Here is a 46,927-nt window from a genome sequence, read left to right as displayed (position 1 = left end):
GCGTTTCACGAGGATGGTGAATCGAACCCGCCGTGACCGTGTCAAGCAAAATCTTCACGTCGCAGGCAGGAACCAATCAGATTGGGGGTGAGCAGTTACTTTTTATCAGTCTCAAAATCAATAAACCCTTCAACTGCCGATATTTTTACTCTTTCATAATTCCCGTTATAGAAATAAAATTGAAAATCGATTGTTTTATTGATTTCTAAATTTGTAAAAACGACATATATGCGACCTAAATAAAAACGCCCAGACTTCTGGATAGTTTTCGAAAATATTTCTGACGTCAGTCGAGCAAAGTTTCCTATATAGTTTGGAAAGAAAGATATTTCGTGAACTAATGCACGGTATTTTCTTGGAGGAACTATAAATATAACGAATAATATTAAAAGTCCAAAAATGACAAGGTCGCGATGTAGCAAGACAAAACTACTAAGCGCCCTGTCCCATGAAGTGATATTTAAAATCAAACTATCTGGGCTTACCCCTAACAGTATAGGCAGAAAAAAAAGAATTACTGCTACACCATATCGAAATTTTGCTCCCATGATCGAATTTGTTGTCTCTCAACTAATTTTAGTATCAAGTCGATACTCCAGGCATATAATTTTAGGGGTCTGGGGCCTAAGGCCCCAGCGGGTCGAGGGCAGAGCCCTCGCCTTACTTTACCTTATTGGCAGGCTAGGCATTCTTCGTAGTTCGTGGTGGCGGCTACCAGCGGCAGTGGCACGTGCGCCGTGTTGTTGGCGGCTTCCAGGTGGGTGCGGTGTTCTACTTTTTCGCTGATGCTGTCGGCGCGTTGGATTGAGAGGGAGCGGCAATAGTACAGGGATTTCACGCCGCGTTTCCAGGCTTGGTAGTGGATTTGGTGGAGGTCGCGCTTGTTCACATCGGCGGGGAGGAAGACGTTGATGGATTGGCTTTGGCAGATGTAGGGCGTGCGGTCGGCGGCGTGTTCGATGATCCAGCGCTGGTCGAGTTCGAAGGCGGTTTTGAAGACGGATTTTTCGTCGTCGGTCAGGAAGTCGAGGTGTTGAACGGAGCCTTTGGTGACGGTGATGTTGGACCAGGTGGCGTCGTCGTCGCGGCCTTTGGATGCCAGGAGTTGTTGGAGGTGGCGGTTGCGGACGGAGAAGCTGCCGGAGAGGGTTTTTTGCAGGAAGACGTTGGCGGCGATGGGTTCGATGCCGGGGCTGGAGTTGCCGGCGATGATCGAGATCGAGGCGGTGGGGGCGATCGCCATTTTGTTCGAGAAGCGTTCCATGACGCCGTAATCGGCGGCGTCGGGGCAGGGGCCGCGTTCTTTTGCCAGCTTCTTCGAAGCGTGGTCCGCGCCGGCGCGGATGTGTTTGAAGATTTTGATGTTCCAGGCCTTCGCCATGGCGGATTCGAAGGGGATGTTCAGGGCTTGCAGGAAGGAGTGGAAGCCCATGACGCCGAGGCCGACCGAGCGTTCGCGGGCGGCGGCGTATTTGGCGCGGGCCATGGAGTCGGGTGCGTTATCGATAAAATCCTGCAGGACGTTGTCGAGGAAGCGCATGACGTCCTCGATGAACTGGGGGTTATCGTGCCATTCGAGCCAGGTTTCGAGGTTGATCGAGGACAGGCAGCAGACCGCGGTGCGTTGCTGGCCGTGCTGGTCGAGCCCGGTGGGGAGGGTAATTTCGGCGCAGAGGTTGGAGGTTTTAACCTCGAGGCCGGCGAGTTTGTGGTGTTCGGGGCGGGCGTTGTTCACGTGATCGGCGAAGATGATGTAGGGCTCGCCGGTTTCGATGCGGGCGGTGAGGATGCGGACCCAGAGGGCGCGGGCCGAGACGTGGCGGACATGGGCGCCATCCTTGGGGGAGGTGAGGGACCATGGCTCGTCGGCTTCGACGGCGCGCATGAACGCATCCGAGATCAGGATGCCGTGGTGGAGGTTGAGGGCCTTGCGGTTGGGATCGCCGCCGGTGGGGCGGCGGATTTCGATGAATTCCTCGATTTCGGGGTGGCTGATCGGCAGATAGACCGCCGCTGAACCACGGCGCAGCGAGCCCTGGCTGATGGCGAGGGTGAGGCTGTCCATCACGCGGATGAAGGGGACGACGCCGGAGGTTTTGCCGTTCTGGCCGACTTTTTCACCGATCGAGCGGAGGTTGCCCCAATAGGAGCCGATGCCGCCGCCCTTGGAGGCGAGCCAGACGTTTTCGTTCCAGAGATCGACGATGCCTTCGAGGGAGTCCGAGGCTTCGTTGAGGAAGCAGGAGATGGGCAGGCCGCGCGCGGTGCCGCCGTTGGAGAGGACGGGGGTGGCGGGCATGAACCAGAGCTTGCTGATGTAGTCGTAGAGGCGCTGGGCGTGGGCCTGATCGTCGCCGTAGAACGAGGCGACGCGGGCGAACAGATCCTGGTAGGATTCGCCGGGCATCAGATAGCGATCATCGAGCGTGGCGCGGCCGAAATCGGTCAGGAGCGCGTCGCGGGAGCGGTCGACCTTGATCTGATGGCGGCCCTGAAGCTGGATGTCGGTTTCCAGCAGGGTGGGCTCGAGCAGGGCTTGGTCGGCACGGGTCATGACGTTCATTGCGGCGGAGACTCCAATCGGTTCGGCGAAGGGTATAACAACATATTGGGAGGGCATCGCGCAATCGCTACTAGATCAAGTTTTGATGGAAAATTGGCTTGTACCGAGTCGATGGGGTTTGTTCGTTGTTTGTTCTTGTAGGGGGAGTGGGGGAGGAAGGCAAGGAGGGCGTGGGTGGGGAAGGCGAGGTAAGGGAAGACTTCTTTTTTGGTAAAAAAGAAGCAAAAAACTTTTTTAATCGGGGGTGGTCGTGGGGCTATGGGATTGATCCATTGACGGGAGGAGGGCGAAATGCTGGCGGTTCATTTGCTGTGCGGGCGGGACAATCAGGGAAATTTAAAGAACTTAACGTTCGACGATGCCGCTGGTGAGTTCCGCTCGGGGAAGTGGGACATATCCGAAAAAAATGCTGAATTGCTCGTTGGGGGGGTGGATTTACCTGCACCCGACGAAATCGTCTCCTTCCGAGCTTGGCGGCGTTATTCTGGGATTCGAGCCGATTACGGACGAATCACTGAAGCGTTCGAACCGGATTGTGTTTATCGTGCGAGAGCAGCCCGAAGCGCGGGGATGCCAATGGCGCGGCAAGGCTCATGGGCCAGCACATAGCAGCGGTCTGGTTGGCGCCGATTTCCCGCATGAGACAGGATCAGAGAAACTCATAAAGGAACGTGGCTAATGGTGAACCCGATTCTCGACGCTGAACAGCTTACCAAAGCAAACGAGTTGTTAAACGAAGTCCGCAAAAAAATTTCTGACCTCGCGGGTGGCGATCCAGAGCTTTTATTCGCGTATCGCCGGAAGATCGCCAAAATGCTTGTTTATGATGAACGGAGTGGTCCAAATGAAAGACGAAAGCTGAAAGCATTAAAGCGAAAGCAGCAAAACGGGTGTTGCGATATATGCAAAAAGAAACTGCCGGACTCTTATAACGTATTAGATAGGTTCACAGCTATCGGTGGGTATACGGATGAGAATACCAGGTTAATTTGTGAGCCATGTGATCGCAGCCTTCAAGGCGAACGCCGTTATCAATGAATTTAAATTTTGGTCCGAACCTCCCTAAACCATTTCGGAAAGGCTGACCCTCACCAACGCCCGTGACCCAAAGTCAAAAAATTTTTTGGTTCTTTTTTATAAAAAAGAACGCCTTGCTTAACTTGTTTTATTGGTGACTGGAAAGTGATGGGCTTCGCAAGAGCTCTGCCCATCCTACAACTTGCTTACTTCATATCCGAACAGAACTTCTGAATCCGCGTGCATGCCTCGCGCAGGGCTTCGGTGGAGGTGGCGTAGCTGACGCGGAAGTAGCCGGGGTAGATGAAGGCGCTGCCGTGGACGGTTGCCACACCGTGTTCGTCGAGCAAAGCGGTGACGAAGGTTTCGTCGTCGGTGATTTTGGTGCCGGCGGCGGTGGTTTTGCCGATGCAGCCGTGGATCGAGGGGAAGACGTAGAACGCGCCTTCGGGGGTGCTGCAGGTCAGGCCTGGGGCGTCGTTCAGCATGGCGACGACGAGGTCGCGGCGGTCGCGGTAGGTATTGCGCATGATTTCGATGTCGTCTTCCGGGCCGTTGAGGGCGGCGACGGCGGCGGCCTGGCTGACCGAGGAGGTGTTGGAGGTGGATTGGCTTTGGAGCTTGTCCATCGCTTTGATCAAGGCGAGCGGGGCGCCGGCGAAGCCGATGCGCCAGCCGGTCATGGCGTAGGCTTTGGAGCAGCCGTTCATGGTGACGGTGCGGTCGCGCAGGCGCGGTTCGACCTCGACGATGGTGGCGCCTTTGAAGCCGTCGTAGGTGAGTTTTTCGTAGATGTCGTCGGTGAAGATCCAGACGTTCGGGTGGCGGAGCAGAACGTCGCAGATCGGGCGGAGATCTTCGGCGGAGTAGGCGGCGCCGGTGGGGTTGGAGGGGGAGTTGAGGATCAGCCATTTGGTGTTCGGGGTGATCGCGGCTTCGAGGTCTTCGGCGCGGAGTTTGAAGCCGTGGTTCTGGCTGCAGGGGACGAAGACGGGTTTGCCTTCGGCGAGTTGGACGATATCGGGGTAGGATACCCAGCAGGGGGTGGGGATGATGGCTTCGTCACCGGCCTGGATGGTGGCGAGCATGGCGTTGAAAATCACCTGCTTGCCGCCGGTCGAGACGATGATTTCCTCGGGTTTGTAGTCGATGCCGGAGTCGCGCTTGAATTTGGCGGCGACGGCGCGGCGGAGTTCCATGGTGCCGGCGACATCGGTGTATTTGGTGTCGCCGCGCTCGATCGCGGCGATGGCGGCTTGTTTGATATGGGCGGGTGTATCGAAATCGGGTTCGCCGGCGGAGAGGCTGATGATGTCGCGGCCCGCGGCCTTGAGCTGCCGCGCCTTGGTCGAGATGGCGATGGTCTGGCTCGGGCTGATGCGGTTGAGGCGTGCGGCGATCAAATCCATGTTTGTGCTCCCAAATTCGGGTCGGATTTAGCGGGAAACCGCGGGGTTGAATATGGCGCGGATGCAACATCTGCCGTGCGGGTCTTGCCGAGCCGGACGCAAACCCATATCAGAGCGGGACGGATTGGGGTGTAGCCAAGCGGTAAGGCAGTGGATTTTGATTCCACCATGCGGAGGTTCGAATCCTCCCTCCCCAGCCGTTTCATTCATGATTGTTCAGGCATGGTTGGTCATGCGAAGTCGGGTTTGCGCTTTTCGATGAAGGCGGTCATGCCTTCGCGCTGGTGGGGCGTGCCGAACAGGGCGAGGAAGGTGGCGCGCTCGTAGGCGATGCCTTCGGCGAGGGTGGTTTCGAACGCGCGGTTGACGCTGCGCTTGGCGATCGTCACCGCGACCGGCGAGAGTGCGGCGATGGTGCCTGCGATCTTGAGCGCTTCGGCCAGCAAATCGGCGGCGGGGATGATGCGGCTGACCAGGCCGGCGCGCTCGGCTTCGGTTGCGTCCATCATGCGGCCGGTCAGGATCATGTCCATCGCCTTCGATTTGCCGATCGCGCGGGTGAGGCGCTGGGTGCCGCCGGCGCCGGGGATGACGCCGAGGTTGATTTCGGGTTGGCCGAACTGGGCGGTGTCGGCCGCGATGATCATGTCGCACATCATGGCGAGTTCGCAGCCGCCGCCGAGCGCGTAGCCGGCGACCGCGGCGATGACGGGTTTGCGGATGGTGGTGACGACTTCCCAGTTCTTGCCGATGAAATCGTCGAGCGCGGTATCGGGGTAGGTCTTGTCCTGCATTTCCTTGATATCGGCGCCGGCGGCGAAGGCGCGGGGCGAGCCGGTGAGGATGATGGCGCCGATCGCGGGATCGGCATCGGCGGCGCGCAGGGCGGCGGCGAGTTCGGTCATCAACTGGTCGCAGAGCGCGTTGAGGGCGCGGGGGCGGTTGAGGGTGATTTGCGCGACGCTTCCGTGGGTTTCGGTGATGATCATTTCATAGGTCATGGCGGTCTCCGTTCGGATGGTGTTTTTTCATTGATCGGGGTGGTTGGCCAGGGGCGGGCGATTGCCCGACAAGGCGGCGGCGAGGCGCGCCCAGGCGGTGTGATCGGCGGGAAGCCCGAATCGCAACCAGGAGGGATGGTCGTCGAACCGGCGCGTCATGATGCCGGCGCGGGCGAGGCGATCGTGCCAATCGGGCGCGGTCGCGGTGGCGGCGAGGCGGTAGAGCGGCGTGCCGCCGATGAGGGTCATGCCGGCATCGGTCAGAAGCCGGTCGAGCGTGGCGGCCGCGCGGGTCAGGCGATGCTGGGTTGCGGCCAGCCAGGCGGGATCGGCGAGGGCGATCGTGCCGATCGCGATCGCCGGGCCGGAGACCGCCCAAGGGCCGAGCGCGGTGCGGATGGCGCCGGCGCGCGGGGCATCGGCCAGGGCGAAGCCGAGCCTGATGCCGGCCAGCCCGTAGGTTTTGCCGAACGAGCGCAGGATGATGATGGCGGGGTGCGGCAGGGTTGCCGCCATGCTGGTGGCGCGGTCCGCGAGATCGGCGAAGGCTTCGTCGATCACCAGCAGGCCGCCGCGCGCGGCGAGATGATCGGCCAGGGCGCGGAGCCGGGCGCGCGGGATGATCCGGCCATCCGGGTTGTTCGGGTTGCAGAGAACCAGCGATGACGCTGCGGGCAGATCGTCGAGATCGGGGATCAGATCGACGCTGCCGCCGCCGCGCGCCCAGGCGGCCTGGTGTTCGGCGTAGGTCGGGCCGAGGATGGCGATGCGCTGCTGGGGCAGCAGGCGGGCGAGCAATTCGATCAGGATTTGCGTGCCCGGTGCTGCGGCGACCATCGCAGGGTCGGACACGTGGTAGGCGGCGGCGGCGATGGATTCGAGGCGCGTGGCGGCCTCGGGGTCGGGCAGGCGGGTGAAGCATTCGGCCGGCAGGGTTGGGATCGGGTAGGGGATCGGGTTGATGCCGGTGGACAGGTCGATCCAGGGTTGCGGCGCGGCGGGGTAGGCCAGACGCATCGCTTCGCGCCGGCCGCCGTGCAGGATGGGGCGTTCTGTTGCCGTTTGCGTGCTCATGATATCGACGGCGCCGATGAAACTGCTGGTCTGCATGCCATGGATTTGATGCTCACGGTTCCGATCGCTGCCCTGGCGCTCACGATCGAGGCCATCATCGGCTATCCCGATACGATATTTCGGTTGATCCGCCATCCCGTGATGTGGGCGGGGGCGCTGATCGCGCGGCTCGATGCGGGGCTGAACCGGGGTAGCGATCGGCGGCGGCGCTGGCTGGGGGTGGCGGCGCTGGTCGTGCTGGGTCTGGCGGCGTGGGTGCCGTGCTGGTTGATCGAGGCATCGGTGTTCGCGCTGGTGCCGCGTGCGGTGGCGATTGTGGTGATTGCGGTGCTGGCGAGCGCGTTGCTGGCATCGGTCAGTCTGATCACCCATGTGCGGGCGGTGGCAGTGGGGTTGCGTGCCGGGCTCGCGGAGGGGCGGGTCGCGGTGTCTCATATCGTCGGGCGCGATCCTGCGAGCCTCGATGCGGCGGGGGTGGCGCGTGCGGCGATCGAGAGTCTGGCGGAGAATTTTTCCGATGGGGTGGTGGCGCCGGCGCTGTGGTGCGCGGTGCTCGGGTTGCCGGCGATCGCACTCTATAAGGCGGTCAACACGGCGGACAGCATGATCGGGCATTTGACGCCGCGGCATGGCGCGTTCGGCTGGGCTGCGGCGCGGTTCGACGATGTGATCAACCTGCCGGCGTCGCGGCTGGCGGCGCTGTGGCTCGTGCTGGCGGCGGCGCTCGTGCCGGGGGCGAGCGCGCGCGGGGCGATGGCTTCGGTGCGGCGGGATGCGGGCCAGCATCGCTCGCCGAACGCGGGCTGGCCGGAAGCGGCGATGGCCGGCGCGCTCGGGCTGCGGCTGGCGGGGCCGCGGGTTTATGGGGCCGTTCGCGTCGATGATGCCTGGATGGGCGCGGGGCGGGCGGCGGCGGGGGTTGCGGATATCGAGCGCGCGTTGCGGCTGGTGCGGGTTGCGGCGTGGTTGCAGATCGGGGTCGTGTGGCTGCTGGCGGTGATCATCGGGCCAGCGTGAGCAAGGCGTCGATATCGATATGGGTTTCGAGATGGGCGGCCAGGGCATCGAGCGTCGCGTCGATCTCGGCTTCGAAATTGCGCCGCGCGGGGGTGGCGCCGTAGCGGCGGAGCAGGCCAGCGCGGGCGGGATCGGCGGTGAATATGCCGTGGATATAGGTGCCGGCGATCCGGCCATCGGGTGATTGCGCGCCATCCGCCCGGCCATCGGCGAGGTGGAGCAGCGGGCGCGCGGTGGCAGGGCCGGTGGTTTGGCCGATGTGCATTTCGAAACCGGTGAAACCGGCGGATTCGGGGACGAGGCGGCCGGTGGCTGCGGTGAGGCGTTTGTCGCCGGCGAGGATCGTTTCGATATCGAGCAGGCCGAGGCCGGGGGCGCTGCCGGGCGGACCCTCGATGCCGTGGGGGTCGGCGATGCTGCGGCCGAGCATCTGATAGCCGCCGCACAGGCCGAGCAGCGCGCCGCCGTGGCGGTGGTGGGCGCGGATGTCGATGTCCCAGCCCTCGGCGCGCAGGGTTGCGAGATCGGCGATGGTGGCTTTCGAGCCGGGCAGGATGATCAGATCGGCCTCGCGCGGCAGCGGCGTGCCGCGCGGAATGAAGCGCAGATCGACATCGGGTTCGCCGTGCAGCGGATCGAGATCGTCGAAATTGGCGATGCAGGGCAGCATCGGCACGGCGATGACCAGGGTGGCGCCGGTGCGGTGGGGTGCGTTGGCGGCGAGGTCTGCCGCGTCTTCGGCGGGGAGGTTTTTGATGCTGTCGAAATGCGGCACCAGGCCGAGCGGGCGCCAGGGCGTGTGGCGCGCGATCGCGGCCATGCCGTCGGCGAACAGGGTGGGGTCGCCGCGCATTTTGTTGACGATGAAGCCGGCGATCAGCGCGGCGTCCGCCGGATCGAGCACGGTTCGGGTGCCGACCAGGCTGGCGATGACGCCGCCGCGATCGATGTCACCGATCAGGATGACCGGGCTGTTGGTCGCGCGGGCGAAGCCCATGTTGGCGATGTCGTTGGCGCGGAGGTTGATTTCCGAGGCGCTGCCGGCGCCTTCGATCAGGATGAGATCCGCGCTTGATTGCAGATGGGCGAAGCTTTCGAGCACGTGGGGCATCAATTGCGGTTTCAGCGCCTGGTAGTCGCGGGCCTTGGCGGTGCCGAAGACGCGGCCTTGCACGATGATCTGGCTGCCGGTTTCGCTTTGGGGTTTCAGCAGGATCGGGTTCATGTGGACGCTGGGGGCAACGCGGCAGGCGCGGGCCTGGAGCGCCTGGGCGCGGCCGATTTCACCACCTTCCGGCGTGACGGCCGCGTTGTTCGACATGTTCTGCGGTTTGAACGGCAGGACGCGCAGGCCGCGGTTGGTCAGCGCGCGGGCGAGGCCGGCGACGATGGTGGATTTGCCGACGCTGGAGCCGGTGCCTTGGAACATCAGGGCGCGCGTCATCAGAACTCGATGCCCTGCTGGGCTTTCACCCCGGCGGCGAAATGATGTTTGGTGGCGGTCATTTCGGTGACCAGATCGGCGGCTGCGATCAGGGCCGGTTTGGCGTTGCGGCCGGTGATGACGACGTGCATCGGCCGCGGGCGGGCGGCGATGGCGGCCAGGATGGGGTCGAGCGGGAGATAATCGTAGCGGAGTGCGATGTTGAGTTCATCGAGAATGACCAGGGCGATTTCGGGGTCGGCCAGGAGGGTTGCGGCGGTGGCCCAGGCGCGCTGGCAGGCGGCGATGTCGCGCGATTTGTCCTGGGTTTCCCAGGTGAAACCCTCGCCCATGGTGTGGAAGGTTACCAGATCGTTGAACCGGGCGAGGGCGGTGCGCTCGCCGGTGGCCCAGGCGCCCTTGATGAATTGGACGATGGCGACCTTTCGCCCGTAGCCGATCATGCGGAGCGCGAGGCCGAAGGCGGCGGTGGATTTGCCCTTGCCGGGGCCGGTGTTGACGATCAGCAGGCCTTTTTCGATGGTTTTGGCTGCGACCTCGGCGTCCTGGAGGGCTTTGCGTTTCGCCATTTTGGCGCGGTGGCGGGTTTCGTCTTCGCTCATTGGCGTCTCATTTCACGGTCAGGGGCAGGCCGGCGACCATGAATATGACGTGGTCGGCGCCGGCGGCGACGCGTTGATGGAGCAGGCCGGCGGCATCGCGGAAGCGGCGGGCGAGGGCGTTTTCGGGCACGATGCCGAGGCCGACTTCGCTGGCGACCAGGATGGTGGGGGCGGTGCGGGTGGATAAAGCGGCGGCGAGGCGGGCGGATTCGGCGGTGAGATCGGCCTCGGCCAGGAGGAGGTTGGTGAGCCAGATTGTGAGGCAATCGATCAGGACCGGGGTCGTGCCGGCGGCTTGGAGCGGGGTGATCAGGTCGAGCGGGGCTTCGGTGGTGTGCCAGTTGTGGTCGCGGCGGGCCTGGTGGAGGGCGATTCGCTCGCGCATTTCGGCATCGAACGCCTGGGCGGTGGCGAGGTAGTGCCAGGGGGGCTGGTGGGCGGCGAGCAGGGTTTCGGCGTGGCGGCTTTTGCCGGAGCGGGCGCCGCCGAGGATGAGGGTGATGGGAATGGGTGCGGTTCCTTGCGCGGTTTTGGATGGCGTAGCGCAAGGGGGGCGTGGCTGGAAGACCTGTTAGTTACGATATATGAACGATTTGCATATGCAAAGGTATCGCCGGGTTGGGCTCGACATTTCTTGTGGGTGGGCGCGGTGGCCTTGGGGGTCGCGATGGACTGCCGTGCGAGGCGGCAATTCGCCCTCGTCGCATGATCGGTCTAGGGTCAGTTCGGTTGTGACGGATTATTGGAGGATCAACGATGGCCACTGTGCATTATCATGTCGTGCCGCATGACGGCGGTTGGGCGTACAAGCTGGGGGATGTGTTTTCCGAGACGTTTGCCACCAAGGCGGCGGCGATGAAGGCGGCGCATCGGGTCGCGCGCGAGCAGAGCGTGCCGGGCGAGACCGCGACGATCCAGTTTCAGGATGAGACGGGCGCCTGGCACACCGAGGTGGCGTTGGGCAGTGATCGGCCGGAGGCGGATTTGACGGCGTGAGCCACCTTGGCCGGTTGCTCGGTCAGAGCGGATCGTAGCCGGGTTTTTTGAACAGGGTTGCCGGTTTGCCGATGATGTCCGGCCGGTAGACGGTTTCGACCCAGTCGTCTGGCTCGATATCTTCCAGGCTGACGGAGACGGCGTCTGCGGTGACGTTGGCGCTGGCCATCAGGGCTTTGGTGATTTCATCGGCGATGATGGATTTTTGCGCGTCAGAGCGACCGGTCTGAAGCTTGATGATCACATGCGGCATGGTGTTGTCCTGGTGGGTTGCGGTGGGTGTGTCACGCGGTACGGGCACTTGGCTCGAAAGTGACGAGGGCTCCGCCGGCGGGTGCCGGGTCGGGCGGGCCGAACAGCGGGTCGATCCGGACAGTGCCGGTGAACCACTCGGCCGGGCCTTTGCCGGAGGGTTGCGAACCTGCGCGTTTGATTTCCATGGTGGGCTCCGATGAGGGCGGTGGGACACTGTCTTCGGACCGTGATGTAATATGCGCCGTTGTTCGGGAGTAGAGGTGGTGAATGGGTCCACCCGATAGGTCCGACGGATGAATGGCCCAGTCGGGTTTGTCTGGTGGGGCCGAACTCAAGGACATCGTGGCGTTTCTGACCGGTCCGCGGACCCGACGGGGCTTCGGCGTTCAGGATTTCGATGGAAGCGTTGCGGTATCGGCGGTGAGCATGCGCTGGCTGGCAATGAAGTCGATGAAGGCGCGCAGCGGTGCAGGGAGGTGGCGCCGGCCGGGGTAGTAAAGCTGCGGGCCGGGGAAACTCTGCCACCAGGATTGCAGCACCGGGACCAGGGCGCCGCTGTCGAGGTGGGGGCGCAGCCAGGCTTCGAACAGATGGATGATGCCGGTGCCGGCGACGGCGGCATCGACCGCGAGATCGGTTGCGGTGCCGACCCTGACGATCAGGCGACCGGCGGGTTCGACGCGCATGATTTCGCCGGCGCGCTCGAACTCCCAGGCCGTCATGGCGCCGCTGGCGAAGCGTCCGCGCAGGCAGGCGTGGCCGAGCAGGTCGCGCGGGTGGTGCGGCGTGCCATGGCGGGCAAGATAGTCGGGTGCCGCGGCGGTGGCGAAGCGCTGGCGGCGCGGGCCGATCGGCACTGCGATCATGTCGCTTTCCAGGCGTTCGTCATAACGGATGCCGGCATCACAGCCGGCTGCCAGCACATCGACGAAACTGTCGTCGGCAATGATATCGAGCAGGATATCCGGATAGGCGGCCAGGAATTGCGGCACGATGGCCGGCAGCACGAGGCGGGCGGCGCTGACCGGAACGTTGAGGCGCAGGGTGCCGGCCGGGCGGTCGCGGAAGCGGTTGACGACATCGAGCGCTGCAGCGACTTCGCCGAGCGCTGGGGTGAGGCGTTCGAGCAGGCGGGCCCCGGCCTCGGTGGGGGCGACGCTGCGGGTGGTGCGGTTGAGCAGGCGGACGCCGAGCCTGATTTCGAGCCGCCGCACGGCTTCGCTCAGGCTGGAGGCGCTGCCGCCGCCGGCGCGCGCGGCTTGCCGGAAACCGCCGGCCTGGGCGACGGCCATGAAACCTGCGAGATCGCCGAGTTGGGACAGCGTCTGGGTCATTGTACGCCACCCCGCACAGCCTGTGCCGATTGCTCCGTATTATCACGCGGGCGCATGCTGTCTATCTGCAAGGTCAAGCCCGATGCGGGTGGTATTCTGGAGGCGTTAAATGAGCGAGATCGGCAATTCCGGCACCTATCGGCTGGGTGGGCGTGACGTGCGGCGGATGGGCTACGGGGCGATGCAGCTTGCCGGGCCGGGCGTGTTCGGGCCGCCGAAAGACCCCGATGCGGCGATTGCGGTGCTGCGGGCGGCGGTGGACGCTGGGGTGAACCATATCGATACCAGCGATTTCTACGGGCCGCATGTGACGAATCGATTGATCCGGTCGGCGTTGCATCCGTATCCGGACGATCTGGTGATCGTGACCAAGATCGGGGCGCGGCGGGGCGATGATGCATCGTGGAACCCGGCATTTTCGGCCGCGGAACTGACGCAGGCGGTGCATGACAACCTGCGACATCTGGGGGTTGCGGCGCTTGATGTGGTCAATCTGCGGCTGATGTTCGGGATTCATGGTCCGGCCGAAGGATCGCTGGCGGCGCCGCTGACGGTGCTGGCGGATCTGCAGCGCCAGGGGTTGGTGCGCCACATCGGGCTGAGCAACGCAACACCGGCGCAGATTGCCGAGGCGCGGGAAATTGCTGACATCGTTTGCGTGCAGAACCACTATAATCTGGTGCAGCGCCACGACGATGGGTTGATCGATACGCTGGGTGCGGCCGGGATTGCCTATGTGCCGTTCTTTCCGCTGGGTGGATTTTCGCCATTGCAGTCCAGCGCGCTCGACGAGGTGGCTGCGGGGCTGGGTGCGACGCCGATGCAGGTGGCGCTGGCCTGGCTGCTGCGGCGGGCACCGAATATTCTGCTGATCCCGGGCACATCCTCGGTCGCTCATCTGCGGGAGAATCTGGCGGCGGGGGCACTGGCATTACCGGCAGCGGCGATGGCGGTGCTCGACCGGATCGGCGCTCCGGCGGGCGCTGCTTAGCGCGGCTCGGGATGCTTCAGCGAAACAGGTGAACCCTGTTTTCCCGATATCCCGCCACGATGCCCATTGACGCGACTACGGCGGCTTCGTCAGGTATAGGGGTCGAAACCTACTGAGGCTGCCTTTGCCCTTGTCCGCGATCCGTGAACTGCCGCTCGACCAGTTGCTTCTCGGCGATGCCGCCGAGACGATGCGGATGCTGCCCGATGCGTCGATCGACTGTATTTTCGCCGATCCGCCGTATAATCTGCAGTTGCGCGGGGAATTGCGGCGGCCGGATGACAGTCTGGTCGATGGGGTGGATGACGATTGGGATAAATTTTCCGATTTCGCCGCCTATGACGCGTTTTCGCGGGCTTGGCTTACCGAGGCGCGGCGGTTGCTGCACAAGGATGCGACGATCTGGGTGATCGGGTCGTATCATAATATTTTCAGGCTTGGCGCGATCATGCAGGATCTGGGATTCTGGATTTTGAACGACGTGATCTGGCGCAAGACCAACCCGATGCCGAATTTCCGCGGCCGGCGGTTCACCAACGCGCATGAGACCATGATCTGGGCGGCGCGGGAGCCGAAATCGCGCTACCGGTTCAATTATCAGGCGATGAAATCATTGAACGACGACACGCAGATGCGCAGCGACTGGACGATTCCGCTCTGCACCGGCAACGAGCGGCTGCGCAATCAGCACGGGCTGAAGCTGCACCCGACCCAAAAGCCCGAGGCGTTGCTGCACCGGGTCATTCTGGCGGCGACCAATGTGGATGACGTGGTGCTCGACCCGTTTTCCGGCACGGCGACGACGGCGGCGGTGGCGAAGCGGCTGAACCGGCATTTCATCGGGATCGAGCGGCATCCCGCCTATGTCGAGGCGGGGTGGGCACGGCTGCGCGCGCTGCGGGCGGCGCCGGCGCATCTGACCAGTTCGGCGACCAACCGGCGCGAGGCGCCGCGGATCGCGTTCGGGGTGCTGGTGGAGCGCGGGCTGGTGCCGGCGGGAACCGTGCTGCACGACCGGTTGCGGCGGATTGCGGCGACGGTGACGGCGGATGGCACGATCATCGCCGGGGCGCATCGCGGCTCGATCCATCAGGTCGGCTCGCTGGTGCAGAACGCAGCGAGTTGCAACGGGTGGACGTTCTGGCATGTCGAGCGGGACGGCAGGCTTGTCGCGCTGGACCATGTGCGCGAAACCTTGCGGCCATGAGCAATACCGTTTCGATGATTTCGCCTGGGCTCGCTTCGATGACCGGGTTTGCCCGGGTGGCCGGGGCGCATGAGGCGACCAGCTATGCCTGGGAGTTGCGCAGCGTGAACGGCAAGGGGTTCGACCTCAAGCTGCGGCTGCCGCCCGGGTTCGATGCGCTGGAACCGGCGCTGCGCGACGCGGCAGGGCGACGGCTGAAGCGCGGCAATGTTTCGGTGACGCTGACGCTCAAGCGGGAGGCGGCGGTGGGCACCATGATCGATGAGGCGGTGCTCGAGCGGTATCGCGCGCGGGCGGTGGCGTTGGCGGCGCAGATTCCCGGCGCGCCGGCCCCCTGCGCGGCGGCGTTGCTGGCGTTGCCGGGGGTGATCCGCCCGGTGAGCCATGATGCCGGCGAGATCGAGGACGATGAGGCGGCGCAGGTGGCGCTGGCGAGCGAGTTGGCGGCGAGTTTCGAGGCGGCGCTGGACGACCTGGTGGTGGCGCGGCTTGCCGAGGGCGCGCGGCTGGGTGTGATGATCGCGGCGTTTCTTGACCGGATCGAGGCGCAGGTGCAGGCGGCGTGGGCGCGTGCCGATGAGCAAGTGACGCAGCATCGGGCCCGGCTGGAAGCGGCGCTGGCGGCCTTGCTGAGCGAGGCCAATCCGGTCGCACCGGATCGGCTGGCGCAGGAGGTGGCGCTGCTGGCGACCAAATCGGACGTGCGCGAGGAGTTGGACCGTCTGGGTGCCCATTGCGCGGCGGCGCGGGCGCTGCTGGGCGAGGCGGCGCCGATCGGGCGGCGGTTCGATTTCCTGATGCAGGAGTTCAATCGCGAGGCGAATACGCTGTGCAGCAAATCGACCGCGCTGGCGCTGACCGCGATCGGGCTGGAGATGAAGGCGGCGATCGAGCAATTGCGCGAACAGGTGCAGAATATTGAATAGACCCCGATGAAGCGGCGCGGGCTTTGCCTGGTGCTGGCGGCGCCTTCGGGTGCGGGCAAGACATCGCTCTCGCGCGCGTTGCTGGACGGGGATGAGTTCATGTCGCTCTCGGTGAGTGCCACCACCCGCGCGCCGCGGCCGGGCGAGCAGGAGGGCGTGCATTATTATTTCAAGACGCCTGAAACCTTCGCCGCAATGATCGCCGCGGGGGATTTCCTGGAGCATGCCAGCGTGTTCGGTCGGTCGTACGGCACGCCGCGCGCGCCGGTCGAAGCGGCGCTGGCGGCCGGGCGCGATATTCTGTTCGATATCGACTGGCAGGGCTACCGGCAACTGCGCGCGGCGCTGCCGAACGATGTGATGGGCGTGTTCATCCGCACGCCGACGCTTGCGGATCTGCGCACCAGGCTGGTCGGGCGCGGCGATGACGCAGCGACGATCGCGCGGCGGATGGCGGAGGCAGAGACCGAGTTGGCGCACCAGACCGAATTCGATTTCATCATCGAGAACCGCGATTTCGAGGTGGCGCTGACCGATTTGCGGGCGGTCCGGCGGGCGTGCCGGTTGATGACGTCGCGGCTGGCGTAGTTCCCGCATCGTTGCGTTCACGCCGCACCTGGCTAGAGTGATCGCTTGGACATCACCCCACCCCGCCTGTACCTGTATTTCGATGCGGTGATCCGCCACGGGTCGATCCGCGGCGCGGCGGAGGCACTGCGCGTTGCCGCTTCCGCGGTCAGCCGCCGCATCCTCGACCTCGAAGCCGAGCTCGGCACCGCCTTCTTCGACCGCTCGCAGAAAGGTGTGCAGCTCACGCCGGCTGGTGAAATCTTCGCCGCCCATGTCCGCCGCGTGCTGGCCGATGTTCGCCAGACCAGCGAGGCGTTGCAGGAATTGCAGGGGCCGATGCGCGGCCATGTCATCCTTGCCTCCGCCGAATCCGCGGCGATCGAACTGCTGCCCGGCATGATGGTGCAATTCCAGCAGCAATTTCCGCATGTGCGGTTCAGCGTCGCGGTCGGCACGCCCGCCGCCCTGCTGGCTGATCTGCTGGACGACCGGGCCGATCTGATCCTGACCCATGAGGAGCCGCACCATCACGATGTCGCGGTGCTCGCCGAGATCAGCAAGTCGTTCTGCGCCATGATGCGCATCGGCCATCCGCTGGCCGCCCACCCCGTACTGTCGATCCACGACTGCCTGGGCTACCCGATCGTCCTGGCCGAGGCCGACCTCGCCGCGCGTGCGCTGGTCGATACCGCCCTGGCCGATTCGGAAATCACCATGGGCAGTGCCACCATCAAGACCAAACCGGTGCTGATCACCAACATGTTCGAGGTGATGAAGCACTACGTACGCCTGACCGACGCGGTGTCCTTTCAGTTCCACCTCGCCGGCAGCGCCCGCGCGCCGCTCGACGGCGTCATCGCGATCCCCCTGGCTGACCGGCAGCTCGCCAGCGCACGGCTGTTTCTTGCCGCCCGCCGCGGCCGCATTCTGTCCAGCAGCGCCCAGGCCGTGGCGGAGGCGCTGCGGGCCGGCCTGTCCGGCACCGATCAGGCCTGAACCAGCCGTGCCGCGTTCTGTTTTCGGCAACGGGGCGGCCTGATTATTATGCTATCCGTTTCGGTCAAGCATGGTTAACAAAACCTATCGAATTACTGAACCAAGCCTTTCCAGACGACGCATAAATCGAAAGTTTGTTTTTGCAGATGACCGAATTTCCACGCGCTGAACCTGTCGTTTCCACACTTTGTAACCCCACCACGTGCAGCCGCGCCTGGTGGCGTTCACCGGCGCCCTAGTCAGGAACATCCGACATGAGCAGCAGCACCATCGGCAGCACGACGATCGCCGCACTGAAGCAAGGCCGCGCGGCCGACCCGAGCCCGCCGCCCTGTTTCGTCGCAGGGACCCGTATCCTGACCGCCAGGGGCGACGTCGCGGTGGAGCATCTGCGCGCTGGCGAGGCGCTTGTTCTGGCAAATGGCCAGACCGCACCGCTCGTATGGCTCGGACATCGGCGGATCGATCTGCTCCTCCACCCGCAGCGCGAACGCGACCTGCCCGTACTGATCGAGGCCAGTGCCATCGCCGATGGTATGCCCAGGCGTGACCTGATGCTTTCGCCTGACCATGCGTTGTTGCTTGAAGGTCACCTGATCCCTGCCAGGGCGCTGATCAATGGCGTTACCATCCGTCAGGTCGGATCAGGGACCATCACCTATTATCATGTCGAGCTGCCGACCCACGCCGTGGTGCAGGCCGAGGGTGTTCCGGCGGAATCCCTCCGCAAAACCCGCAGTCGCGCCGCGTTCGACAACGGCGACGGACCACTCGTTCTGCACCCCGAATTTGCGCAATCCCGCCGCGAATCGGATGGCTGCGCACCGTTCGCGACCGCGGGCCGCATCATCGAACGCGTCCGCCGCCGCCTGCTGGCACGCGCCGCCATCACCACCACCAGTGATCCCGCGATGATCATCCGCCGCCGCGCCGATGGTGCCGCGATCATTGAAAGCCGCAGCGCCATTCCCGGCCACATCACCCACGACCCGCGCGACTGCCGCCAGCTCGGCATCAAGATCGCGACACTGACGATCGACGACACGATCATCCCGCTCGACCACACGGCCCTGACCGAAGGCTGGCACAACCCCGAACCCGGCGGGCGCTGGACCGACGGGGCAGCGGTGATCCCCGCGGCATTGCTGACCGACTCGGCTGAGATCGCCGTCAGCATCGCCGCGACCTTGGCTTATCCGCTCGGGCGGAGCGCGACGCGCGTACGCCACCGCGCACGCTGACGGGCTGATCCGAAACCTGCCCCTCTCTGCAAACCAGTTCAGACGGAGATCCACCATGTCGGGCAGCACGATCGATCGCACCGGCACCAATGGCGTCACGCTCGGCAGTGCCCGCTACCCGACAGCCCTCACCGTCGCCGACGGGCCGATCACGCCCGATGTCGTCAGGGAACCCGCGCCCTGCTTCACTACGGGCACCCGCATTCTCACCACACGCGGCGAGGTTCCGGTCGAGGAATTGTGCATCGGCGACAGTATCATCCGCCACGACGGCACCCGTGCGACCGCCGCGAACTCGGGATCAAGATTGCGACATTGACGATCGACGGCACGGCGATCCCGCTCGATCACCCGGACCTGACCGAAGGCTGGTACAGCCCCGAACCCGATGGCCGCTGGACCGACGGCGCCAGCGTGGTCCCGGCCCGGATCGTGGCCGGCGGCCGGGATATCGTGATCACGATCGCGGCGACATTGGCGTATCCGCTGTCGATCCCGCCTGGGACATTGCAAGCCGTATCTGCATAAATTACCGCGGAATTTCATTATTTGACCAGAAAATAAGCACAAAACCCCATCAATACGGTTCCGGCCGTTGTGGCCGATGATTGCCTGATTAAAAAAAGTGCTTTACCTCGTTTTTGCTCAAAAACGATCCCTCGCGCCCGGTCTCACCACACCACCGCCTCGGGTTTGTCAAAGCCATCTGAACCCGATAGATGAGGCCCGCGTAAGGCTGCGTAAACGTATGATTTATTCATTGCGATTGTCGAACGGATCGACATCGTAAACCGGAAGGGAGTGATCCAATGACCATCTCTATTTCACGCAAGCAATTCCTGCTTGGTGCCGGCGCCGCTGCGGGCGCTGCCGTTCTGGCCCCCGGCGCGGCCCGCGCGGCGCGCCCCTATGTTATCAAGCTCGGGTTGGACGTGCCGATCGATCATCCCACCGCCATCCACGCGACCGAAGCCGGCAAGATGATCGCCGCTGAAACCAAGGGCCGCGTCCGCGTGCAGGTGTTCCCCAGCAACGAACTGGGCGATGATACGCATATGCTCTCCGAAGTGCGCTCCGGCGCGATCCAGATGATGGGCATCGGTGATAACATTCTCTCGAGCCTGGTGCCGAGTGCCGCGATCGACAACGTCGGGTTCGCGTTCAAAAATATTGAAACCGCCTGGAAGGCGCTCGACGGCAAAGTGGGCGATGTCGTCCGCGCCGATATCATGAAGGCCGGCGTCTACCCGATGCGCCGCATCTGGGACGAGGGCTTCCGCCAGATCACCACGAGCACGATGCCGATCAAGACGCCCGCAGACCTCAAGGGCTTCAAGATCCGCGTCCCGCCCAGCCCGATTTCGGTCTCGCTGTTCAAATATCTCGGCGCCGCGCCAACCTCGCTCAACATCGCCGAACTCTACACCGCGCTGCAGACCAAGGTGGTCGATGGCCAGGAAAATCCGCTCGGCCTGATCGAGACGCAAAAATACTACCAGGTCCAGAAATACTGCTCGATGACCAACCACATGTGGGTCGGCTACTGGATGCTGGTGAACGCCACCTTCTGGAAATCGCTCCCCGCCGCCGATCGCAAGATCGTTGAAGCCGCGTTCAACGAACAGGCGCCCAAGCAGCGCATGGCCAACAACATGCTGAACAACTCGCTGCAAGGCAAGCTGACCAAGCAGGGCATGATGTTCAACACCACCGACCCCAGCCAGTTTCAGGATGCGCTGGTCAAGGCCGGGTTCTACAAGGACTGGCAGGCCAAGTTCGGCCCCAGCCTGTGGTCCGCGCTCGAGGCCTACACCGGCAAGCTGGCCTGAGCCGGCCGCAGCGTTCGCGTGATGACACCAAAAACGAGTCTGCCAGCCGCCCTTCTGGGGCGGCTGGACACGGCGGTCGACTGGGTCAGCCAGGGGCTCGCCGGAGCCCTGGTTGTCACTGAAATCCTCATCCTGTTCGTCGGCGTCGTGTTCCGCTACGGGCTCGACAAGCCGCTGATCTGGTCGAACGAACTCGCCGAAATCCTGTTCCTGTGGCTCGTCAGCCTCGGCGCCGTCATTGCCCTGCGCCGTAGCGAACACATGCGCATGACTGTGCTGGTCGCCAAACTCAGCCCCTCCCGCCAGCGCTTCCTCGCCCGCCTCGCCGGGCTGATCGTCGCGGTGTTCACGCTCGAACTCATTATCCCCGGGCTCGGTTATATGGCGGCGCAGCAGGCGATCACCACGCCAACCCTGCATATCCCCGGATCATGGGAAGTCGCCGGGCAAATCCTTGCCCTGATCATGCTGTTCTACGTCGCCCTCCGCCAACTCTTTGCCGGCATCACCTGGCCCGAACTCCTGATCACCCTTGCCATCGGCATCGCCATCGGCGTCGGTCTCTGGGCCTCCGAAAACCTGCTCTACGACATCGGCAACGGCGACCTTGTCGTCTTTTTCGTCGTCATCGTCGGTGTCTGCATCTTCGCCGGCGTGCCCATCGCCTTCTCGTTCGGTATCGCCACCATCGGCTACATCTACTTCACCACCTCGATTCCGCTCTCCATCGTGATCAGCCAGATGGACCAGGGCATGGCCTCGATCGAACTGCTCGCCGTGCCGATGTTCGTCGTCCTCGGCCTGCTGCTGGAAATGACCGGTATCGCCCGCGCCCTGGTCAACCTGCTCACCGCCCTGGTCGGCAACCGGCGCGGCGGCCTGTCCTACGTGTTGATCGGCGCCATCTACCTCATCGCCGGCATCTCCGGCTCCAAAGCCGCCGATCAGGCCGCCGTCGCCCCTGTGCTGCTGCCCGAAATGAAACGGCGCGGCATCCCGCCCGGCGAACTCGTCGCCCAGCTCGCTTCGGCCGCCGCCATGTCGGAAACCATTCCGCCCAGCCTTGTTCTCATTATTGTCGGCGCCGTCACCGGCGTTTCCACCGCCGCCCTGTTCACCGGCGGCCTGCTCCCCGCCGCGGTCGCGGCACTCGGCCTTATCGTGCTGATCTTCTTTCGTACCCGCGGCGAAACACCCAGCGGCACCAGCGTCGCCCCGCGCGAAGCCCTGCGCCTGTTCATCATCGCCATCCCCGCGCTGATCCTGCCGTTCCTCATCCGCTACGCCGTGCTCGCCGGCATCGCCACCGCCACCGAAGTCGCCACCATCGGCGTCATATACGCCGTCTTCGTCGGCATCACGATCTACCGTAGCTTCGACCTCAAACGCCTGTTCCCCCTGCTGGTCGAAACCGCCGCCCTGTCCGGCGCCATCCTGCTGATCATCGGCGCCGCCAGCGCCATGGCATGGGCACTCACCCAGGCCGGCTTCGCCCAGGCGCTGACCGCCGCGATGACCGGTATCCCCGGCGGCAAATACGGCTTCATGGCCGTCTCGATCCTGCTGTTCATCGTGCTCGGCAGCGTGCTCGAAGGCCTGCCCGCCATGGTCCTGTTCGGCCCCCTCCTGTTCCCGATCGCCCAACAGGTTGGTATCAACGTCGTTCAATACGCCATCGTCTCGATCCTCGCGATGGGCATCGGCCTGTTCTCGCCACCCTTCGGCGTCGGCTTCTACCAAACCTGCCTGATCAGCAAAACCTCGAGCGACGAAGCCGTCACCCGCATCTGGCCCTACATGGCCACCCTCGTGGTGACCTTGATCGTCATCGCCGCCGTGCCGTGGATATCGACGGGGTTTTTGTGACGCGGGGAGGAAGCAAGGCGGGGGCTCTGCCCCTCGACCCCGTTAAAGGCGGAGCCTTTAAAATCCATTAGTTTTCGGCAAGGGGAGGGCGCTGCCTGGGTGGTTCCGTCGATCTGGCCTGTGTCGCCCTCCCCTTGCCGAAAACTAGCGGGTTCTAAGGGCTAAGCCCTTAGTGGGGGTCGAGGGGGCAAAGCCCCCCGCCTTGCTTGCTTTCTCGCCTCACGACAACACCCCGCGTTTCTCGGCCGCGCGGCCGTATAGGAAGGTCCATAGCATCAGCAGGCCGATGGTTGAGTATCCGACGATTGGCCCGATGATCAGGAATCGTCCGACCGGCAGCGAGAATACCAGCACGCTGCGGACGGCGGTTTCCGCGATGAAGCCGATGCCCCACACGATGGTCATTACGCCCATCATGCGGCGGAAGGCGGGATCGTCCTTATAGGTTTCGAACTCGGCGCTGTCTTCGGCGGATTGGCGTTTCAGGCTGGCGCTTGCCAGCACGTACATCAGGGGTCGGCCGATGATGGCCGAGCCCACGAACACGATGCCGATCAACCCGGTGATCAGCGATTCCCGCATCAGGAGCAATTTCGGCGATCCGCCGAGCGCGAAGCCGAGCAGTGAAAGTCCGATGCCGCCTAGCACCATCACCGAAATGGCGTCCACCCGCCGCTTGCGGGCAAACTCCACCAGGCTCCAGGCCATCGGCGGCGCGGCGGAGGCCATGATGGCGTGGATCTCGCCGACATGGGGTTTCGCCACCCGATACACGATCCAGGGCAGCAGGAAGTTGAAGACGAGTTCCAGCCCCAGCATCACGCGTTTGCGGGTGATCAGCGGCGATTTCGGTTCGGTCGTCATGAGAGCGTATCGGCACCTTCCAATATTTGCGCGGTGGAGCGGGAGATTTCATCCGCCCCGATCGGGTCCGCCCGTCCGCCCAGATGCGCTGCGAGAAACTGCTCGGTAATCGCGTTGAACGCAATATTGTTCTCTGGCCGGGCGAACCCGTGCCCTTCATCGGGGAAGAGCACGTAGCTTACCGCGATCCCTTTTGCCTTCAGTGCCGCGACCATCTGGTCGGATTCCGCCTGTTTCACCCGCGGGTCGTTGGCACCCTGGCCGATCAGCAGCGGCCGGGCCAAGCGGTCCGCGAGGTGTACCGGCGAGCGTTCGCGCAGCAACGCCAGGCCATCCGCGGTGTCGGGATCGCCGATCGATTTATGGAAAATCGCCTTCGCCGCTTCCCAATAGGGCGGGATCGTCGCCAGCAGCGTTTCCAGATTCGACGGGCCGACGATATCGACGCCGCAGGCGTATTTGGTCGGGTTGCGCGTCATCGCCGCGAGTGTTGCGTAGCCGCCGTAGGATCCGCCCATGATCGCAATGCGCGACGCATCGGCGATGCCGGCCCCGATCGCCCAATCCACCGCATCGAGCAGATCGTCGTCCATCGCGCGGCCCCATTCGTAGTTGCCCGCGTTCAGGAACCCCTTGCCGAACCCGGTGGAGGCGCGGAAATTGACGGAAAGCACCGCATAACCCCGGTTCGCCAGCCATTGATGGTAGGAATTGTAGCCGAACGTATCGCGCGCCCACGGCCCGCCGTGCACCATCAGCACCATCGGCAACGCCTGCGCCGGCCGCCCCGGTGTTGCCTCATCACTCCCCTTTGGCAGGGTCAGGTAACATACCAGCTTCAACCCATCGCGCGCGTCGATCACCACCGGATGCATTGCCGCCAGCGGCGCATCCGCGAGTTCAGGGCGCGAATCATAGAGTTTTTCCAGCGTCTTCAAAGTCCGGTCGTACAGATACGCTGCGGCCGGCGCGGTATCCGCATCGGCGCCGACCACCCACAACCGGTCGTCATCGGTGCGCGATTGCAAGCCCCAGTCACCGATCCCCGCCCCATCCAGAAACGCCAGATCCGCCGCCACCGCCGCATCGAGCGCCACATACCGGTTGCGCTCGTAATTCACGCTGTAGGCCAGGGGCGCTTTCGAGTGCGGATCGACCAGGACCGCGCCGATATCCGCCCGCGCATCCGCCGCAATTTCGTGTGCCGCACCGGTTGCGAAATCGAGCCGATATAACGCCGCGGTATCCCGCCCCGCGCTCGATCGCAGCAGCGTGCTGCCATCCGACGCGAAAAGATCTTCGATGCCGGATGTCATGGCATCCTCCGGCGCGAACCGCATGAACTCCGCCCACCCCGCCGCCGCATCCGGCCGCAGCACCAGCTGGCTGCCATCTGGCTGGATCACGACCGCATACCGCACCGCGAAATCATCATCGATCCCGAAGCCGGCAAACCCCGGATTTTCTGCGATCATCGTTGCCTCACCGGTAGCGATATCGACCCGGACCAAATCCGGAAACTGCGGATTGCGCGCGTTATGACTGATCACGACCGCCCCGGGGTGCTGGCGCGAAACCTTCGCGAGCTCCGCCCGCACGCCCTCGAACGGCGTCAAATCCCGCGCCGCACCGGTTTTGATATCGACGGCGTGGATGTGATAATTCTCATCCCCATCGGTATCGCGCCCGACCAGCACATGACGCGAATCCTTTGCCCATTCATAAAACGGCACGCCGCGCTTTGTTTCGCGGGTCAACGGCGTGGCCTGATCGAGCGCGGCGCGCGGGGCGATGAACACATTCATCACCCCATCCAACGGTGCGAGAAACGTGATATGTGCCCCATCCGGGCTGATCGCAGCACCCCGCCGACTCGGATTGCCGAACAGTGCGGCCCGCGAAATCAACGGCGTCGTCGTGAAAGCGTTCATGGATATCCCCCATCGAGAGCAATGCCCTCCAAGATGCCTTCAAACGCGGTGAACGCAAGCGGGCAGGGGGCGTGGGCGCGGTAAAACCCGCCGTCAAAGGCGTATCTCACGAAAACGAGATAGCGCCGGCCTTCAACCCAGGCAGAAGCGCCGCAGCAGCAGGCCGGGGACGTACCAGACATCGATCGCCGCCATCACCACCGCCGGCAACGCGCTGAGCGGTGCGGCGATGGCGCTGATCCGCCCGCCGAGGCGGGGAATTATCAGCATCAGGAACGGCAGGAACAACAGATAATAGCGGCCCTGCGGACCGTAGATCATCGCGCTGCCCACTTTGTCCCAACTCAGATAGACCGCAATCTCGACCGCCAGCACGCTGAGGACCACCAGCGCGAGGATCAGCGCCGCATCGCGCCATGACCAGCGCAGCCCAGCCGCGCGCGGCGCCGCCAGCACGCCGAGTGCGGCACACAGACTGGCGATGTCCCAGCCGAGATAGGCCGGCGGCGCCAGGCTGATGCTTAGCCAGCCCAACATGCCGATGCCCGATTTCACCAGGAACCCGAAATTCGCCACCAGAAACCCGACCGGCAGGGTGAGCAATCGGGCGGGGTCGGCCAGAAACACGCGCGCGGCGGCCGCCGGATCGGTCGTGCTGAACATGGTGCTGGCCGGCCCCGGCCACAGCGGGCCTGGATGATACGGGCCGAGCAGATACGGCATCAGTGAGACCCGCGTCATGATCGCGACCCAGATCAGCGGCGGGATTGCCCAAAGCGCGGTCAGCGCCAGGCGCCGCCAGCGGTGCGGCAGCGCGAGCGGCGCCAGCACCGCGAACAGCAACAGCCCGTACGGCGGCTTGGAGAGAATGATCAGCGTCATCACCGGCAGAAACCACCAGCGCCACCGCCGATGCCGCACCGGATCGAGCGTGAGCAACGCACCGGCCAGCGCGCTGAGCGCGATCAACATGCCATCCTGGTTGAACGACGCGCCAAGGCTCAGCGCCTCGGGGAACGACAATGTGGCGAACAGCACGGCCCGGCCGAACCGCGCAATGGCGATGGCGAGCATGCCGACCAGCACATAGGCGAGCAGCATGCCCACCCGCCCGGTGAACAGCGCGGCCAACGGGCGCTGCCCGACCGCGCGGCCGGCCGCGATGCCGAGCGTGCCGGGCAGATAAAGTGCTGGAAAATACTGCGTTGTGTTGAAATCGATGTCGATGATCTGCGCCTTGGTCCAGGGCTGGCGCGCGGTGCTGGCGATTGAGGCCGGCGCTGTGCAGGTGGCGTTCATCTCGCCGATCGAGGCATTCAACAACCCGAAATTGATCCGCGTCGCCGGAACGATCACCTCGGCCTTGCCAACCGGCTTGAACGGCACCCGCCGCCCGAGCCACTGGCCGTGCAACAGCGCCCCGGCCCGCGCGATATGCGCAGGCTCATCGGCCACCTGGCCGATCGGCGTGAGCAACGCGAGGCGCAGGCCGGTGGCGAGGCTGAGGACCAGAAACAGACCGGCCAGCCCCAATTGTGCGATCAGATGCGGCCAGCGGAATCGGTTCATGCGCAAGATCATGCCCGATTGCCCAGCATTTGGCACGTGCGGCGGTTCGGCATGGACCGATCGCGAATTCGCCGTTACACGCAATCAGCCACGTGCGGCGCCACGACCGCACTACGTTCCGGAGATACCGTTTGGGGACCAAGCCGCTGACCGCCACCAACCCGCCAAGCGCTTCGTCCTCTGTTCTCGATCGCCGACCCTGGATCATCCCGGTTTTGTTGGTGCTGCTACCGCTGATCGGCCATCTGCCATCGGTGATCCTCGGGCTGAGTTCGAACCCGATCTGGACGCAATCGGGTGCGGTTCTCGGCGTCGGTCCCCAGCTTCTGGCCGGCTGGTCGTTCGGTGATCCCAACGTCGGTTGGACCAATCAGGCGCTTGGCCATCTTGTCGCGCATGATTGGTTGCACGGTAGAATTCCATGGTGGAATCCCTATTCCGGGATCGGCCTGCCGCTTGCAGGCGAAATGCAGCCGGCCGCGTTCTTTCTTCCCTTCGTGCTGTTGCTCGCGTTTCAGGGTGGCATGTTTTGGCTTGAAGCCTCTCTTCAGGTCTTTGCCGGCGTTGTAACCTATCTGTTATTGCGCCGTTTGGGCACTGGCCGGTCGAGCGCCCTGATCGGGGCCATTCTTTATCAGTTCAATGGCACCTTCAGTTGGGTTCCAAACGAAGCCAACTTGAATGTGATGCCATTTTTGCCTCTATTGCTGCTCGGTATCGAATACGCCCGCGACCGCACCGGTGGTCGTATCAGTATTCTTGTTGTTGCGTTGTCCATTGGCGGGTCGATTGTCGCTGGGTTTCCGGAGGCGGCTTACATCAACGGTACCATGGCGCTGCTCTGGATGGTCTGCCGCTTCGTCACAGAACCGCATCGTGTCGCGTTCTTGCTGCGTGTTGTCGTAGGAGGTCTGCTTGGCCTGCTGCTGGCCGGGCCGGTCATCGTCGCGTTTGCGGACTTCGGGATCGCCAGTTCCATTGTTCAGAGCCATCTGGTTGGGCTGCTTGGACTCGACCGTCGCTCCTTTGCAGGCTTTGTCGTTCCATACATCTTTGGCACACTCGCGAATAATCTCGGCAGCACGCAAATGCTCTATGTCGATGGCGGTATGGGTGGCTACTGCGCCGCGTTTATGATCCCCCTCGCAGTGATTGGGTTGACCCAGCGTCGCAACCCGGCGCTATCCATCATATTGGCCATCTGGCTAGCGCTTAGTATGGGAAAAACCTTTGCTTTCCCGCCAGTTATGGTTGCCATGAATGCGATGCCGTTCATGCGCGATGTAGAGTTTTTCCGCTATGCTGCGCCATCTTGGGAACTCGCGATGGTGGTGCTTGTGGCAGTTGGACTCGATGAGGCCTCGCCAGGTCTCTGGCGACCCATCCTGGGGTTCGTTGCTACCCTGTTTGCGATCATGGATGCGATTTATCTCGCCTGGCCATGGGCACAGGGTTGGCATTGGAATGCAATGGATCGGCACATCATGGTGACGTGGCTATACCGTGCAACGGGTCTTGAAATTATTGTGCTGATCGTCGCGGCGGCCCTCTGGTTCACGTTTCGCGGCGAAACCCGCCGCTTGATCCTCGGCGCGGTCTTGATCGTTAACACAATGGGTTTGTTTTCAATACCTCAGTTATCTGGCGTCAAACCGGGGCGGGTCGACTGGTCTGCAATCCGGTTTCTACGGCATCATGTTGGTCTTGGTCGCTTTTATAGTCTTGGCCCAATCCAGCCCAACTATTCCGCCTATTTCCAGATTCCCAGTCTTGACCATAACTATTCTCCGATCGCAAGTAACTGGGTCAATTACATCGAAAAGAACCTCAGTCGTGCGATACTAGGGCAAGGCGGTATCGTATTTTGGCCGTCGTTTCCGCCGATGCAAGAAACCACCTCGATCAACGATATCAATAGTGATGGTCGATATTATCGGTTCCTGGGTGTCAATTATATCGTCACGACACCGGGCGTGACCATGGCCTCGACGGTCGCGGTTCCACCCGACGGTTCGCCCGAACGCCCCATGCCGCTCAATGCGGGCGAATCCTTGACGGTTCATGAAACGGCATCAGACCAATTTACCAATTTTCCTCCGATTGCAAAACTCGGCGTATTCCAAGGCAATTTCAACAATACCGCAGACGGTATTCTGTCGATCACTCTATGTGCTGATGGAAAATGCGGTCAGGGGCAGCGTAATCTTGCCGAGTCGGGCGACAACAGTCCGTTTTTCGTCAACCTCGCCCCTCCTGTGTCGATCAAGCCCGGTGAGGCATTTACTGCGACGATCAGCCATCTGAACGGCACTCACGGCGACGCGGTATGGCTGTGGCCGCATCGCGGCGCGGGCGTAACCCTGCGCACCGGGTCTGGCCAGGCGCTCCCAAACGCTACGATTCGGCTGATTTTCGGAAAAGGCGGCGGCGTAGAACGCTTCAAATCAGTCTACCGTGACAATCTGATGCAAATCTGGCGGAACAATGGAGCTGATCCGTTTTACACGACATCGGGGGCCTCTTGTCATATTACAAACGCAACATTCAGCCGTTTGATTGCAAATTGTGCCGGTAGGGCGACGCTCGTTCGTCGTGAATTGTCAATGGCGGGTTGGCACGCCACGGACAATGGCGCCCTAGTTCCCGTCGATGTCGCTGGCGGCATCGTTCAGAAGATCGTTCTCAGACCGGGGATCAACCACGTCAGGTTCGCGTTCTGGCCCCCTTACGTCACGTATGCATGGATCGGCTTCTGGCTCGCAGTTTTGGGCCTTCTGATCATTCTGCTGATGCCACGGAACCAGCGCTTCGGCACGACCAATCAGCACTATCGAGCTGGTTAGATCAGTGAGTGGCGAGCGGACAACTTCGCCGATCCGGCAAGACGGCGCTGAACATCTCGACCGCTACCCCCGCGTGCCGATCCTGATCCTCATCCTCGCGCCGTTTCTGGGCCACGCCGCCTCCTGGCTCACCGGCCTCAGTTCCAACCCGATCTGGACGGAATCCGGTGCGGTCACCGGCATCGGGCGCAGCATTATCTTCGCCTTGGATTTCAGCGACCCCAATGTTGGCTGGACGAACCAGGCCCTTGGCCATCTTGCAGCGCAGGACTGGTTGCATTTCATCATCCCGTGGTGGAACCCCTATTCCGGCATCGGCCTGCCGCTGGCCGGCGAGATGCAGCCGGCGGCGCTGTTTCTGCCCTTCGTGCTGCTGCTGTCGTTTCAGAGCGGCATCATCTGGCTCGAAATTTCACTCCAGATTTTTGCCGGCATCGCTACATTCGCTTTGCTCCGGCGGCTCGAGCTTGGCCGGTTGAGCGCGCTGGCGGGCGGGCTGCTGTTCGCCTTCAGCGGCACCTTCGCCTGGGTGCCGGGCGAAACCATCCTGAACGTGATGCCGTTCCTGCCGCTGCTGCTGCACGGGATCGAAGATGCGCGCGACCCCGCCCACCAGCGCCGCGCAATCGTGCTGGTCGGGCTCGGCATCGGCGGATCGATCCTGGCCGGGTTTCCTGAAACGGCCTATATCGATGGCGTGCTCGCCCTGCTCTGGGCGGTGGTTCGGGCGTTCCAGGTACCGGACCTGCGCCGCTTCATTGGCAGCATCACGCTCGGCGGTGTTGCGGGACTGTTGATCGCATCGCCGCAGATCATCGCGTTTTTCGATTTCTCGATGGCGAGCGGTGTCTTTGCCACCCATCAGTTCGGTACCGATTACATCAATTACCGCGGCTTCGCGGTCACGGTTCTGCCCTATGTGTATGGCCCGCTCGGCATGGGTGCCGCCAGCCCCCTCTTGCTCGATGTCTCAGCCTCGACCGGCGGCTATGTCGGCCTGCTGCTGGTCCTGTTCGGCGCCGCCGGTTTCGCCTCCCGGCGTGATCGGCCGCTGGTTGCGCTGCTGGCGGTATGGATCGTGCTCAGCCTCGGCAAGACGTTCGGTTTTCCGCCGATCATGGCGCTGGTGAATGCCGTGCCGCTGATGAAGAATGTCGTGTTCTCGCGCTATTCCTCGCCGAGTTGGGAACTCGCCCTGATCATTCCCGCATCTTTCGCGATCGATGATTTGCGGTCCAACCGCGTCAAACCGCTGATCCCGCTGATCGTGACGCTGGCCATCCTCGGCCTCGCGATCGATTTGGCATCGCCCTGGGCGGCGGCCTGGCACTGGCACGCGACCTATCGGGGCGTCATGGTGTTCTGGCTGGTGCGCGCGCTCGGTTTCGAACTGATCGCCCTCGGGCTGGTCGTCATCGTCTGGCTCGTCCTGCGGGGCGAGTGTCGCCGTTGGTGCCTTGCCGGCCTCATCGTGGTCAATGCGATGCTGCTGTTCATCGTGCCGCAGCTATCCGGCCACCAACCCGGCACGCTTGACCGGCGCGGGATCGATTATCTGAAGTCTCACCTTGGTTTGCACCGCTACTACACGTTAGGCCCGCTCGACCCCAACTACAGCGCCTATTTCCGCCTGCCCAGCCTCAATCATATCTATCTGCCGGTCGCGGCGAACTGGGTGCATTTCGTGCGCCATCATCTGATCGACAATCCCAGCTTCGGCAATGGCGATATTTTCTTTGCACCGTTCCGGCCGTTTTCAATCGGCGGCGCCGCGCACGACATCGAGCACTTTCAGCGGGACTATCGATATCTCGGCGTGCGCTACGTTCTGACCGGACCCGATGCCGCGCTCAGCCCATCGATGACGTACCCCGCCCCTCACGGTCGCGCCACAGCCCTGCCGCTTTATCCCGGCCAATCCGTCACCGTGCGCGGCATCGCGCCGCGAGGCCTCGCCGCCATGCCCCCGATCAGCCAGATCGGCATCAACCAGGGCAATTACGACAACACCGCAACCGGTACGATGGCCATGAGACTATGCAGCAACGGTCTCTGTGGCATCGGCAGCGCGGATCTGCGCCGCTCGCACGACAATATGCCGTTCACCGTGCCGCTCGCGCCAGCAATTCCGCTGCAACCCGGTGCGGCCTTCACCCTCGAAATCGATCATATCTCCGGTACCTCGCCAGACGCCATCTGGCTGTACCCGGCCAACTCCAGCCATCTGACCACCGCCACGGCCGGCACAATCCTGCACCGCAGCCCCGAAATCGCCTTCAGCGTCCGCCCCGACCAAGCCTTGTTCCGCAAAGTCTATACCGACAAATTGATGACGATCTGGCGGCTGGCCGGCGCGGAGCCGTTTTACACCACCACCGGCGCCGCCTGCCGGATCGGCGCGCACAGCGCCAATGGCGCGATCATCGATTGTCCTGCCGCCGCCACGCTGATCCGCCGCGAACTCTTCATGGCCGGCTGGCACGCGACCGATAACGGCGCGAGGGTTGCTATTCATGTGCATCACGCCGTGGTGCAGAGCATCGCGCTGCACGCCGGGCGGAATATCGTCCGCTTCCGCTTCAGCCCGCCTTACGCGGGCTGGGCGTGGCTCGGTTTCTGGCTGGGCGCGCTGGTGCTGATGTGGCAGATGGTGGGGCGATGGATCAGCCCGAAAGGACGGCACGCGCAATGACCAACGCCTTACCGCCCGCGCCATCGCTCATTTCGATCATCGTGCCGTTTCATAACGAAGCCGAAAACGTGCAGACCCTGCACGCGCGCCTCGCCGCCGTGCTCGATGCCGGGGCCGATCCGTGGGAGCTGGTCTGCGTCAACGATGGCAGCCGCGATGACACGCTCGCCCGGCTGGTCGCCCTCGCCGAGCGCGATGCCCGCGTGCGCGTGATCGACCTGTCGCGCAATTTCGGCAAGGAAGCCGCCCTGACCGCGGGGCTCGATTTTGCGCGGGGCGATGCCGTCATCCCGCTCGATGCCGATCTGCAGGACCCGCCGGAGATTATCCCCGCGCTCATCGCGAAATGGCGCGAAGGCTTCGAGGTGGTGAACGCCGTGCGCTCCTCGCGCGAGGGCGATGGCCCGGTCAAACGCGCCACCGCGCACGCGTTCTACCGGGTGATCAACCGGATGAGCCAGGTCGATATTCCGGCCGATACCGGCGATTTCCGCCTGATCTCGCGGCCGGCGCTGGAGGCGCTGAAACGCCTGCCGGAACGCCGGCGCTTCATGAAAGGCCTGTTCGCCTGGGTCGGATTTCGCACCGCGACCATCACCTACGACCGCGCGCCCCGCCACGCCGGCACCACCACCTGGAACTACTGGAAGCTCTGGAATTTCGCGATCGAGGGCATCACCAGTTTCTCCAGCGCGCCGCTGCGGCTTGCGTCCTACCTCGGTTTCGGCGTTTCGGTGTTTGCGTTCATCTACGCAATCATCACCATCTTCAACAAACTGGTCTACGGCAACCCGGTCAAGGGCTATCCCTCGCTGCTGGTCGCCGTGCTGTTTCTTGGCGGCGTGCAGCTGCTCGCGCTCGGCGTGCTCGGCGAATACTTGGGCCGGCTCTATGAAGAGAGCAAACAACGCCCGATCTATCTGGTCCGCGCCGTCTGGCAGCCGCCCGACCCGGAATAAGGCTGCGGCGCCGTTACGCCGCGAGGGCCGCGCGCACCGCGGCCAGTGCGGCGTCGGCCTGGGTGGCATCCGGGCCGCCGGCCTGCGCCATATCGGGCCGCCCGCCGCCGCCTTTGCCGCCTACCGCTTCGGCGGCCGCGCGCACCAAAGTGACGGCGTTATGTTTCGCGGTCAGATCGTCCGATACGCCGACCACGATGCTCGCCTTGCCATCGGCGGTGGAGACCAGCGCCACCACGCCCTGACCCATCGATTTCAGAATTGAATCGGCGAGCGATTTCAGATCGCGCGGCGCGACATCGCCCAGATTGCGCGCGGAGAGTTTCACCCCCGCCACGTCTTCCACGGCGGCTTCACCGGCGCCGGTTGCGATCTTGCGCTGCAATTCGCCGATCTGGCGTTCCAGGCGCTTGCGTTCGTCGAGCAGGGCAACAATGCGGGCCGGCACTTCGGAGGGTGGCGCTTTCAGTGCGGTCGCGGCTTCGGCCAGCAGATCGGCATCGGTTTCGATCGCCGTCAGCGCCGCCGCTCCGGTCACCGCCTCGATGCGGCGAATCCCGGCGGCGACGCCGGATTCCGCCAATATACGAAACGCGCCGATATCACCGGTGCGGCTGACATGGGTACCGCCGCATAATTCGATCGAATAGGCGGATTTTGCGCCATCGCCGATGCCCATCGAAACCACGCGCACCTCATCGCCATATTTTTCGCCGAACAGCGCCATGGCGCCGCGCTTGACCGCTTCATCCGGCGTCATCAGCCGGGTTTCCACCGGGCTGTTCTCGCGTATGCGGGCGTTCACCGCGCGTTCGACATCGCGCAATTCGGCGAACGTGACAGGCCGTGGCTGCGACACATCGAACCGAAGCCGGTCCGGCGCATTCAGGCTGCCCTTCTGCGTCACATGCGGGCCGAGCGCCTGGCGCAGCGCCTCATGCAGCAGATGCGTGGCGGAATGATGCGCGCGGATCGCGCCGCGCCGCGCGTGATCCACCGTGGCGTGCACGGTCTGGCCGCGTGTCACGGTACCGGTCCGCACCGTGCCATGATGCACAAACAGATCACCGGCTTTCTTCTGCGTGTCGGTAATCGCCACCTCCAGCCCCTCGGCGAGCAGGGTGCCGGTATCGCCGACCTGGCCACCCGATTCCGCGTAGAACGGCGTCTGATTGAGGATGATGGCGACACTCTGGCCGGCGGCGGCACTCTCGGCCGGCGCGCCATCGACGATCAGGCCGGTGACGCTCGCATCGGAGTCTTCCGTGGCGTAGCCAAGGAACTCCGCGGCATCGCCGCTGCCGGCCCAGGCGGCGCGGGCGCGGGTGCGCTGCTCGGCCATGGCGGAATCGAACCCGTCACGATCGAGGCTGCGGCCCTGCTCGCGCAGCGCATCCTCCGTGAGGTCGAGCGGAAAACCGAACGTGTCGTAAAGTTTGAACGCGACTGAACCCGCCAGCGGCGCGCTCGCGCCAAGCCGGCTCACCTCGTCATCGAGCAGCGACAGGCCGCGTTCGAGCATGATCGCGAATTTCGCCTCCTCGAGTTTGAGCGTCTCGACGATCAGCGGCTCCGCCCGCTGCAATTCGGGATAGGCAACCCCCATCTGCCGGGTCAGCGCCGGTACCAGCCGGTAGATGAACGGCTCGCGCATGCCCAACCGATGCGCGTGGCGCATCGCGCGGCGCATGATCCGGCGCAGCACATAGCCGCGCCCTTCGTTAGAGGGCAGCACGCCATCCGCGATGATAAAAGCCGTGGCGCGCAGATGATCCGCGATCACCCGGTGGCTGGTTTTATGTGCGCCGTCAGGATCGGTGTTAGAGGCTTCGGCCGAGGCCATGATCAGTGCCCGCAGCGTATCGGTATCGTAATTGTCGTGCTTGCCCTGCATGATGGCGGCAAACCGTTCCAGCCCCATGCCGGTATCGATCGAGGGGCGGGGCAGGGGGGTCAGCGTCTTCGCCGCATCCTCGAAATACTGCATGAACACGAGGTTCCAGATTTCGATGAACCGGTCGCCATCCTCCTCAGGGCTGCCCGGCGGACCGCCCGCGATGTGCGGCCCATGATCGTAGAAGATTTCCGATGACGGGCCGCACGGCCCGACATCCGCCATGCGCCAGAAATTATCATCGGTCGTGATCCGAATGATCCGCTCATCCGAAAGACCGGCAATCTTCCGCCAGAGCGCAGCGGCTTCATCGTCGCTGTGATAGACCGTGACCAGCAGCCGATCTTTCGCAAGGCCGAAATCCCGCGTCAGCAGCGTCCAGGCATTGGTGATCGCCTGTTCCTTGAAATAATCGCCGAACGAAAAATTGCCCAGCATTTCGAAAAACGTGTGGTGGCGCGCGGTATAGCCCACATTGTCGAGGTCGTTGTGCTTGCCGCCGGCGCGCACGCATTTCTGCGCCGAGGTCGCGCGCACATAGGGGCGCTTCTCCTGGCCGGTGAACACATTCTTGAACGGCACCATGCCCGAATTGACGAACATCAAGGTCGGGTCGTTGCGCGGCACCAGCGGTGCGCTTGGCACCACCTCGTGATCGTGGCGCTGGAAATAATCGATGAACGTGGCACGGATATCGTTGCTGGATGTCATGGAGCGGCGAGGTGTCCCTGGAAAATCGGCTTGTTTCCCAGGCATACCGCCTCATGGCATCGCTGTCATCTTTCCGGGCGAACCGGTTTCGTCCGTTCGATCACGAAAGCCAACCCTGCGGCGTTACTCCGCCGCTTCGGCCACCTCACTCTCGGAGGGTGCCACCATCATCGATTTCTCGACCACCGCGGCCTGATCGCGGATGCGCTTCTCGATCGCGGCCGCCATGTCCGGATGATCGCGCAGGAACTGCTTGGCGTTCTCGCGTCCCTGGCCGACGCGCACGCTGTCATAGCTGAACCAGGCGCCGGATTTCTCGACGATTCCGGCCTTCACCCCAAGATCGATCAACTCGCCGACCTTCGAGATGCCCTCGCCATACATGATGTCGAATTCGACCTGGCGGAACGGCGGCGCCAGCTTGTTCTTCACCACTTTCACGCGGGTCTGGTTGCCGGTCACTTCCTCGCGGTCCTTGATCGCGCCGATGCGGCGGATTTCGAGCCGGATCGAAGCATAGAATTTCAGCGCATTGCCGCCGGTGGTGGTTTCCGGATTGCCGAACATGACGCCGATTTTCAGCCGGATCTGGTTCAGAAAGATCATCATGGTCTTCGAGCGCGAGATCGAGCCGGTCAGCTTGCGCAAAGCCTGGCTCATCAACCGCGCGTGCAGGCCGACATGGCTGTCGCCCATCTCGCCCTCGAGTTCGGCGCGCGGCACCAGGGCGGCCACCGAATCGATCACCAGCACATCGATTGCGCCGGAGCGGACCAGCGTATCGGCGATTTCCAGCCCCTGCTCGCCGGTATCGGGCTGCGAGATCAACAGGTTATCGACATCGACGCCAAGCTTGCGCGCGTAGATCGGGTCGAGCGCGTGTTCCGCATCGATGAACGCGCAGGTGCCGCCGCGCTTCTGCGCCTCGGCAATCGCGTGCAACGCCAGCGTGATCTTGCCCGAGGATTCCGGCCCGTAGATTTCGATCACCCGGCCGCGCGGAAACCCGCCGATGCCGAGCGCCAGATCGAGCCCGAGCGATCCGGACGGCACCACGTCGATCTCCTCATTGCCCGGCCGTGCGCCCATCCGCATGATCGAGCCTTTGCCGAATGCCCGCTCGATCTGCACCAGGGCAGCGTCGAGAGCCTTGTTTTTTTCCATCGGTCAACTCCTCAAGCGTGTGTTTCAGGATCGGCAGCGCAACTTAGGCGGGAAATAACCATAGGCTTCACGATGCGACTCGTCGAGTATGAGTTTCGCATGGAGAGAACAGAACAGCAACGCGTCTGGTAAGGATTTATTAACTATTTGTTCCTATGATGTTCTCAGGCGACCGAAAACCGCCAGATCGTGGTGGAACGGAACGCCTGCCCGGGGTCGAGCCGCGTGGTCGGAAAATGCGGCTGGTTCGGCGCATCCGGGTAGTGCTGGGTCTCGAACGCAATACCGTCACCCGGGCGGATCAATGCGCCATCCTGCCCGGTAATGGTGCCGGTCAGATTGTTGCCGGTATAGAATTGCATGCCGGGTTCGCTGGTCTCGATGCTCAGCACCCGGCCGGATACCGCATCGTGCAGCGTCGCGGCCGGCCCGATCGCGCCCGCCGGTTTGTCGAGGACGTAGCAATGATCATACCCGCCGGCGAGCGTCAGTTGCTCATACGGGGCGCCGATCCGCGCACCGGCCGCGTGCGGCGTGCGAAAATCCATCGGCGTGCCCTCCACCGCCAGCAGAATCCCGGTCGGGATCTGCCCGGCATCGGTCGGCAGGAAAAAACTGGCCGGAATCGTCACGATCTGATCGAGCGCGCTGCCCGACCCCGCGAGATTGAAATAGGTATGGTTGGACAGATTGAGCACGGTCGGCCGGCCCTCCACCTGCGCCGCGTAGTCGATCCGCACCGCGTTGTCCTCCTCCAGCGTGTACACCACCGTCACGGTCAGCGTGCCGGGAAACCCGTTGTCGCCATCCGCACTGACCAGTTGCAGCGTGACCGACCGCGCGCTCGCGGTCACGATATCCCAGATCCGATGCCCGAAATTCGGCGTCGCACCGGTTTTCAACCCGCCGTGCAGGGTATTGGGCCCGTTGTTCACCGGCAGATGAAACACCTCGCCATCCAGGCTGAATCGCCCGCCGGCAATCCGATTGGCATAGCGCCCGAGCAGCGCGCCGAAATACGGGCTCTTGCTCTCGTAATCGGCCATGTTGGTGCAGCCGAGCACGACGTTGCCGAACGCGCCCTTCCGGTCCGGCACCATGATCGCGGTGATCGCCCCGGCATAGTCCAGCACCGCGACGCTCATGCCGGCACGGTTGCGCAAGGTCACCTGCCGCACCAGCGCGCCATCGGCGGTGGTGCCATATTCGGTGATTATCGCATCTTGCATCGGCATCTATCCTCAGTCGGTTGGAATGATCGCAGCACGGCGCGCCAGGGCCGCATGGTCGAGATCGGCCGGCAGCGCGCCATACGCAAGACCCGGGTCCGCGATCCGCGACCGGATGAAGGCTTCGGCCACGTACACCGGCGCGTGGCGCACCAGGAGCGCCGCAGCGATCGCCAGCGCGATGAGCTCGACCAACCGCCGCGCCGCGGCTTCCGGCGCATCCGATGCCGCCAGCACCGCCCCAACGCCCGCGATCAGCCCATCCAGCGCCGCATCCACCCCGCGCGCCGGTGCCAGCAGGGTCAGCAGCGCATCCGCCGCCCCCGGCGTCCGGCCGAGTGCCCGCAGCACATCGAGGCAGATGATATTGCCCGCACCCTCCCACACACCGTTCAGCGGTGCCTCGCGATACAGCCGCGCGATCGGATGCTCCTCGATGAACCCGTTGCCGCCGTGGCATTCCAGCGCCTCGGCAACCAGACCAGGCGCGCGCTTGCAATTCCAGTATTTCGCAACCGGCACGATCACCCGCGCCAGCGCCGCCTCGGCCGGATCATCCGGTGCCGCATCGATCGCGGCGGCCGCCCGCATCGCGAGCCACAGCGCCGCCTCGGCATCGAGCGCCATATCCGCGAGTACCGCGCGCATCACCGGCTGATCGATCAATGCGCGCTGAAACGCGGTGCGCCGGCTTGCATGAAACACCGCAAGACTGGTCGCATGGCGCATCAGCGCCGCAGCACCGATCGCGCATTCCAGCCGGGTCAGATGCGCCATTTCAATGATCGTCGCGATGCCCCGGCCCGGCTCACCGACCATCACGGCGTCCAGCCCGTCGAATTCCACCTCGGATGAAGCGTTCGACCGATTGCCGCATTTATCCTTGAGCCGCTGGATCCGAACGGCGTTGCGCGATCCGTCATCGCGCCAGCCCTGCGCCAGAAAACAGCTCACCCCCGCATCGGTGCGCGCCAGCGTCAGAAACAGATCGCTCATCGGCACCGAAAAGAACCATTTATGGCCGGTCAGCGCCCATCGCCCGCCGTCCTGGCGCGCAACCGTCCGGGTCTGGCGCAGATCCGAGCCACCCTGCTTCTCGGTCATCGCCATGCCGACCGTCAGCGCCACTTTCGCATCCGGCGGCAGCGCGCGCGGATCATACGCCGTCGCCAGAATCCCCGTGCTGAACCGCGCCAGCAATTCCGGCGCATGGCGCAGCGCCGCCATCGAGGCATAGGTCATCGCTTCGGGACAGCACACGCCCGGCTCGCCCTGGCCCCATATATACGCAATCCCCGCCCGCGCCACCTGCGCCCCCGGCCGCGCCGCCGTCCAGGCCAGCGCATGATAGGCATCGCCGCGGATCAACCCCATCAACTCATGCCACGCCGGATGATAGGCAACCTCATCGATCCGCTGCCCGAACCGGTCGAACGCCCGCAACTCCGGCCCGTACCGATTGGCATCCCGCGCCAACCCCCGCAGCCGCGCCGCGCCAATCCGCGCGCCGCACGCGGCCAGCCGATCCTCCGCCCACGCCCCGCCAAACGCAGCCACCGCGCCGCCGAGCGCGACATCCGCGGTATAGACATTGTAATCAGGCGGCTCACCGACCTGATTGATGCTGTCATGGGTCGCGATCATGCAACCGCTATAGGCCGATCGGGACCGCCTGTCGCGGCGCTCACCCCAGCCATGAAGCGCTGGCATACCCCGCCAGCCATCCCCAGATGCCGCCCTGCACAACAACGGAGCGGATCATGGCAGGCACGGCATTGGTAGTGGGATCGAGCGGCATCGTCGGCAGCGCGTCATGCACGCATCTGCTCGATCAGGGCTGGCAGGTCCACGGCCTCGCCCGCCACCCGCAGGCGCAACCAGGAGTCACCCCGATCCCCGCCGACCTGCGCGACGCGGCAGCCCTGGCCGAGGCGCTCAAAACAATCAAACCCGACCTCGTCATCCTCGCCACCTGGATTCGCGGCGCCACCGAGGCCGAGAACATCCGCGTCAACGGTGCCATGGTCCGCAACCTGCTCGATGCCATGCGCCCCGCCGGCTCGGTCACCCATGTCGCCCTGGTCACCGGCCTGAAGCACTACCTCGGCCCGTTCGAATCCTACGGCAAAGGCACCCTGCCGCAGACCCCGTTCCGCGAAACCCAGGGCCGGCTCGATGTCGAGAATTTCTACTACGCCCAGGAAGACGAACTGTTCGCCGCCGCCGCGCGCGACGGTTTCGGCTGGAGCGTGCACCGCCCGCACACCATCATCGGCAAGGCGGTCGGCAACGCGATGAACATGGGCACCACCCTCGCCACCTACGCGGTCATCTGCCGCGAGCAGGGCCGGGCGTTCACCTTTCCCGGCTCGCCGATGCAATGGCACGGCCTGACCGACATGACCGATTCCCGCCTGCTCGCGCAACACATCCTCTGGGCCGCAACCACACCGGCCGCGCGCGACCAGGCGTTCAACGTGGTGAACGGCGACATCTTCCGCTGGAGCTGGATGTGGGGGCGCATCGCCGAATGGTTCGGCATCGCCCCCGCACCGTTCGACGGCACCATCCGACCGCTGGAACAGCAGATGGCGCAGGACGCACCGCTCTGGCGCAGCATCGCCGCAAACCACGGCCTCGCCGAACCCGACCTCGCACGCCTCGCCTCGCCCTGGCACACCGATGCCGATCTCGGCCGGCCGATCGAGGTTGTCACCGACATGTCGAAAAGCCGCCGCCTTGGATTTTCGGCCTACCAGCCCACCGACGATGCGTTCTACGACCTGTTCACCCAGCTCCGCGCCGACCGGCTCATTCCATAAGCATTGCTGCCAGCAGCCCAGCCGATTATAGAAGCCGTACGGAGCGGGTGTAGCTCAACGGTAGAGTCCCAGCCTTCCAAGCTGGTTGTGCGGGTTCGATTCCCGTCACCCGCTCCAATGCCCGGCAGGCATTTCTGCGCCGGCCCTTGACATCGGGGCCCGCACGTTGTGCAAGCCAGCGGACGCGTGTTGTCCGCAAGCGACCTGTCACTGCAGGGGTGTAGCTCAATTGGCTAGAGCGCCGGTCTCCAAAACCGGAGGCTGTGGGTTCGAGACCCTCCACCCCTGCCAACCGGTCTTTCTGGGCCGGCACGCAACACGACATTTTTAGGCAATCTGGAGCATGACTGCATTGGCGTTCAACCCGGCGAAGTTCCTGCGCGACGTGCGCATCGAGGCCTCGAAGACCACCTGGCCGTCGCGGCGGGAAACCCTGGTGACCACAGGCGTCGTGCTCGCCATGGTCGCGCTGACGATCGTGTTCTTTCTCGTGGTGGATCAGGTGATCGGGCTGGGCATGCGGTTCCTGTTCGGCGTAGGGGGTTAAAGCCGTGGCAAAACGCTGGTATGTTCTGCATGTCTATTCCGGGTTCGAGAAGAAAATCGCGAACCAGATCACCGAAACCGCGGCCCAGAAAGGCCTGTCCGACGAAATCGAACAGGTCCTGGTCCCGACCGAGGAAGTGGTCGAAATCCGCCGTGCCCAAAAGGTCAACGCCGAACGCAAATTCTTCCCCGGCTACGTGCTGATCAAAATGGAAATGAGCGACGATGCCTGGCATCTGGTGCGCGACATTCCCAAAGTGACCGGCTTCCTCGGCACCAAAATCCGCCCCACCCCCATCTCGGACTCCGAAGCCGAACGCATGATGCGCCAGGTCCAGGAAGGCGCGGAAACCCGCCGCCCCGCCGTCGTGTTCGAAATCGGCGAACAAGTCCGCGTCGCAGACGGCCCCTTCACCAGCTTCAACGGCGTCGTCGAAGACGTCGATGAAGAAAAAGGCCGAGTCAAAGTCTCCGTCTCGATCTTCGGCCGCTCAACCCCCGTCGAACTCGAATACGCCCAAGTCGAAAAAGTCTGACCGCCCGGCGGCGTCATTTCGGCCGCTGGTGGGGTGGGCCATGGGCTAGTAAGATCAGGGGGCTTCGCCCCCCGAACCCCCCACTAAGGGCTTAGCCCTTAGAACCCGCTAGTTTTAGGCAAGGGGAGGGCGCTGCCTGGGACTTTCCGTCGATCTGGCCCGTGTCGCCCTCCCCTTGCCTAAAACTAATGGATTTTAAAGGCTCCGCCTTTAACGGGGTCCAGGGGCAGAGCCCCTGGCCTTCCTTACCCATGGCCCACCCCACCAGAGCCCGAAATCAAGCGGCCAGTCGTTCGATGGTGGCGCCGCAGGCGGCGAGTTTGCGTTCGACGGCTTCGTAGCCGCGGTCGAGGTGGTAGACGCGGTTGACGATGGTTTCGCCGCGTGCTGCGAGTCCTGCCAGCACCAGCGAGAACGAGGCGCGCAGGTCGGTTGCCATCACTGGCGCGCCGGACAAGGCGGCAACGCCGCGCACGATGGCCGACGAACCATGGACATTGATGCGCGCACCCATCCGGTTGAGTTCGGGCACGTGCATGAAGCGGTTTTCGAAAATCGATTCGGTGATCATCGAAGCGCCTTCCGCCACGGCCATCAGCGTCATGAATTGGGCCTGCATGTCGGTCGCGAATCCGGGGAAGGGTTCGGTCATCGCATCGGTGCCGTGCAGCCCGTTGCGCCGGCTGACTTTGAGCCCATCCGGTGTGGTGCTGATATCGACGCCGGCCTGGCCCAGGGTTGCGAGCACCGCGCCCAGATCATCCGGCCGTGCGCCGCGCAGCAGCACCGAACCGCCGGTGATGGCGGCGGCGCAGGCGTAGGTGCCGGCCTCGATCCGGTCGGGGATGATGCCGTGTTCGGCGCCGTGCAGCGCCTTGACGCCGGTGATGGTCAGCCGGTCGGTGCCGACGCCGCTGATCTGCGCCCCCATCGCGACCAGGCAGGCGGCGAGATCGCTGATTTCCGGTTCGCGGGCGGCGTTGATCAGCACGGTCTCGCCCTCGGCCAGGCTTGCCGCGAGCATCAGGTTTTCGGTGGCGCCGACCGAGACGAACGGGAAGGTAATGGTGGCGCCGTGCAGCCCGTGGGGCGCGGTGGCGTCGATATAGCCGCCCTCCAGCCGGATTTCAGCGCCCATGGCTTCCAACCCTTTGAGGTGCAGATCGACCGGCCGCGTGCCAATGGCGCACCCGCCCGGTAGCGAAACCCGCGCCTCGCGGGTGCGGGTCAGCAGCGGGCCGAGCACCAGGATCGAGGCGCGCATCTTGCGAACGATATCGTAGGGCGCTTCGGTATTGGTAATCACCCCGCCGAGCGAGAGCGTGCGCGGCGCGATCGGGTCGACCGCGATGCCGTGCTGGGCGAGCAGCTGGCCCATGGTCGCGACATCCGCAAGCTCGGGCACGTTGGTCAGCACGAGTCGCTCATCGGTGAGCAGGCCGGCGGTCATCAGGATGAGGGCCGCGTTCTTCGCGCCGGAAATATCGATAATGCCTTCGAGCGGCCGGCCGCCCACAATTCGAATTCTATCCACAAATCCTCACAATTTTGGTAATGAAACGCCGGTTTGGCGCATGTATTTGCCCGCCTTGTCGGCGTAGCTGACTTCGCACGGCCCCGCACCTTGCAGGAACAGGAACTGGCAGATGCCCTCGTTGGCATAAATCCGTGCGGGCAGGGGGGTGGTGTTGGAAATCTCGATCGTCACCTGCCCCTCCCATTCCGGTTCGAGCGGTGTCACATTCACGATGATGCCGCAACGCGCATAGGTCGATTTACCGAGGCAGATGACCAGAATATCACGTGGAATTCGGAAATACTCCACGGTATGGGCCAGCGCGAAGGAGTTGGGCGGAATGATGCAGACCGGCCCCTTGCGATCGACGAAGCTGCTCGGCGCGAAATCCTTGGGGTCGACCACGGCGGAATCGACATTGGTGAAAATCTTGAAATCATCCGCCACCCGCGCGTCGTACCCGTAGGACGACAGGCCGTAGGAAATCACGCCATCGCGTTTCTGGGTTTCAACGAAGGGTTCGATCATGGCGCGGGTCTGCGCCTGTTCGCGAATCCAGCGATCGGGCATTACCGGCATGCTGTCTCTTTCTGTATCGGGTCATTGGGCGGTGTCAGGTCATCGGGCTCGGACCGTTCGCGGCTTTGCGCCTTGCGCCGGCCGAGGTTGGCGCGCAACGCCGCCGCCTCCCGCCGCCGCCGCGCCTCGGCCACGATTTCGGCGTGGGTACGGGGGGTGTTGCTCTTCGGTTGGTCGTTCATGGCGGGACAAAGCGTCTTTGGCCTCATCGCGTCAAGAGTGCGGCATGCGCGCTCCAGTTGCCTCCCCCGAAACCTTTGCCTATAAGCCGCCCCGAGACGGAGAGGTGCCGGAGTGGTCGATCGGGACGGTCTCGAAAACCGTTGTGCGTTAACGCGTACCGTGGGTTCGAATCCCACCCTCTCCGCCATAAACTTTTGATTTTGCTCATTTTTTTAGTTGAGAAGGTGGTTTCTCCATTTTCTAAACAAATTTTCTTGATTTAATCGGACAAAAACGGACAAATTAGCCGTGTGGCAATCCGAAAAAAACTCCCAAAGCAAGAAATTTTTCCATTTTTTAAACGAATTTTCTTGATTTAATCGGACAAGACGAACAAATCTGTCTCATGGCAATCCGAAAAAAGCTTCCCAAGGGCATCGACATTAAAGACGGCAGCTACCGGGCAAGAATTTATCGCGACGGTCGCAAAGCGATGCGCATGTTTGAGACGCTCGTGGAAGCGAAGGTGTGGCTGGAGGCTCAGCGTATCGCGCTGGACGCCGACGACTACGGCGAGAGGCTTCAGGAGAAGGCGAAAGCCAAGGCCATGAGCCTAAGCGAATTGCTGGACAGTTATCTTGAAAAAGTAGTCCCGATTAAAGCGGAAAGCGGTCAGAAGGCTTCGAGAGACCGCATTCGAATGTGGCAGCGCCAGCAATGGGCGTCACTTCCTGTCGCATCGATTCGGCCTCACCACATCCTTGATTGGATGGATACGGAATCGAATAGAACGACACGACTCGGTGGAAAGCCGAAGGCGACGACGATCAGCAACCCCGTGAATTTGCTAAGTGCGGTCTTCGAATACGGCCGATCGAAGCTGCAACTCAAAATTGATAATCCAGTCAAGGGTATCGCGCGGCCAGCCGCCGAATATGCCCGCATCTCAGTGCCTGACATTAATCTGGAAGGCTTGATACTTGAGTATGCCGCCGCGAGCCGTGCCCGCTGGATGAAAACCTTCGTAATTTTGGCCGCATGGACAGCGATGAGGCAAGGCGAAATCAGAAAATTACGCTGGGAATGGATAAATTTGGAGGCCGGCTACATTCTTCTACCGCCCACGGCTAAGGTAGAGCCTGATGAACCAGCCATACGAATCACAAAAAACGGGAAACAGCGCGGGATTCCGCTTTTGCCGATCGTACGAAGTGCCCTACGCGAATGGCAGGGGAATCATGACGGAAAATCCGGGTGGGCATTCCCAAGTTTTGGCGACGCCGCCGAACCGATACCGGCCAACACTGTGTCAACACGCTGGCAAAGGCTTTATAGCGACATAAAGCAAGATCACCCAGATCTCCGGCATCAGACTTTTCACGATTTCCGTCATTGGGGCTGCACGAGGCTGGCGAAATATCATGTCAACATTCTTGATCTTGCGAACACGACGGGACATCAGACCGTGCAAATATTAGCCAGATATTACGATCCTGACCCCGTCGAGAAAACAAATCTTGTTATGACGCGATATGATGAGATTCATGGAAGCGCGGAAACAACTAAGTCCATGACTTGAGATGGGTCACGGCTTTCAGTGAGTCGATCAAAGTTGAGTGGCGCTCTATAGTGATTTCTGGAAACCGATCATGGTGCCATTCGCAAAAAAGTTCGCGCACTAAAAAAATCGACTTATCGCGAAACATGTGATCGAGAAGCTCGTACTCAGCCCCCTCGATATCCATTTTCACCGTTATGTCATCCATTAAAGTGAAATTGGTTCGGAGCCATTTTCCGAAATCAAAACAGGGAACACGGACAGCGTTATTATAATCGATTTGAGGCCAATCGTTTATTTCCACTTTTCCGGGTATAACGGTAGCTGCTCCAGGAGGGCCAGAATGAAAGAAATCCAATGTCCCATCCGTGATCCAGGCCGCTGCGCATACCACATTGAACGCTCGCCCACCATCAACGCCGCGCCGATGAATCTCCGGCATCAGTGCAAGATTCGGTTCTATGCAAAAAATCTCATGTTCCGGATTTTTGGCGGCGAACTCTTCGGAAACCAATCCGATATTTGCCCCTAGATCTATAAAAACCTTGCGCACTTATACCCCCTTGCTCGGAACAGAAAAATCAAAAAAATTCGACAAATTTCAGAATTATCATGATATCATCGATATCTCATTTAGAAATTCGGCTCTTTCGTCATCATTACGCCACGCATGGCGATAAATTTGATCAGGCCCAACCTCTCGCCAGACTTTTCCAGCTATTTCAAGGTCGGAACTAGTTCCATTCGAAGTGCTGCCGTTCAGGTCAAGTCCCGTATTAATGCAGTAAAAGAGCAAGCCATCCGGCTCTCTTATTATTCCGCCATAGCCTGACCGAACAGCCCTAATTGACAAGTCTGTATGCTCGTTACCGTACTGACCAAATCTTGGATCGAAAAAACCAATCGACAAAAGAATGTCCCGTGCCTATCCGGTTAAGTCAGACACCCACTACATGTGGGGTGGACCCATGCTCCCGAATAAAGCTGGGCATAGGTTGGCGCCTCGGCGCCGCC

The 46,927-nt window shown here is 63.0% G+C and carries 43 protein-coding genes and 4 tRNA genes; 25 read left to right on the top strand and 22 right to left on the bottom strand.

Features of this window, described 5'->3' with window-relative positions:
* Positions 1 to 95: 95 nt before the first annotated feature.
* Positions 96 to 548 (bottom strand): hypothetical protein, encoded by a 453-nt coding sequence (locus B7X49_RS05090; RefSeq protein WP_286703328.1) that lies wholly within the window; start codon positions 546 to 548, stop codon positions 96 to 98.
* A gap of 122 nt (positions 549 to 670) precedes the next feature.
* A complete protein-coding gene (locus B7X49_RS05085) occupies positions 671 to 2,563 on the bottom strand; it encodes a ribonucleoside-diphosphate reductase subunit alpha (RefSeq protein WP_286703327.1) in 1,893 nt (630 codons plus the stop codon).
* 98 nt (positions 2,564 to 2,661) lie between these two features.
* Between B7X49_RS05085 and B7X49_RS05080 the strand changes: the two genes are divergently transcribed.
* Positions 2,662 to 2,934: a hypothetical protein gene (locus B7X49_RS05080; protein ID WP_286838486.1), complete on the top strand. Its 273-nt coding sequence runs from the start codon at positions 2,662 to 2,664 to the stop codon at positions 2,932 to 2,934.
* A gap of 310 nt (positions 2,935 to 3,244) precedes the next feature.
* Positions 3,245 to 3,601: a hypothetical protein gene (locus B7X49_RS05075; RefSeq protein WP_286703325.1), complete on the top strand. Its 357-nt coding sequence runs from the start codon at positions 3,245 to 3,247 to the stop codon at positions 3,599 to 3,601.
* 185 nt (positions 3,602 to 3,786) lie between these two features.
* Here B7X49_RS05075 and B7X49_RS05070 read toward each other — a convergent pair whose 3' ends face one another.
* Positions 3,787 to 4,989, bottom strand: coding sequence for a pyridoxal phosphate-dependent aminotransferase (locus tag B7X49_RS05070; RefSeq protein ID WP_286703324.1), 1,203 nt, complete (start codon positions 4,987 to 4,989; stop codon positions 3,787 to 3,789).
* Positions 4,990 to 5,114: 125 nt separating this feature from the next.
* Here B7X49_RS05070 and B7X49_RS05065 point away from each other — a divergent pair.
* Positions 5,115 to 5,186: transfer RNA gene (locus B7X49_RS05065), tRNA-Gln, on the top strand.
* A 33-nt stretch (positions 5,187 to 5,219) separates the two neighbouring features.
* Here the strand turns inward: B7X49_RS05065 and B7X49_RS05060 are convergent.
* Positions 5,220 to 5,990 (bottom strand): enoyl-CoA hydratase, encoded by a 771-nt coding sequence (locus tag B7X49_RS05060; protein WP_286703323.1) that lies wholly within the window; start codon positions 5,988 to 5,990, stop codon positions 5,220 to 5,222.
* A 27-nt stretch (positions 5,991 to 6,017) separates the two neighbouring features.
* Positions 6,018 to 7,064, bottom strand: a complete 1,047-nt coding sequence (cobD, locus tag B7X49_RS05055) for a threonine-phosphate decarboxylase CobD (RefSeq protein WP_286703322.1) — start codon at positions 7,062 to 7,064, stop codon at positions 6,018 to 6,020.
* A 39-nt stretch (positions 7,065 to 7,103) separates the two neighbouring features.
* Here cobD and cbiB point away from each other — a divergent pair, with 39 nt between their 5' ends.
* Positions 7,104 to 8,081 carry an adenosylcobinamide-phosphate synthase CbiB gene (gene cbiB, locus B7X49_RS05050; RefSeq protein WP_408735560.1) on the top strand — a complete coding sequence of 326 codons (978 nt, stop codon included), beginning with the start codon at positions 7,104 to 7,106 and terminating at the stop codon, positions 8,079 to 8,081.
* Here the strand turns inward: cbiB and B7X49_RS05045 are convergent.
* The 3 genes from B7X49_RS05045 to cobU are packed head-to-tail and all read right to left on the bottom strand — an operon-like array spanning position 8,065 to position 10,635.
* Positions 8,065 to 9,525, bottom strand: coding sequence for a cobyric acid synthase (locus tag B7X49_RS05045; protein ID WP_286703321.1), 1,461 nt, complete (start codon positions 9,523 to 9,525; stop codon positions 8,065 to 8,067). The genes cbiB and B7X49_RS05045 overlap by 17 nt on opposite strands.
* Positions 9,525 to 10,127 carry a cob(I)yrinic acid a,c-diamide adenosyltransferase gene (gene cobO / locus B7X49_RS05040; RefSeq protein WP_286703320.1) on the bottom strand — a complete coding sequence of 201 codons (603 nt, stop codon included), beginning with the start codon at positions 10,125 to 10,127 and terminating at the stop codon, positions 9,525 to 9,527. The genes B7X49_RS05045 and cobO overlap by 1 nt, the downstream gene beginning before the upstream one ends.
* Before the next feature lie 7 nt (positions 10,128 to 10,134).
* The gene (cobU, locus tag B7X49_RS05035) at positions 10,135 to 10,635 is read right to left on the bottom strand and encodes a bifunctional adenosylcobinamide kinase/adenosylcobinamide-phosphate guanylyltransferase (protein ID WP_286703329.1); all 501 of its coding nucleotides are present in this window, start codon (positions 10,633 to 10,635) and stop codon (positions 10,135 to 10,137) included.
* A gap of 248 nt (positions 10,636 to 10,883) precedes the next feature.
* On the opposite strand from cobU, the gene B7X49_RS05030 reads away from it, so the two are divergent.
* On the top strand, positions 10,884 to 11,123 hold the full coding sequence (locus B7X49_RS05030; protein WP_029310614.1) for a DUF2188 domain-containing protein: 240 nt from the start codon (positions 10,884 to 10,886) through the stop codon (positions 11,121 to 11,123).
* 22 nt (positions 11,124 to 11,145) lie between these two features.
* Here B7X49_RS05030 and B7X49_RS05025 read toward each other — a convergent pair whose 3' ends face one another.
* The 3 genes from B7X49_RS05025 to B7X49_RS05015 form a co-directional block, all read right to left on the bottom strand.
* A complete protein-coding gene (locus tag B7X49_RS05025; RefSeq protein WP_029310613.1) occupies positions 11,146 to 11,376 on the bottom strand; it encodes a tautomerase family protein in 231 nt (76 codons plus the stop codon).
* Between the two features lie 31 nt (positions 11,377 to 11,407).
* The gene (locus tag B7X49_RS05020) at positions 11,408 to 11,563 is read right to left on the bottom strand and encodes a hypothetical protein (protein WP_324504002.1); all 156 of its coding nucleotides are present in this window, start codon (positions 11,561 to 11,563) and stop codon (positions 11,408 to 11,410) included.
* Positions 11,564 to 11,764: 201 nt separating this feature from the next.
* Complete coding sequence (locus tag B7X49_RS05015) at positions 11,765 to 12,712, bottom strand: LysR family transcriptional regulator (RefSeq protein ID WP_286703319.1); 948 nt, start codon at positions 12,710 to 12,712, stop codon at positions 11,765 to 11,767.
* Between the two features lie 109 nt (positions 12,713 to 12,821).
* Between B7X49_RS05015 and B7X49_RS05010 the strand changes: the two genes are divergently transcribed.
* The 10 genes from B7X49_RS05010 to B7X49_RS04965 all read left to right on the top strand — a co-directional run bounded on the left by B7X49_RS05010 (position 12,822) and on the right by B7X49_RS04965 (position 22,338).
* Positions 12,822 to 13,703 (top strand): aldo/keto reductase family oxidoreductase, encoded by an 882-nt coding sequence (locus B7X49_RS05010; RefSeq protein ID WP_286703318.1) that lies wholly within the window; start codon positions 12,822 to 12,824, stop codon positions 13,701 to 13,703.
* Between the two features lie 190 nt (positions 13,704 to 13,893).
* Positions 13,894 to 14,910, top strand: coding sequence for a DNA methyltransferase (locus B7X49_RS05005; protein WP_175612103.1), 1,017 nt, complete (start codon positions 13,894 to 13,896; stop codon positions 14,908 to 14,910).
* On the top strand, positions 14,907 to 15,836 hold the full coding sequence (locus B7X49_RS05000) for a YicC/YloC family endoribonuclease (protein ID WP_286703317.1): 930 nt from the start codon (positions 14,907 to 14,909) through the stop codon (positions 15,834 to 15,836). The genes B7X49_RS05005 and B7X49_RS05000 overlap by 4 nt, the downstream gene beginning before the upstream one ends.
* A 6-nt stretch (positions 15,837 to 15,842) precedes the next feature.
* Positions 15,843 to 16,424, top strand: coding sequence for a guanylate kinase (gene gmk, locus B7X49_RS04995; protein WP_286703316.1), 582 nt, complete (start codon positions 15,843 to 15,845; stop codon positions 16,422 to 16,424).
* A 45-nt stretch (positions 16,425 to 16,469) separates the two neighbouring features.
* Entirely contained in the window at positions 16,470 to 17,402 is a 933-nt protein-coding gene (locus tag B7X49_RS04990) for a LysR family transcriptional regulator (RefSeq protein ID WP_286703315.1), read from the top strand.
* A 254-nt stretch (positions 17,403 to 17,656) separates the two neighbouring features.
* On the top strand, positions 17,657 to 18,643 hold the full coding sequence (locus B7X49_RS04985) for a Hint domain-containing protein (RefSeq protein ID WP_286703314.1): 987 nt from the start codon (positions 17,657 to 17,659) through the stop codon (positions 18,641 to 18,643).
* Positions 18,644 to 18,698: 55 nt separating this feature from the next.
* Entirely contained in the window at positions 18,699 to 18,962 is a 264-nt protein-coding gene (locus tag B7X49_RS04980) for a Hint domain-containing protein (protein ID WP_286703313.1), read from the top strand.
* Positions 18,959 to 19,171: a hypothetical protein gene (locus B7X49_RS04975; protein WP_286703312.1), complete on the top strand. Its 213-nt coding sequence runs from the start codon at positions 18,959 to 18,961 to the stop codon at positions 19,169 to 19,171. Before B7X49_RS04980 ends, B7X49_RS04975 begins: the two co-directional genes overlap by 4 nt.
* Positions 19,172 to 19,452: 281 nt before the next feature.
* Positions 19,453 to 20,472, top strand: a complete 1,020-nt coding sequence (locus tag B7X49_RS04970) for a TRAP transporter substrate-binding protein (protein WP_286703311.1) — start codon at positions 19,453 to 19,455, stop codon at positions 20,470 to 20,472.
* Between the two features lie 21 nt (positions 20,473 to 20,493).
* A complete protein-coding gene (locus B7X49_RS04965) occupies positions 20,494 to 22,338 on the top strand; it encodes a TRAP transporter large permease subunit (protein ID WP_286703310.1) in 1,845 nt (614 codons plus the stop codon).
* Between the two features lie 219 nt (positions 22,339 to 22,557).
* Here the strand turns inward: B7X49_RS04965 and B7X49_RS04960 are convergent, their stop codons facing one another.
* The 3 genes from B7X49_RS04960 to B7X49_RS04950 all read right to left on the bottom strand — a co-directional run bounded on the left by B7X49_RS04960 (position 22,558) and on the right by B7X49_RS04950 (position 26,702).
* Positions 22,558 to 23,202, bottom strand: coding sequence for a VC0807 family protein (locus tag B7X49_RS04960; protein WP_286703309.1), 645 nt, complete (start codon positions 23,200 to 23,202; stop codon positions 22,558 to 22,560).
* Positions 23,199 to 25,133, bottom strand: coding sequence for an alpha/beta fold hydrolase (locus B7X49_RS04955; protein WP_286703308.1), 1,935 nt, complete (start codon positions 25,131 to 25,133; stop codon positions 23,199 to 23,201). The genes B7X49_RS04960 and B7X49_RS04955 overlap by 4 nt, the downstream gene beginning before the upstream one ends.
* Positions 25,134 to 25,265: 132 nt before the next feature.
* Complete coding sequence (locus tag B7X49_RS04950; protein ID WP_286703307.1) at positions 25,266 to 26,702, bottom strand: DUF2142 domain-containing protein; 1,437 nt, start codon at positions 26,700 to 26,702, stop codon at positions 25,266 to 25,268.
* A gap of 131 nt (positions 26,703 to 26,833) precedes the next feature.
* Between B7X49_RS04950 and B7X49_RS04945 the strand changes: the two genes are divergently transcribed.
* Genes B7X49_RS04945 through B7X49_RS04935 form a run of 3 tightly spaced genes read left to right on the top strand, consistent with a single transcriptional unit; the run spans position 26,834 to position 33,196 of the window.
* Complete coding sequence (locus B7X49_RS04945; RefSeq protein ID WP_286703306.1) at positions 26,834 to 29,545, top strand: hypothetical protein; 2,712 nt, start codon at positions 26,834 to 26,836, stop codon at positions 29,543 to 29,545.
* 4 nt (positions 29,546 to 29,549) lie between these two features.
* On the top strand, positions 29,550 to 32,237 hold the full coding sequence (locus B7X49_RS04940; protein ID WP_286703305.1) for a hypothetical protein: 2,688 nt from the start codon (positions 29,550 to 29,552) through the stop codon (positions 32,235 to 32,237).
* Entirely contained in the window at positions 32,234 to 33,196 is a 963-nt protein-coding gene (locus B7X49_RS04935; RefSeq protein WP_029310809.1) for a glycosyltransferase family 2 protein, read from the top strand. Before B7X49_RS04940 ends, B7X49_RS04935 begins: the two co-directional genes overlap by 4 nt.
* A 13-nt stretch (positions 33,197 to 33,209) precedes the next feature.
* Here B7X49_RS04935 and alaS read toward each other — a convergent pair whose 3' ends face one another.
* The 4 genes from alaS to B7X49_RS04915 form a co-directional block, all read right to left on the bottom strand.
* The gene (gene alaS / locus B7X49_RS04930) at positions 33,210 to 35,801 is read right to left on the bottom strand and encodes an alanine--tRNA ligase (RefSeq protein ID WP_286838471.1); all 2,592 of its coding nucleotides are present in this window, start codon (positions 35,799 to 35,801) and stop codon (positions 33,210 to 33,212) included.
* Between the two features lie 123 nt (positions 35,802 to 35,924).
* Positions 35,925 to 36,965 carry a recombinase RecA gene (recA, locus tag B7X49_RS04925; RefSeq protein WP_286703303.1) on the bottom strand — a complete coding sequence of 347 codons (1,041 nt, stop codon included), beginning with the start codon at positions 36,963 to 36,965 and terminating at the stop codon, positions 35,925 to 35,927.
* A 164-nt stretch (positions 36,966 to 37,129) separates the two neighbouring features.
* Entirely contained in the window at positions 37,130 to 38,194 is a 1,065-nt protein-coding gene (locus B7X49_RS04920) for an aldose epimerase family protein (protein WP_286703302.1), read from the bottom strand.
* 12 nt (positions 38,195 to 38,206) lie between these two features.
* Positions 38,207 to 39,838, bottom strand: coding sequence for an acyl-CoA dehydrogenase family protein (locus tag B7X49_RS04915; RefSeq protein ID WP_286703301.1), 1,632 nt, complete (start codon positions 39,836 to 39,838; stop codon positions 38,207 to 38,209).
* A 116-nt stretch (positions 39,839 to 39,954) separates the two neighbouring features.
* Here B7X49_RS04915 and B7X49_RS04910 point away from each other — a divergent pair, with 116 nt between their 5' ends.
* From B7X49_RS04910 to nusG, 5 genes are all read left to right on the top strand, one after another.
* The gene (locus B7X49_RS04910; protein ID WP_286703300.1) at positions 39,955 to 41,016 is read left to right on the top strand and encodes an SDR family oxidoreductase; all 1,062 of its coding nucleotides are present in this window, start codon (positions 39,955 to 39,957) and stop codon (positions 41,014 to 41,016) included.
* Positions 41,017 to 41,059: 43 nt separating this feature from the next.
* Positions 41,060 to 41,133 (top strand) — tRNA-Gly (locus B7X49_RS04905).
* A 97-nt stretch (positions 41,134 to 41,230) separates the two neighbouring features.
* Positions 41,231 to 41,307 (top strand) — tRNA-Trp (locus tag B7X49_RS04900).
* Between the two features lie 61 nt (positions 41,308 to 41,368).
* Positions 41,369 to 41,563, top strand: coding sequence for a preprotein translocase subunit SecE (gene secE, locus B7X49_RS04895; protein ID WP_029310802.1), 195 nt, complete (start codon positions 41,369 to 41,371; stop codon positions 41,561 to 41,563).
* Positions 41,564 to 41,567: 4 nt separating this feature from the next.
* Positions 41,568 to 42,098 (top strand): transcription termination/antitermination protein NusG, encoded by a 531-nt coding sequence (gene nusG, locus B7X49_RS04890; protein ID WP_029310801.1) that lies wholly within the window; start codon positions 41,568 to 41,570, stop codon positions 42,096 to 42,098.
* Positions 42,099 to 42,375: 277 nt separating this feature from the next.
* Here nusG and murA read toward each other — a convergent pair whose 3' ends face one another.
* The 3 genes from murA to B7X49_RS04875 are packed head-to-tail and all read right to left on the bottom strand — an operon-like array spanning position 42,376 to position 44,375.
* Complete coding sequence (gene murA / locus B7X49_RS04885; protein WP_029310800.1) at positions 42,376 to 43,632, bottom strand: UDP-N-acetylglucosamine 1-carboxyvinyltransferase; 1,257 nt, start codon at positions 43,630 to 43,632, stop codon at positions 42,376 to 42,378.
* 6 nt (positions 43,633 to 43,638) lie between these two features.
* The gene (gene dcd, locus B7X49_RS04880) at positions 43,639 to 44,193 is read right to left on the bottom strand and encodes a dCTP deaminase (protein ID WP_286703298.1); all 555 of its coding nucleotides are present in this window, start codon (positions 44,191 to 44,193) and stop codon (positions 43,639 to 43,641) included.
* Positions 44,184 to 44,375, bottom strand: a complete 192-nt coding sequence (locus B7X49_RS04875; protein ID WP_286703297.1) for a hypothetical protein — start codon at positions 44,373 to 44,375, stop codon at positions 44,184 to 44,186. The genes dcd and B7X49_RS04875 overlap by 10 nt, the downstream gene beginning before the upstream one ends.
* Positions 44,376 to 44,473: 98 nt before the next feature.
* On the opposite strand from B7X49_RS04875, the gene B7X49_RS04870 reads away from it, so the two are divergent.
* Together B7X49_RS04870 and B7X49_RS04865 are read left to right on the top strand one after the other, a co-directional pair.
* Positions 44,474 to 44,563: transfer RNA gene (locus B7X49_RS04870), tRNA-Ser, on the top strand.
* A gap of 198 nt (positions 44,564 to 44,761) precedes the next feature.
* Positions 44,762 to 45,934 carry a site-specific integrase gene (locus tag B7X49_RS04865; RefSeq protein WP_286703296.1) on the top strand — a complete coding sequence of 391 codons (1,173 nt, stop codon included), beginning with the start codon at positions 44,762 to 44,764 and terminating at the stop codon, positions 45,932 to 45,934.
* Here B7X49_RS04865 and B7X49_RS04860 read toward each other — a convergent pair.
* Positions 45,918 to 46,466 (bottom strand): FkbM family methyltransferase, encoded by a 549-nt coding sequence (locus B7X49_RS04860; RefSeq protein ID WP_286703295.1) that lies wholly within the window; start codon positions 46,464 to 46,466, stop codon positions 45,918 to 45,920. The genes B7X49_RS04865 and B7X49_RS04860 overlap by 17 nt on opposite strands.
* Positions 46,467 to 46,927: the final 461 nt, after the last annotated feature.

The sequence above is a fragment of the Acidiphilium sp. 34-64-41 genome (assembly GCF_002282635.1).
GTDB lineage: Bacteria > Pseudomonadota > Alphaproteobacteria > Acetobacterales > Acetobacteraceae > Acidiphilium > Acidiphilium rubrum.
The sequence above is the reverse complement of the archived record's forward strand: the minus strand, read 5'-3'. Positions and strand labels throughout refer to the sequence as shown.

Excerpts from the sequence above, each read along its gene's own strand:
- B7X49_RS05090 (WP_286703328.1), bottom strand. The coding sequence starts at position 548 with ATGGGAGCAAAATTTCGATATGGTGTAGCAGTAATTCTTTTTTTTCTG.
- B7X49_RS05085 (WP_286703327.1), bottom strand. The coding sequence starts at position 2,563 with ATGAACGTCATGACCCGTGCCGACCAAGCCCTGCTCGAGCCCACCCTG.
- B7X49_RS05070 (WP_286703324.1), bottom strand. The coding sequence starts at position 4,989 with ATGGATTTGATCGCCGCACGCCTCAACCGCATCAGCCCGAGCCAGACC.
- B7X49_RS05060 (WP_286703323.1), bottom strand. The coding sequence starts at position 5,990 with ATGACCTATGAAATGATCATCACCGAAACCCACGGAAGCGTCGCGCAA.
- cobD (WP_286703322.1), bottom strand. The coding sequence starts at position 7,064 with ATGAGCACGCAAACGGCAACAGAACGCCCCATCCTGCACGGCGGCCGG.
- cbiB (WP_408735560.1), top strand. The coding sequence starts at position 7,104 with ATGGATTTGATGCTCACGGTTCCGATCGCTGCCCTGGCGCTCACGATC.
- B7X49_RS05045 (WP_286703321.1), bottom strand. The coding sequence starts at position 9,525 with ATGACGCGCGCCCTGATGTTCCAAGGCACCGGCTCCAGCGTCGGCAAA.
- cobO (WP_286703320.1), bottom strand. The coding sequence starts at position 10,127 with ATGAGCGAAGACGAAACCCGCCACCGCGCCAAAATGGCGAAACGCAAA.
- B7X49_RS05030 (WP_029310614.1), top strand. The coding sequence starts at position 10,884 with ATGGCCACTGTGCATTATCATGTCGTGCCGCATGACGGCGGTTGGGCG.
- B7X49_RS05025 (WP_029310613.1), bottom strand. The coding sequence starts at position 11,376 with ATGCCGCATGTGATCATCAAGCTTCAGACCGGTCGCTCTGACGCGCAA.
- B7X49_RS05020 (WP_324504002.1), bottom strand. The coding sequence starts at position 11,563 with ATGGAAATCAAACGCGCAGGTTCGCAACCCTCCGGCAAAGGCCCGGCC.
- B7X49_RS05015 (WP_286703319.1), bottom strand. The coding sequence starts at position 12,712 with ATGACCCAGACGCTGTCCCAACTCGGCGATCTCGCAGGTTTCATGGCC.
- B7X49_RS05010 (WP_286703318.1), top strand. The coding sequence starts at position 12,822 with ATGAGCGAGATCGGCAATTCCGGCACCTATCGGCTGGGTGGGCGTGAC.
- B7X49_RS05005 (WP_175612103.1), top strand. The coding sequence starts at position 13,894 with ATGCGGATGCTGCCCGATGCGTCGATCGACTGTATTTTCGCCGATCCG.
- B7X49_RS05000 (WP_286703317.1), top strand. The coding sequence starts at position 14,907 with ATGAGCAATACCGTTTCGATGATTTCGCCTGGGCTCGCTTCGATGACC.
- gmk (WP_286703316.1), top strand. The coding sequence starts at position 15,843 with ATGAAGCGGCGCGGGCTTTGCCTGGTGCTGGCGGCGCCTTCGGGTGCG.
- B7X49_RS04985 (WP_286703314.1), top strand. The coding sequence starts at position 17,657 with ATGAGCAGCAGCACCATCGGCAGCACGACGATCGCCGCACTGAAGCAA.
- B7X49_RS04980 (WP_286703313.1), top strand. The coding sequence starts at position 18,699 with ATGTCGGGCAGCACGATCGATCGCACCGGCACCAATGGCGTCACGCTC.
- B7X49_RS04970 (WP_286703311.1), top strand. The coding sequence starts at position 19,453 with ATGACCATCTCTATTTCACGCAAGCAATTCCTGCTTGGTGCCGGCGCC.
- B7X49_RS04965 (WP_286703310.1), top strand. The coding sequence starts at position 20,494 with ATGACACCAAAAACGAGTCTGCCAGCCGCCCTTCTGGGGCGGCTGGAC.
- B7X49_RS04960 (WP_286703309.1), bottom strand. The coding sequence starts at position 23,202 with ATGACGACCGAACCGAAATCGCCGCTGATCACCCGCAAACGCGTGATG.
- B7X49_RS04955 (WP_286703308.1), bottom strand. The coding sequence starts at position 25,133 with ATGAACGCTTTCACGACGACGCCGTTGATTTCGCGGGCCGCACTGTTC.
- B7X49_RS04950 (WP_286703307.1), bottom strand. The coding sequence starts at position 26,702 with ATGAACCGATTCCGCTGGCCGCATCTGATCGCACAATTGGGGCTGGCC.
- B7X49_RS04935 (WP_029310809.1), top strand. The coding sequence starts at position 32,234 with ATGACCAACGCCTTACCGCCCGCGCCATCGCTCATTTCGATCATCGTG.
- alaS (WP_286838471.1), bottom strand. The coding sequence starts at position 35,801 with ATGACATCCAGCAACGATATCCGTGCCACGTTCATCGATTATTTCCAG.
- recA (WP_286703303.1), bottom strand. The coding sequence starts at position 36,965 with ATGGAAAAAAACAAGGCTCTCGACGCTGCCCTGGTGCAGATCGAGCGG.
- B7X49_RS04920 (WP_286703302.1), bottom strand. The coding sequence starts at position 38,194 with ATGCAAGATGCGATAATCACCGAATATGGCACCACCGCCGATGGCGCG.
- B7X49_RS04915 (WP_286703301.1), bottom strand. The coding sequence starts at position 39,838 with ATGATCGCGACCCATGACAGCATCAATCAGGTCGGTGAGCCGCCTGAT.
- B7X49_RS04910 (WP_286703300.1), top strand. The coding sequence starts at position 39,955 with ATGGCAGGCACGGCATTGGTAGTGGGATCGAGCGGCATCGTCGGCAGC.
- dcd (WP_286703298.1), bottom strand. The coding sequence starts at position 44,193 with ATGCCGGTAATGCCCGATCGCTGGATTCGCGAACAGGCGCAGACCCGC.
- B7X49_RS04875 (WP_286703297.1), bottom strand. The coding sequence starts at position 44,375 with ATGAACGACCAACCGAAGAGCAACACCCCCCGTACCCACGCCGAAATC.
- B7X49_RS04865 (WP_286703296.1), top strand. The coding sequence starts at position 44,762 with ATGGCAATCCGAAAAAAGCTTCCCAAGGGCATCGACATTAAAGACGGC.